This is a genomic window from Methanomicrobiales archaeon (assembly GCA_030019205.1).
Classification (GTDB): domain Archaea; phylum Halobacteriota; class Methanomicrobia; order Methanomicrobiales; family JACTUA01; genus JASEFH01.
This window is the reverse complement of record JASEFH010000016.1, coordinates 1-56,255: the sequence shown is the minus strand read 5'-3', so window position 1 is coordinate 56,255 and position 56,255 is coordinate 1. Positions and strand designations below refer to the sequence as shown.

Genomic DNA, 56,255 nt, shown 5'->3' with positions numbered 1-56,255 from the left:
ATTTTTGCGCCCTTTTCGTCAAGTTCCCGGAAAAACTTGGCAAGACGCACCTGATCTTCTTCGCGAAATCCATTCTTTGAATACGAGGTAAACGATGAAGTCGGATTGAGCGGACGGTAAGGTGGGTCAAAATATACAAATGTACGATCATCCACATATTTTCGACACCGGGTGAAATCGCCCAGCAGGATCTGCGTTGTTTTCAGCAACTCCGAGACGCCTTTTAGATTATCTTCATTCAAAATTTCCGGATTTTTGTACCTTCCGAATGGGACGTTGAATTCTCCTCTTCGGTTTACACGAAACAGGCCGTTATAACAGGTGCGATTCAAGAAGATAATCTGGGCTGCACGTTCGATCCATTCTGAGCTGTATGTCTCGAAGTCGATCTCCGATCGTTTCCGATTGAATGCATCACGGATCTCATAATAGAGCGACTCCCTCTCCTTCTCACTCCGGGAAAGATAGTCTGACTCAAGCGTTTTCAGTTCAGAGATTAATCTATTTACGGAGCGTTGAATCACACGATAGGAGAGGACCAGTTCTTCATTGATATCGCAGATGTAACACTGTTCAAACGAAAATCTCTGGTTAAGATAGAAGAAAAACGCCCCTCCGCCAACAAATGGCTCGACATATTTCGTAATTTCTCCTTCTGTCAATTCTCCTGGCAGACGTCGGGTGAGCTCGTTCAGCAGCTGGGTTTTGCCTCCAGCCCACTTGAGAAATGGTCGAGCCGATGGAACGAGTCGTGTCCGTTTTCCCATGTCCCGGAGAACTCCTGCCGATACAGTCTTGATTATACTGGTATCTCTCTGACATTATAGCATATGGAATCCGACCTGGCGGTTCGCAACTATCGTTGCTTGCTCAACAGGTCCGAACTATTCTTCGGACTCAGAGAGTGAGCCACCCACTTCTCTCAATTCATTCTCTTCGCTGCACGTTTCTTGAATGGTTGTGCAATCGGAACAGTGAGGTGTCTGCAGCCGGGGATGAACGTCGCTCCCGCCGGATCGCTCGCCCGATCCGATCGGGTTGAGATCCGGAGCGGATGGTGGATGATGCACGAGAGGGATGTTGTTGCTGGCGGCGTATTGCCTGAATCTAATAGTATGATGTGCGCTGAAGCTGTCAAGGACTCGACAGAGCGGGTATTTCACAGGTTCAGGACTCCTGGTGGGGAGGAGCGCGTGCCGTTTCATCCTGCATGAGAAGCAGGCATTGGGGAATGTTTTAGCCCCGCCCGGGTTCTGGCAGGGTCTGCCTTCACGCTTCAACCGTTACCTATCCTGTTCCAGAGAATGAATGCTTAACCAGCGGAGAACAGCTTCTCGCAGCCAGAGACCTGCATCCGGGCGGCAGAAACCTATATCTCTTCCATCCTGTATGGGTTGCCCATGCAGATCGAGCCCTTCACCATCGCTGTTCCCGACCCTGTTCTGGAGGATCTCCGGGACCGCCTGTCCCGCACGCGCTGGCCGGACGAGGTGGCTGGCGCCGGCTGGGATTACGGATCCAATCTCGCCTACATGCAGGAACTCGTCCGGTACTGGCGGGACCGCTTCGACTGGAAGGCTATAGAAACGAGGCTGAATGCGTTCCACCACTTCCGCGCGACCGTGGATGGATTCGGGATTCACTATATCCACGAGCGGGGGAAGGGAAGAGATCCCTTCCCCGTCATGCTCCTCCACGGCTGGCCGGGCTCCTTCCTTCAGATGGAGAAGATCATTCCGATGCTCACAGATCCGGCCCGCTACGGTGGGGGCCCGTCTGACGCTTTCGACGTGGTGGTGCCTTCGCTCCCCGGATACGGATTCTCCGATCGTCCGACGGAGAAGGGGATGAGCATCTCCCGCATAGCCGGGATATTCTCCCGCCTGGTTCGGGACGGGCTGGGGTGGCAGCGGTTCGGTCTCCGGGTAAGCGACCTGGGGACTGGCGTGGCGATGGGGATGACGCGCCGCCTCCCCCGGAACGTGGCAGGACTGCACCTGTCCGGTGCCACCCCTCCGTTCTCCCCTCCGCCCGGACCCCTGACCGAAGCGGAGCAGGCGTACCTGGAGACGAGCCGCATTCTGCTCCAGGATGAGGGCGGCTACGCCGCGATCCAGGCCACCCGCCCTCAGACTCTCGCGTACGGCCTGAACGACTCCCCGGCCGGTCTTGCCGCCTGGATCGTGGAGAAGTTCCGGAAGTGGAGCGACAGTGGCGGCGACGTGGAGAGGCGATTCTCCAGGGACGAACTGCTGACCACCTCACGCTCTACTGGGTAACGGAGACCATCCATTCCTCCATGCGTCTGTACTACGAGTCCACCCAGCACCCGGACCCCGAACAGTTCCGCCACATCGATACTCCGACGGCTCAGGCCATGCCGCCCCGCGGGCTGGCGCTGTCGCCCCGCGAATGGGAGGAGCGATTCTTCAATATCCAGCGCTGGACCCTGCTTCCCCGCGGAGGTCACTTTGCCGAATGGGAGGAGCCGCAGCTGATCGCAGAAGATATGCGGGAGTTCTTCCGCCCTCTCCGGGAATAATCCGGCAGGCCGAATCCTGCCGTGAAGGGGAGGCACTATCTCCCTACCCCTCACTCCCGCGGTCCGGGTGCTGGTCGGCGGTGGATCATCGTCCGCGCGTCGATCCCCTCCAATTCGCAGCGCTGCTGGAGACTCAGACCTCCCACGGCCGAAGACCTTCCGCAACATTCATCCGTTATGGCCCTGTTCGTACTCTTATCGGGAAGCATTCCCCGCACATCGAGGACGACCATGACGAAACCGCACTCGCCCCGTATCGCACAGGTGAAGTACCACAGGGTATATACGGACGCCCGGGGCGATTCGCACGTCGACACCGTGACGATCGAACAGAGTCTCGTGCAGGCAGCGCCACCCGCCGCCCCGTTCTACGTCTCCGAGGACAGACCCGCGTCGAAGTATCGCTTCTACACGTTTCCGCCCGGCTGGATCGGCGAACTGCACCCGGCTCCCGCCCGGCAGTTCCTGGCCCTCATGTCGGGTGCGGTGGAGGTGGAGACGACGGACGGGACGGTGCGGCGGCTGGGATCGGGGGACCTCATCCTGCTGGAAGACACCGCGGGGAAGGGGCACGTGACGCGGAATATCGGCGAGGGCTACGCATTATTTCTCGTTGTCCCCGTCCCTGCGGTCTGATGTTCTCCGGGGAATCCCCCTTCGTCATACCGCCCCGACTGCGTCGGTGCGACGGGATCGTTCGGATGCTCCGCATCGCACCCTTCCTATGGGCGCCGCATGCTGCGATTTGAGAGCCCGGTGCACCTGGGCTCTATGCGGGGTTGCGTTCTTCCAGCATGACTCTGATGAAACATATATCAGATCCCGGGCTTTTAAGCTTGTAAACGAGAGGGGAGGAAGAAGGCCGATCAGAAGATCGGGGAGAATCTCGAGATCGGTTCTTCGGACGAGACAGGTAGATGGCGGCTGCGAGAGGGAGAGAGGGTGTGAGGGCGCCGATGGAACCGTTTGCCGTGGGAGGGTTTGCCGGGGCAGGGTTCGAGGCGGTGCGGGAGGCGTTCGTGGAGAACTTCCAGCGCCGCCGGGAGCTCGGAGCTGCCTGCTGCATCTACCATCGCGGGGAGAAGGTCGTCGACCTCTGGGGCGGCATCCGCAACCGGTCGACGGGCGAACCCTGGGAAGAGGGCACCATGGCCCTGGTCCACTCCTCGACAAAGGGCATGGCCGGGCTCGCCATGGCGCTCGCTCACTCAAGGGGGCTGTACGACTACGACGAGTACGTCAGCACCTACTGGCCGGAGTTCGGCCAGCGCGGCAAGGATCGGATCACGGTCCGCCAGCTGCTTTCGCACCAGGGCGGGCTGTTCGCCCTGGACGTGCGGCCGGACAGGAGCCTCGTCGCGGATCCCGAGCGGCTGGCCGTCGTGCTCGCGCGGCAGAGACCGGCCTTTGAGCCGGGAACGCGCCAGGCCTACCACGGCATCACCCTGGGGTTCTACGAGAGCGAACTGCTCCGCCGGGTCGATCCCGGGCACCGCACGCTGGGACGGTTCTTCCAGGAGGAGATCGCCGATCCGCTGGGGCTCGACTTCTATATCCGCCTGCCCGCGGAGATCCCGAACGCACGGCTGGCGACGCTCGAGCGGTTCAACATGGCAGAAGCGCTCTTCGCACTGCCCGTCCCCCTCCTGCTCTCCGCCATGAACCCGCGCTCGCGCTTCCGCCGCTGCCTGCAGGGGTCGGAGCTGCCGGCGGAGGATAAAGAGCACATCTACGCCCGGAACCTGGAGGTGCCGGCCGGGGGCGGTGTCGGGACGGCCCGGGCCATGGCGAAGGCCTACAGCGTCTTCGCGACCGGAGGGAGAGACCTCGGACTGCGCGAGGAGACGCTCCGGCAGCTGATGGCGCCCGCCGTTCCGCCGAGCCGCGGGTTCCGCGATGCATGCCTGAAGGTGGAGGTTCGGTTCTCGCTCGGGTTCCTGAAGCCGGGCCCGGAGAATCCCTTTGCTCACCCGAGCGCCTTCGGGGCCCCGGGAACGGGAGGTTCCTTCGGGTTTGCCGATCCCCGCCATGAGATCGGCTATGGGTATATCCCGAACCGCATGGGGGCGTATCTGGAGGACCCGAGAGAGGTCGCCCTGCGGGCAGCCATGTACCGCTCCATCGGGGTGGAAGATCCCTTCCATGGATGAGCCGCAGCCCCACGCTAAACCGGCGCAGTCCTTTCGCCCCGCTGGACAGAACGGGGCGAATGACAGGGGGGGGTGGTCAACGGCCTGCCCGCGGGTGTTCGCGGTTCGGCGGCTTCATCAGGACCGATGCCGTCAGAAGACCGGCGACCGCGAGGGCGAACGCCCAGGGAAACACCCCGGCGTAGGTCCCCGTCGTCGTGCGGACGAACCCGGCCAGCTGCGGACCGGCGATCGCCCCCGCACCGAAGGCGAGGAAGACCACGCCGTAGCACCGCGGGTAGTCGCAGGTCCCGAAATAGGTCGCCGTGGCCGTCGGCGCGATGGCGAGCCAGCCGCCGAGGCATCCCCAGAGAACGGCGAAGGCGGCGATGTACACCGGGACTGCCGGCGCCAGCCACATCGCCACGGAGGCCAGCGCGATCAGGAGAAACGACAGCCTGGCGGCGTTTCCCGGGTTGAGGCGGTCGGTGAGAACCCCGAAGACCAGCCGTCCGCCGCCGTTGAAGACGGCGAAGAATCCCACGAGGGCGGTCGCGAGGGCGGTCTCGATCTGCAGCAGGTCGGTCCCGACCGGCTGCGATATGGAGACGGCCATCAGCCCCGCGGTGCACCCGATGCAGTAGCAGATCCAGAGGCCGTAGAATCCCGGGGTCCGTAGCATCTCCCCCCGGTCGCACTCGCGGGCCGCGTGCCCGCCCTCTCCCGGGGCGGGAGGACTCCGGGCGGCGGGTCTCCACCCTTCCGGCGGGAAGGCGAGCGGGAGTGCCAGGGGCACCGTTACGAGAACGATCCCGATCCCGAAGACGCGGAACGCGGTCATCACCCCGTATGCGGCGATGAGGTGACCGGCGAGGTTTGCTGTGACGAATGCCGAGAACCCGACCCCGAACACGGTCAGCCCGACCGCGAGCCCCCTGCGGTCCGGGAACCAGCGGGCGGCAACGGCGACCGTCGCCCCGTAGGCGATCCCGATGCCGATGCCCCCGATCACCCCGAACATGGCGGCAAGCATGGCGATGGAGGAGGCCGCCGACGCCAGCAGCCAGCCGAGAGCGGTCAGAATGCATCCGGCGATGGTGATCGTCCGCGGGCCGAGCGTCTCGACGGACCTGCCGGTCAGGGCCATGGTGAGCGCGAAGACGGCGAGGATCACCGAGTACGGCATCAGCACGTCGTTCGCGGTGACGGTCTGCCCGAGGTGCACGGAGAAATACTCTATGAGCGGATTTACAAAGACGCTCCAGGCGTAGACGGTCCCGAGGCAGAGGTTGATAACCAGCCCTGCGGCGACGAGCCCCCACCGCCCCCTCTCCGCGGGCATCCCGAAGAGCGAGGGTCCTTCCGCGGTCCGCCTGTCATCCCCGAGCATGCAGACAGGGATCCTTCTGCAAGGGCGGGAATAAGGATTTGGAAATTCGTTCGGGCGGAGGTGCGGAGACGGCACTCCGTCCTTCATCCCCGCGGGTCGTTCCCTGTCATCGTATCGGCCGCAGGTGAACCTTCGTCGCACCGCAGAAGGGGCATCTCCAGGTGTCGGGGAAATCGGCAGGAAGGGTACCGGCGGGAATACTGGTTCCGGGGTCGCCCCGCTGGGAGTCGTAGGTGTACACGTTGCAGACATCGCAGCGATACAGCGTCATGCGGCACCGCCATGCTTCCTAGGGTGACCGGACATTTCGAGGCCTTCCAGGGGCAGCCGCGGCGCAAAGAGCCTTCATGCCCCTTGTTATTCGGGGAGTACAGGCGCGCCGGACACTCGCGAGGACGGCAAGAATCCCGATAACGAACACGATCGCTCCAGCGCCTGCCCAGAACGGGGATCTGCCGGCAATCTCCTCGCAGTTTGCGATGCACAGTATGGGACGCATCCGGAGAATTCCCGTCCCCTGCAGAAACCATAACAGGCCGAGAGATGCGATGAAAGCGCCGGCTAACCCTCCCGCGATCTGGTTTCCCTTCATACCCGTTCCTCTCTCCGCCTCCCGGGATTATTCTTCCCGCCCCCCGGGATGCCGCGGTCCGTTGCTGTCCCGGGAGACGCCGGTTGCGAACGTGCGAGATCCCGTTCCGGTGGACAGAAGGGGATCAGTGCTGCAGGTCCCCCCTTCCGGATCGCGATCTCTGCAGCCTCTCCAGCAGCTCGTCCAGGCGGGAGAAAGAGTCGTTCATGCCCTCCTCCATGTCGGACTGCAGCATCCCGTCGCGATCTTCTACGGACAGGAAGACCGATCTGCTGGTAACCCGCGTGTGGTTCTCCGGGAGCTCCTCGAAGTCCGCTCTTTGCAGGATGACGTGCCCCGGTTCCGGCAGCCCCTCGTACTCGAAGGTCTCGATGATCCGCTCCGGCGGCGTGACGTCGTGGTGCACCCCGTGGAAACCGAACTCGTTGCCCTGCGGATCCTTCTGGATATACCGCCACCTGCCCCCGCTCCGCGGCTCGAACGTCTCGATCGCCGTGGAGAGCGTCCGCGGACCGATCCACTGCGCGTAGAGTTCCGGATCGGTGTACGCCCGAAAGACGAGATCCCGCGGGGCGTCGAACTCCCGGATGACGACGAACTCCTGTCTTCCCGGTTCTGCGATGATCCGGGCAGGACGCACCTGCCCCCCTCTGCTCCCGGATCGGGCGATTGCCGTCTCCGTTCCCGACTGCTCTGTCTGTGCCATGCCGGTCGATCTCCTTTCGGGGCGACTCATGCCCTTCATCGCTGATATACGTTTCCTGCCGCAGGACCTTCGTGCAGTGCGCCGGAAGAGATCAGTATGCGTGAGAGGGACGATAGCGTGCCGCTCCAGGGTGGATCCCCCTCCCCCGGAGGACGAGGGGATGGGGGGCGTACGTACTCTGCCATCCCGTCCTTTCGCCGGGTTGCCGGGAGCCGTCACGAACCATGAATGCAAACCTTTTCAACGATGGGGAACGAAATGACCTGAACCTTCCGGACCGCGGGCGCGGAGCGATGCCGATGGAGAAGGCCGAGACGGAGAGACATCCCTGGATCTACTTTCTGCTGGTCGTCCTGATCTCGGTTCCCGGCTACGTGCTGGGGCTTGTGCCTCCGTACACCCTGGCGATGGTCGGCATTCCGGTGCTCGCAGCCTCGATCCTGGCCTGTCGGGAGACGGGATGGGACGGCGTGAAGCGCCTGCTGGGGAGGGCTGTCGACCACCGGCGGATCGCGCAGAAGATCTGGTATGCACCGATCCTGTTCCTGATGCCCGCGGCGGGGATCCTCGCCATGGCATGGACGAGCCTTGCGGGAGCATCCGTCCCCGCCCTCCGGGTCCCGGTCCTGATGATGCCCGCGTATCTCGTCGTCTTCTTCTTCGCGGCAATCGGCGAGGAGCTCGGCTGGTCGGGGTATGCCCTCGATCCGTTGCAGGAGCGGTGGAGCGCCTTGCCGTCGGCCCTTGCGATCGGGGCGGTCTGGGCCCTGTGGCATCTCGTGCCCTACACCCTTGCGAATCCCCCGCTCTGGGTGGCGGGGCAGTGCGCATCCACGATTCTGGTCCGCGTGCTCATGGTCTGGATCTACAACAACGCCGGGAAGAGCGTCTTTGGCATGGTCCTCTTCCATACGACGATCAACCTGGTCACCGTCCCCGACTACGGTTTCCCGTACGATCCCGTAGTCGTGAGTGCCATCCTCGCCGCTGCCGCTGGTGCCGTCGTATTCCTGTGGGGTCCGAAAACCCTGGCCTGCTACCGCTACGCCCGACAGGATCCCCCCGGTTCTCCCGATGACCCGTGAGGGGATCGTATCGAGTACTGTGGTCACGGCTCTGCAGGCGGCCACGAACACCGCTTCCCGGACGAAGAGGAAAATACCCCCTCTTTCCGGGGACATACGCTCTCCGGCGCAGCGTGCACCCGTCCCGTCTGCGGACAGGCCCGACGTCCCGTCGCACGGTCGGCCCTCATGGTTCGCGACCGATCTTCGGGTGGTTCCGTCTCCGGGCAGCGAAGCCCTCCCTCCGTGCACGGGTGCGGTTCCATCGGGGGAGCAGCTGGCGCCCCAGCCTTCCCCTCGCAGAGTGTGCCTGCTCGCCCATATAATCCGGTGGAACGCGCTCCGGTCGCCAGCCGCATACCGGCGACCCGGAATGTACCGGGTCCCGATTCGGTGCGCGCCCGTGGCACGAAGCCACTATCTCCCGCTCTCTGCCGGTATCGGCGGCAGCGGCATGAGCGGGCGACACGTGGATGCTCCGCTCCCTCGCCGATCCGCCGGCGCCCGCCCCGGATCTTCCTCCCCCGGGAGAACGCCGTCGCGAGCAGCGCGGGCAGGATGGTCACGGATAGCAGCAGATCGCGGGTGGGCTGCAGGGAGAGGAGGGAGGAAATGGCCGTGGCGCCGCGCGGGAAAGGTCGTCCGCCCTCTTCCGGGAACGCGGTTCACCTCCGGTTGCGGCGTAAAACGCTGGCCCGGAGCCGCTTCTCGGGAGCAGCCCGGAACGTCAACCGCTTTTTGGGGCCGGTATCGTGAAGTGGAACGTCGACCCCTGCCCCGGCTCGGACTCCACCCAGATGCGCCCTCCGTGCCGTTCGATGATCCGCTTCACGATGGCAAGGCCGATGCCTGTTCCTTCATAGGCCTCCACTCCGTGGAGCCGCTGGAAGATGACGAAAATCCGCTCGAAATACTGGGGCTCGATCCCGATGCCATTATCGCGGACCGAGAATTGCACCATGCCATCTCTCTTCCTGGCAGATATATGAATGTCAGGCGGAACCCCCTCTCTCCTGAATTTGATGGCATTGCTGATCAGGTTGGAGAAGACCTGCCGGAGCTGAGTGGGATCGGCCATCACCATGGGCAGGGCATCGTACGTAACGGTCGCTCCATTCGCCTCTGCCAGGGTGCGGATGATGGGGAGGGTATCTTCAACAACCGCGGAGGCATCCGTTTCGCGGAGCTCCGAGCCTTTCGTATTGACGCGGGAATACTCCAGCAGATCATGGACGAGGTTCTGCATCCGCTTGCCGCCTTTGACGAGGTACTGGAGATACTCATCGGCATCGGCATCGAGCATCCCCTTGTACTTGCGCTCCAGCAGTTGGGCGTAACTGACGATCGTCCGCAGGGGTTCCTGGAGATCATGGCTGGATATGTAGGCGAACCGTTCGAGATCTTCGTTGCTGCGTTTGAGCTGGTCCAGGTACCTTCTCATGGCCTCTTCGGCGCGAACGCGCTCCGTGTCTTCGAAGAGATAGCCCCGCAACTGCACCAGCGCTCCGCTGTCGTCAAAGATGCCGATGAGCGTTTCAATGACGTGGATCCGGGTCCCGTCCCTCCTCTTTCGGTACGTTCCAACAGACTCGATCTTCTTTTCCCTTCTGAGGCGGGCAAGCAGCTGCCCCGGCTGTTCCGCATCGATGAAAGTATGGAGGAAATTGGATGCTTTTGCCTCCTCGATGGATGCAAATCCAAACATGCGGGCGAATGCAAGATTGCAGTCCTGGATTGTTCCATCGGGGTACCCCACAAAATCCCCGGTAAGATCATTGAGAAAGAGATCCCGATACTTCTCCTCGCTTTCCCGTAGCGCCTCCTCGGTCCGCTTGCGCTCGGTGATATCCATGACTCCTGCAATGGAGCCGATGAAATTCCCCTGTTCATCGGTCACGGGCGAAGCCTCGATAAGGATGTGTTTCTTGACCCCCTGTTCGGTGACGGCCTCCAGTTCGTACTGCTCTTTCCTGCCTTTCTGTCGTTGCCCCATGTGCTCCCGGAGGATGCGGGCATTTTGTGCGTCCATGAACGAAAAGACAGATCTCCCGATGGTATTCTCCACGGTGTACCCCAGCATGGCAGCCAGCGGGGGATTCGCATACCGGATGACGCCTGCCCTATCGATCACGACGACTCCTTCCTGGAGCGTATCGATGAGCGACCGGTACTTCGCCTCGCTCTCCCGCAGGGCTTCCACCATCTTCTTCTGCGGGGTGATATCCGTGAAGGATTCCAGCATCTGGGTAACCTGTCCGGAGCGGTCCCTGACCGGCTGGGATACCAGGTGGAGCCAGTGACCGGGAGCCGATCCCTCTCCCGGAACGTACTTATCGACGCTGGCCACCTTCCCCGTGGCCAGGGACTGCCGGGCTGCACATACACCGCAGGGGGACTCCTTCCTCTCGTAGAACCGGTAGCACTTCTGGCCGACGGGGTCGCGGCCGGGGAACAGATCCCGCACCTTCTGGTTGACCCAGAGGATCGTCATATCCCGGTCGATCAGGGAGAGTCCCGTGTCCAGCGCGGTGAGGATGGCCCCCATCCGCTCCTTCTCCTGCTGTAAAGCCTCCTCCGCCCGATTGCGCTCGGTGGTCTCGTCAACGGCGATGTTGATCGCGATGACCTGCCCGCGAGAATCCCGCACAGGCCACGCATTGATCCTCCAGGATCGAAGCGCGCCGGGATGTGCCGGTGTCTCTCCCTCCACTCCGATCTCGAGGAGCGCCTCGCCTGTATCCACGACGTAACGGGTAAGTTCCTCCAGCCGGTCCGCAAGGGCCGGTATCAGATCGCGGACCCTCCTTCCGAGGATCTCCTCGACGGAGAACCCGCCCATCTCTGCAAACCGCCGATTGACGCGGAGGAAGCGGGTGTCCGCATCGATGAGGCACAACCCGATGGGAGCGGAGGCGTAGATGGCATCCAGCTCCAGGTGCGCCCGATCCTGATCAGTGTGCTCTCTGTCCCTGGGGGTGTGAGGGGATGCCGGCATTTCGCTCCTGGTGTACTGGGGATATCTATGCTGGAGGAAGTTCGACCTGCGGAATGAAAAACCTGTTCCTCCGCGGGATCCCCGTGCGGCAGGAGCGGATCCCTGCGGGTGCGCCGAACGGCTTCCCCCGCATCCGGGGCGGTTGGTTGCCCGGTCCTGCGGGGATGTCGGTGACAGATCCGGGACGCTCCGCCGTCGCCCGATCAGGGCGGCGTCTTCGGGCGTGCCTGGCGGAACCAGCCTCCCGACGATCCCGATCGCCCCGCCCCTGCGATCCGTGCGTACTGGCGGCTGCGGCTCCTTCGGATCGCCCCCCGGTGCAGCGGGACGATCTTCCGGGGAGGAGATCTGCGGGCGCGCGGTTCCGGACGGAGGCATGCGCTCCGTCCCCTCCGCCGGGCATCGCCGCCGCTGCTAGCCGCCCAGGACGATCGTGATTCCTGCGACGATGATGCCTATCAGCGCCGACCCGAGCCCGGACAGCACCTTCGGGACGATCCCCCTCTCGAGCGCTCTCAGACAGCCGATGCCGAACAGCAGCAGGATTCCTGCGAGGTTCGAGACCGTCAGGGCCTGTGCAGCATCGGCGGCGATGTAGAACGGCAGAACGACGATCGCCCCGCTCCCGGCCGACATCAGAAAGGTGCCGAAGAGGATCGCCGCCGTCTCACGGGGAGACACCCCCTCCCGCGCGGGTGCGCCCGGGAGGATCCGCGAGAGCCTGTCGTAGAACAGGAGTCTCTCCTTCTCCGGAACGTTCCGCAGAATCGTGTCGTCCAGCTGCTCCCCGATCAGGGACAGGGCGGTCTCCCGATGTTGGTCAGACTGCGCGTACTCGATGATGCGGTTCTCCTGGCGGACGATGTAGTGACGCTCCCAGAGATAGAACAGTCCGTCGGCAATGCCCCAGGCGACGCAGCAGAGGAGCGCAGCCGCGGTGACGTGCCGCACGACGACCTCGAACATGCCCGGAAACCCCCGGAGCGTGCTGGTGAACGTCATGGCGATGATCACGCCGTACATGACCTCGGCGCCCGCCCAGAACTTCCCGATATAATCAGCGAGGGCCATATCCCGTCCTTTGATCGGCATGATACCGTCATGTGGTAATAACGTATCCGGAGCCGGTCGGGTGGATATGGGTTGCCGCCGGTGAGCCGTGCGGGATTCCAGGCTGCATGCAGAGAACGGGTATGGCTGCGGGCTGCTGAACGCCCATCTCTGTACCAGTTTTAAATACATCCGTCACGTCCATTACCCCCGCGTTTCCGGGGGCCAGGGATCCGGGCGGGATCGTAACGATGGCGCATGAAGGTTTCACACGACAGCATGCGATGCTGGGAACGGCTGCAGCATTCGCCGCGGTCCTCCTCCTGATCGCATACGCGATTGCGCTGACGCTTGGACTTCTCTCGCTCGCGTCGCCCCAGGATCCCATCGGCGACCCGTACTTCTCCATCATGGAGCTGCTCATCGTCGTGCTGTCCCTGGCGGGATTGCTCGGTGTGCCGCTTGCAGACGCGAATGTGCGGAACATCGGGATCGTGGGCTGCGTGGGGGTCGCTCTGGTTGTGTTCCTGCTGCTGGGGATAGTCTTCGGGCGCACCCGCCGGCTGCCGGAAGGGAGCGGAGTCTGGGTTTCAGGCGGGCCGAATACATCCTCTCAGGGACCATGCGGATAGAAATACCCCGAACCTGGAATATGCGGGCTCTCCTGCAGACTCTGCCCGGGTTCTCATACGGACGCGAAAAGCCGGTGTCCGGGCTGCAGGAGCGCAGGCAGAATGGCTGCCGGCTGCCCTTCCATCACCTGCGCGCTGCAGAGAAAGGGAGTCGAATTCTGCCGGGATTGTGCGGATAGTGAGACGTGCGATCTCTGGAAAAGGCACGGGGAAGCGGGAAAGAGCGCCGATTCGTTCGAATGCTATCAGAAACTTGAAGATGACGCCGCCTTCATCCAGGACGGGGGGAGGACAGCCGGGTTCGTGGATCTGCAGAACGTCAGAGAGCGGGTCCTGCGCCGGATGCTACAGGAATACAGGGAGGGGCGTTCGAAGAGCTATTGCTGCATTGCCTCAACCTTCCTGGAGAGCGGGGAGCTGAAAGGAGCGCTGGCTGAAGCAGACCGGATGTCCCGCGGAGTGAATATCAAAGAGAGATCGAACTTGCTCCGTTCCATGGTGGACCGCATCGCCTCGCAGAAGGGATACTGCCTGGAGTTGAGGAAGGGATGAGATACGTCACGCTTCAGCATTTCGATCGCCTTCGGAGAGATCATCGCTCTCCTCTTCCCCGCCCCGGCTCGACCGTTGCGATGCCGAACGCATCGTCGAACGGTGCGGATTCGCCGCTCGAACGGAGCCGTCCCGTAAAGAAGACCGGCACTGCCGGTCTGCCGCGAGCACGACCGCCCATCCGGTCTGCGGCGTCGGGTGCCCTCCTCGCGTGGATGCCGGCACACAGTTTATATGCCGCCAATCGGATCGTGCCGGTATGATCCGGATCAGGCGGATATACGAGAAGCCCGGCCCGGACGACGGGTTCCGGGTTCTCATCGATCGGCTCTGGCCGCGGGGTCTGCGGAAGGCGGATGCGAAGGTGGATCTCTGGGCCCGCGAAGCGGCGCCGAGCACGGCGCTGCGGCAGTGGTTTGGGCATCGGGACGAACGCTGGGAGGAGTTCCGTCGGAGGTATTTCGAGGAGCTCGATAGCCCGAAGGCCCGGGAGAGCGTGCGGGCAATCCTCGAGAGAGCCCGTAGCGGGGACGTGACCATCCTCTTCGGCGCGAAGAACGAGCGGCACAACAACGCCGTCGCCTTCCGGGAGTACCTCGAGGAGCGGTTCCCGCAGGAACTCCCGCGGCAGGCAGGGGTCGGCGGCTGATCGGTCCGGGAAACCACGGGTTTCGGGGCACCGCCGGGGCAGCGGGGCTGGTAGTGCCCCACGCGCTCCATGAGCACCCGCCCGGACGCCCGTCCGATCGCAGGACGCGGTGGCAGGGGGATACGAGGGGGACCGGATTGCGGGCGGGGATCGCCCGGGAGCGCGATCCTCCGCGCCTTCGGTCCCGATGCAGCGTCGATCCGGAACAGGCGGACCGGGCCCCGTGCCGCCGGGATATCGGCGGCAAGCATCGTCCCGTCGGGCCCGGGAGATCGGTTCATGCTCCCTTCCTGCCGGGGAGGGTATTTGAAGCGAGTTTCCGATCCGGGGGAGGAGCGCGACTGCCGTCTTCACGAGCGGACAGATCTCCCGGAGCCGGTCAGGAGTGTCCGTACCCCAGCGCGACGAGAAATGCGGCAGAGGAGCGGAACACGATGCTGGAGACGGGATTCTGCACGCCCCCGAAGAAGGCGGCGAGAGCGGCAGGTGCGCCGACGAGTGTCAATCCCTCTCCCATCCGCGGCATGGCGGCGATGGGCCGAATAATCCCCCGATACCGGCCCGGCGACACCCTGCTCCAGCGGGGCGATATGCGTTGCGCCCCCGAGCACGATGATTATAGCCCCGGAGCACATGAGAATATCGGCGGAGACCGGGGGTCGACCATCGGGATCGGTGGCAGAATGGCATCGTATACGTGTCGACGCCGCATCGCGGCATTCCGCAGCGTGAGGCGGGAGGGCGACCATCGCCCCGCTGCGGTTCCATCCGCAATCTCTGGCAGATCCTGGCCGTGCGCTGCATGCGCTCATGGCGGACTCTTCCACCGCCGTTGCCGGGGTGTCCTGCGCACCGCCGGAAACGAGACCGATGTCCGTGCCCTTCCTTCTCCGGGATCCCCGTGCGGCCGCACCCTCCAGCCCTGTCCGCCGGTGGCGGCACGGCTGTCGTTCAGTAGCCGAGGCTCTCGCGGATCAGGATCAGGGTGATTCGCCCCGCCTCGGCCTCGTTCTCCAGGATCACGTACTTGCCGATGGCGCTGGGATTGCCGTAGACGCGCTGCGAACGCTGGTTCTCGAGCGGCAGGGCGTACTCCCGGCAGCGCCGGAGCGCCTCGTCCAGCGTCGGCACGATCTTGTTCGCGCCGCAGACCAGGACGAGGTGGGCGGTCGCATGGGGCCACGCCCCCACCCGGCTCCCCGTCCTGTCGCATCCCACGATCTCGCCCGACTCGGCGATCGCCTGGACCCCGGAGAGGAAGTAGTCGGCCGCCACACCCTTGCGGCGGAGTGCATGCCGCCTCTCCGCATCGTCCTCGGCGGTGACGATCCCGTGGTAGTCCCGCCAGCCCTTCGGGTTCTCGTCGAGCAACCGCTCGAACCCGATCTCGATCAGAGTCGTCGAGGAGCCGTTCATCACCTCGGCGCCGGCGGGGATCAGATCGAGGATGGCGTCCAGCGCCTCCTCGCCCGTCCCCGTCAGGATCACCCGCACGTTCCGCGACTCGATCGCCGCCACCGTCCTCTCCAGCACGGCATCGTCCGGCATCCGGCTCCAGCGGTCCGGGTCGACTCCCGCGTCCGCGATCAGGTTGACCGCGCTGTACCGGGTCGTTCGTGTAATCCGATCACCCCGGGTGAGGGAGGACGCGCCACTTCATATAGGATTGCACGGACCGTGCGCCGCACCGTCCCCGGATCGCGAGCGCTTATCCCCTCGGAGGGAGAGGGAACTACATGCACCGCATCATCGACTGGAACGAACTCTGGAAGGCGGTCCACGCGAGTTCCCCCTGGCGGGAGGAGAAGGAGCGCGACCCTGCCGCCGTCTGGGACAGACGCGCCGCCGCCTACCAGCGGGTCACCCGCGACGAGAAGCGGGCGACGGAGCAGGAACTCTTCCTTCTGGACATCCGCCCGGGCGACACCGTGCTCGACATGGGCGCGGGCACGGGGAGGCTTGCCGTGCCCGTCGCCCGCACCGCTGCCCACGTGACCGCCCTGGACCCGTCGGGCGGCATGCTCGCCATCCTGAAGGAACGCATGGCGGAGGCGGGGCGGAGCAACTACTCCTGCGTGCGGATGCGCTGGGAGGATGCCGTGATCGGGCGGGACATCGAGCCCCACGACGTGGTCATCGCCGCGTTCTCGCTCGGGTTCTACGATCTCGGCGCCGCCCTGCAGAAGCTCGACGCCGCCGCCCGCCGCGCGGTCTATCTCTTCTGGCACGCCGGGGAGTGGCGGGGCGGACGGGAGATGGAGCTCTATTCGGCGGTGTTCGGAGAGGAGGGGGCCCGGCGGAAGGGATACCCGGACTACATCTACGCCGTCAACATCCTGCACGACGCCGGCATCTTCGCGAACGTGCGGATCTACCGTGCGATCTGGGATGCGGTCTACGACTCCGTCGACGAGGCGGTGCAGTCCTGGGTGGCGATGCACAGTCCCGGGCTCGAGGATCTCTCTCCGGTCTACGACTACTTCGCCCGGACGCTGCGGCGGAACGAGGACGGTAAATTCGTCGAGACGACGGTCCGCCCGACGGCGGCGGTCTGGTGGGAGAAGGAGCAGGGCAGTCCCGATACCCGGGGATGACGGGCTGGGCTGAACGCGGGGTCGGCGGCGCCCCGTTTCCGTACTCTCCCCCCGCATGCGCCCCCTCCGGACCCGGGAGCGGGGCTGTTCTGCGCACGGGTGCCGGAACAGAGGTTCGATCCCCGCTCCCGGCGCGTGCCGCTTCCCCCGTGCGGCGCTGCGGCAGCCGCCAGAGGGCGGCACCCACGAGGGATGCCAGCCGCTCGTCCGCTCTCCGCGGGGACTGCGCGCCGCCTGCGGAATCGATCAGGGCTCCCGCATCAGTTTCAGGGCGCAGAAATCCCCGCACATGGTGCAGGGTCCTGCACCGGGTGCGGCACGCACGAGCGCCTCTCGGTCGATGGCATACTCCGCCTGCCCCTTCCAGTCGAGCCTTGCGCGTCTCTCGGCGAGGTCCCTGTCGGGATCGTCCCGGCCGTACTTGATCGTATCCCCGATGTGCGCCGCAATCCTGAACGCGATGAGACCCTCTTTCACCTCCTCCGGACCGGGGAGCCCGATGTGCTCCGAGGGCGTGATGTAGCAGAGGTAGTCGGCGCCGGCGCCGCTGGCGATGCTCGCGCCGACGCAGCCGGCGATGTGGTCGTGCCCGACGGCGACATCCGTGGGCAGAGGTCCCGCGACGAACAGCGGTGCCGGGGAATGGTCTTTGTACTGCTTCACGTAGGGTGCGATCCTGTCAGCCCGCACGTGCCCGCCGACGCCCTCTATGATCGTCTGCACATCCCGTTCGTACGCCTCCCGCGCCAGCCGGGCATTCAACTGCATCTCCCCCGCCTGCGCTGCATCCCGGACGTCGTGGATGCACCCGCTCCGCATGCTGTTCCCCAGCGAGAGGACGACATCGTATCTTCGCAGGATCCGCAGGACCTCGTCGAAGTGCTCCAGAAACGGGTTCTCGCAGCGGTTGCGGCGCATGTATGCCAGGGTGATCGCACCCCCCTTCGAGACGACCCCCATGATCCTCTCCCACCGTCTCACGACGTCCATCAGGTCCCTGCCGGCGCAGTGGAGGACGACCGATGAAACCCCTTCTCTCGCGTGAGCCGCTATCGTGGCCAGGATGTCGTCCGCCGTCATGCTGCCGATGCCTTTCTGCGCTGCCGTCTGGTAGATCGGCACCGTGGTGATGGGAACGGTGGTGGCCTGGAATACCCGCTGGCGGATGGCCTCGATGTCCCCTCCCGTGGAGAGGTCCGTGATCGTATCCGCGCCATACCGTTCGGCGATGACGGCCTTTCTCACCTCCTCATCGGGATCGATGCGGGAGGGCGACGTCCCGATGTTGACGTTCACCTTGGTTCCCAGCCCCCTTCCGATGCCGACCGCTCTCCCGCCCCTGCACATGACGACGGCTTCTGCGGATGCAACGCGGGAGAGGAGCGTGCCCGGGTCGATCCCTTCCGCCCGTGCAACCGCCTCGATCTGCGGCGTCATTCTCCCGCGCTTCGCCTGTTCGAGCTGCGCTGTCATACGGCACCCAGCACTCCGCACGGCAGATCCGCGCCCCTCAGTACGTCCTCCGGTCCGCCCGTCTGGACCACTCCCGAAAGACCGCCAGGCACTCGTCGCGCAGGAAACCCGGCGTGATCTCGATCCGCGAACCCCCGTGGTTCTTCATCATGCGGTTCGACAGGGTGAGCTCGCGGAAACCGAGCCCCGCGGCATCGCCGATCCCGCTGCCGTAGACGATCCTGGCGATATCTGCCCAGTGGGCGGCGGCAAAGCACATCGGGCACGGTTCGCAGGTGGAATAGAGCACGGCGCCGGGGAGGTGGACCGCGGACAGGCGGCGGCACGCCTCGCTGATCGCCACGATCTCGGCATGGCACGTGATGTCCGTCAACTCCCAGACGCGGTTGTGCGCGGTGCTGATCACCCGGCCGCCGAGCTCGATGCAGGCGCCGAACGGACTCTCGCCGTGCGATACCCCTTCGCGGGCGGCCTCGATCGCCCGCTGCATCGCTCCCGCATCGGGCGTGAACGCCTCCCCGCGGTCCTGTCGCAGATCCATATCCCACTGTCGGTGTGCCCGTATATGATACAATCGCTCCCTCCCGTCCGGGAGAGCGATCGATCGCGCCCGGGGCCCCCGCCACCCTCCCGCGGGATCGCAGCCCGCCTGCCCGGCGCATCACACGGCGGGGAATGCATTCAAAGCGGCAGCTGCCGCCCCCGGACAGCGGCGGAAGGACCGGGCTGCTGCGGCGGCGGCAGGTCAGGCCGACGCCATCCGGTGCAGCAGGTGCGGAAGGATGGGCGGATACCCGCCCGGCAGCGGGGGCGCTCCGCTCTCGCCGCCTCCCAGGAGAGACCGCAGGCTCCACCACTCGCCCGTCGGCGCCGCGCCGTCGTCCGTCACGCCGGAGGCGAGTCCGTAGACGGCGGAGCGGTTGCCGGAGACGGCCTCGAAGATGGTGTTGTTCCGGAGATCGTAGCCGACGATCGTGGTCTTCAGCATCGTCTCCGTGCCGTTCTCCGTTCTCTCCAGGATCCGGATCCCCTCCGCACCGCCCGGGCGGCCCGCCAGCCAGTGCGGGGAGACGGCGATCCGCACCGCAACCGGATCGTGCGGATGCGGGCCGAGGCGGGTGATGCTGGAGACGTAGGCCGATTCCCGCACGCTGCCGTCGTCAGCATCCTGGAGGTACGACGCCTCGAGCGCCTCGACCGGCGCGCGGATGCCCGTTTCCTGCACGGAACGGACGGATGGCTCCACGGCTGCATCGGCCGCGTAGAAAAGGACCCGCCGGTCTCCGCTGCCGGTGCCGACGACGAGGCGGAGTCCATGCGAGGAGAGGGCAGCGGCGGTCACCGCGGGACCGGCGGTGGCGCCGGTGGAGGAGGTCGAGACCTGCCGCCCGCCCGAACCCGTGTCGAGCTCCCAGAGGCTCCGCCCCTCGCGATCGAACAGGTGCAGCCGGCTCCCCTCGCAGATCGCCACGAGAGCCCCCTCCGGGGAGACGGAGACCGCACGGATGCGGTTCTCCGCCGCATACTTCCAGAGCAGGTTCCCGCGGCCGTCCAGGACGTAGGCGACCCGGTCGCCGGAACCCGCACCCACCAGGGATCCGTCCGCGGAGAGCGCCACTCCCTGGACGCCGTCGCCGGTCCTGTACTTCCAGAGAAGGCCGCCGGATCCGTCCAGGAAGTAGAGGTGGTGATCCTCGGAGCCGGCTGCCACATACGAGCCGTCGGCGGCGATCGCCGTGCTGATCACGTCGTCCCCGGCGGTATAGGACCAGAGAAGGTGACCGTCCCGATCGAACAGTCGGACGGTGCCGTCGTCGTAGCCGGCGGCGATGCGCTCCCCGCCGCGGGAGACTGCCACGCTGTAGACGAAGTAACCGCTGTCTTCGCTCCAGATCTCGCCGCCGTGGGGGTAGAGGAGGTAAAGCTTCTCCGCCGCGGCGGCGACGTGCGTGCCGTCGGGGGAGATCGCGACGCCAAATACCGGCACCTCCATCGGCCGCCTCCACTGCACCGCTCCGGAAGAGTCGAAGTAGTAGATGGTTCCGGGGCGGTGGGTGGCGGCAACCGCGTGGGACCCGTCCCCGGTGATCGAGGTGCTCGTGATGCGCTCGCGGGCCGAAGCGTTCCAGACCTCCGCGGGAGACAGGGACGGCGGGAGGATGATATCCCGGTTCTCGGCACTGCCGATATCGATCCCCTCGCCGGCTATCTCCCTGTCCGATGCCGTCCCGTCATCGGAGGCCCCGTCGGCGGTCTCGTTCTCCAGGAGCCAGGGCTCCTCCACGGGGCAGTCCTCTTCGGCGACGATGTACTCGCCGGCGTCCGTACCTATCGCGCCGTACAGGGGCGGATCCTCGCTCCCGTTTTCCGCTTCGGGGGATAGGGCTCCCGTGTCCTGGGCGGCTGCCGGTAGGAGGAGGCAGAGCACCAGGAGAAGCGCAAGGATGGGTTTGAACAGGGGATGGCAACGCATCAGAGGATGGTTTCGAGCATCACGCTAATGAAGGCTTTCGCCATGGTGCATTCATGGGAAATACTGGTTCAATTCCCCGTAGGTGGCGCTTAGATCCGTATTTTTGAATTTCGTGAAGTTATACCCATCCAATATCGGCATACCGCTGCCGATCCCGCCGCAGGAATCTGTTCTGTGGAATACCGGGTCTGCTCCGGGAATAATCGTGATATATTCTGGAAAGAAAAACCGCAATTTTTATCTCCATGCCCGGCAGATCCCCGCGTTCCTCCATGCCGTGAGGGGTGCGGGCCCCCCGCCGCATCAGGCGGACGGTGCCGCTTCCGGCCCCCCGGTCGCCTCGGTCGCCCCGCTGTCCCATACCATGTTGTTCGCCATCTGGGTCGCGAAGACTCTCGATCCCGGTTGAACCCGGATCGACTCCCCCATCTCCTCCGGGCTCCTCGCCCAGACGACCTGGTGCCGGAAGAAACCGTCGGGCTGCACCACGACGACGCTGTACATGTTCATATCCTCGGGGACTTCCCTCTCTCCCAGCTCGACCCTGTAGCACGTGAACGTGACGGGGGCGAGCTCTCCTGTTTCTCTCTCTCCCTCGGGCATTCTGCAAACCTCCAGCCGGTGTCCGGGGAGACCGCACGCAGGGATGCTGCGCGGACACCCCCGGCAGCTCGGTATCTCGAGTCTGTCGGCGAGCCTCTCCTCTCCCCTCCCTCGTATTTGAATGTATGGGGGCCCGCTGCGGGAGCGCCACCCCGTCCGCCCCGTGAGAGCAGCGATGGAGTTCCCGGAGCATCCGGGGGAGCACCGTCTGCGAGGGCGGAGATGCGATCGGTCCTGCGTGCCGGGAGCATCGCTACGGGCGGGCGGGGATCCTGTTCGTCCACTCCCGCAGCCCGGCATGGTCCAGCCCCGCCCTCCAGAACCGCTCCCGGACCGCCGCATCCATGCTGAGCGGGGACGAGGGTGCCCAGCGGCGTTCCTCGCAGTAGCGCCCGTGGATGCCGTCGATCCTGGGGGACGTCGCCAGGTAGACCTCCACCTCCGCGCCGTGCTCCGGGGGCGCCCCCTGGTGGTAGCCGGAGAACGCCCGCAGGAGCTTGGTGTCGATGACCCCCGGGTGCAGGCAGTTGGCGGAGACCGCGCTGCCGTCGAGGATGCGGCCCAGCCCGTAGGTAAATACGACGACGCCCAGCTTGGAGAGGGCATAGGCCTCGTAGGGATCGTACCGCTTCTCCCCCTGCAGGTTCCCCCAGTCCACGCTTCGCACGCTGCGGTGCGCGATGGACGCGACGTTGACGATGCGGGCGGGAGCGCTCCGCCGGAGGAGGGGGAGGAGTTCGTGGGTGAGCAGGAACGGGGCGATGTAGTTCACGGCAAAGGTCGTCTCCAGGCCGTCGGGCGTGATCATCCTCTCTCGCATGTAGACACCGGCATTGTTGACGAGCGCGTCCAGCCGGTCGTACCCATCCCGGATCTCCGCTGCCAGGCGGCGGACCTGCTGCTGAACCGAGAGATCGGCGATGAGGAGATCGAGCCGTTCGGAACCCGTGCGCTCTCCGATCTCCTTCCGGACGGCCCGGCCCTTCGCCTCGTTTCTTCCGTGGATGAGGACGTGATACCCTCTCTCCGCCAGGATCCGCGCCGCCGCTCTCCCGATGCCGTCGGTGGAGCCCGTGACAAGGATGGTGCGCCCGTCCATGGTGGTCGAGAGTGCTGCTCTGCGGCAATAATACTTTCTGGCCCGGCCCCGAACAGGACATGTTTTTTTATTTGAGAGATTCTATAACAGGAGGCACTGGAACCCGCTCGAGCGGGTTCGACCGATCGGGAGCCAGCATGCCGGAGCGGCCGTCCATGACCGACGATGCCGTCTTCCTCCGCTGGATGCGGACGGAGCTCGGGAGAATCAACAGGGGCATCGTCTCGGAGAGAAAGACTCTGGAGGATCTTCTCCAGGAGGTGAAGCCTGCTTCCCGCACCCGGGGCGGCGAAGAGCATCTCTACCGCAGGGACGTGCTGCAGAGACTGGGGGAAGCCCTCCCGAAGGATCTGCACGGGAGACTGCGGCTGCCCATCCTGTTCTACTTCGATACGGAGGTCTCGGACAGCGCATACCTCACCGACAGAACGGCGGCGCAGGCCCTCCAGGAACTGGGGGAACTCAGTCCGCTCCGCACCTTCCGGGACGGCAGGCTCTGGGTCTCGCGGGCGATCGTCTACGCCATCCTGCAGAAGTATCCGACGGCCGTTCAGACGGTGATGATGTAGGCGGTATCCCCGGGATGGACGGGGGACGATACCCCGTCCATCCCGATTGCAGGATCTGGTGGTCCGTTTCGAACGTAGATAATAGAAAACGCAGGTATGGGGGAACTCCCCCTGTGCCCTCTATTCAGGCACCGTACAGGCTCTGCAGTCCGGCAATGTCGGGCGGTTCGAGGGTCCTCTTCTCCGTATCCCCTTCCTCCGAATATCCATACATCGTCACGGCCGAACAGGTGGTCGAGTAGACATCCCCCATGCCGACGGCATGCCCCAGTTCATGGGTCGCGATATTCTGAAGATCCATCTTGGTGGAGTCCGCATATCCATCTCCCCAGTCGAAGTAGTCGTTGAACAGTATATCGAACTCCACGATCTGTTTTCCAACGCGTGAATACCATATCGAGGTCACGGCGATGACGTTGTCATCGCGCATGGGGCCGAAGGAGATGGCATTGATGCGGTCGTACGTGCCGTAATACGCTGAACTGCTCGCGGTATACGAACCGAATAACTCTCTGGAAGTCGCGGCATCCCAGGTTTCCGCAGAATCCGAGATGGCGGCAAAGACTGAACCATCTTCCAATCCCTCGGTATTCGCAGGATTTACAGTATACTGTACGGGAGTCGCCAGCCATTTGACTCCCAGCAGTTTATAGCATGTGTCCGCCTTTGGCTTTGCCGCTGCCGAGGGGGGTTTCACATAGTGGATAAAATCAACCCGTTCAACGGCAAAACTCTCGCCGATGACAGGCGAGTGCTCCGGGGCCTGCGACACCTCCCGGGCCCGGTCGCTGGCCGGAACCAGCATGCTGGCAGAGGCCATGACGATGCACAGCGCAGAGAGCAGAACGACCAGAATCAGAAGTTTTGTCTTCATCCAGATCCACCTTTCCGCAACAGCAGGAATGGCTGCAATTGCGGTCACTATCAGTTCTACAATAGTGGAGCGGATAAGGTTTTCGGGATGGGGCATACGCCCCTGAAGGATCGGGATGAAACAGGCTGCCACGTCACGAACGCATCGAATCTGGTTTCTGGTGACATCACAGACCGCGTGCACGCGGCGGGTGCTATGACCCCCTTGGAAAGGCTCCCTCTGCTGGACCCTCCCGCTGACCGTAACCTTCATGCGTCCCGCCGGGGTCATCCCCGCCCATGCATGCTCCAGAAGACTACCCTCCCGGTTTCGAGGAGATGAGGAACTTCCCGTTAGTAGGAGCCCTGATGGGAAGACGCTCCCGAAGGTTCCTGCTCGGGGCCTCGATACCGGCGGGCGAGCTGGCCTTTACGTCCCGCCACGAACCGCTGCCGCTCTCCCGGCTCGAACAGCTGCTGGTGCTGACCGCGGTGGGCGGCAGCACGGGGTGGCTCTGATCCCCCACAATCCCCGGTATTCGCCGCACATCCCGGACTACGCGGCATCGGCAGCAGGATTCCATACGAGCGAGATCTTCTTCACGGACGACGAGGGGGTGTACTGCCTGCAGACCCGGGATGCGCCGCCCCCTGCGGATATGCCGGAGGATGGAGTTCCGGATCTGTTGGACCTCCTCACTGCGCACCAGTCCCGCATCCGGAAGATCCATGATGGGCGCCTCCGGATCCCCGCAAAGATCCCCTACATGGGGGGCCACAACACCTGGGTCGTCAACCGTCCGGGGAGCACGCTGGTCGTACCGGTAGGGGATCTCGCCCAGCACGTCCTCGCGGCACTCTGCTATTTCACCCAGAACGGGCAGTGCTTCTACGACGACATTCACCGTGAGAGGATTGCAGGGCTGGACCGCTTCGGGCACCTGGTCAACCTGCAGAACCCCATTCCCCTGACGTTCCTCGAGCAGATCTCCCTGGCAGAACTGACCGCCGAGCTCTCCACCGCCTGCTATGCCGGCGTCCTCATGCTCCAGGCAATGGGGCTCGGCGGCTGGATGTTCGACGGTCTCGATCCCTACACGGTGCTGGGCGCCAGCGGCAGTCCCGATGCACCCGGCCTGGGCTTCCGCTATACCTTCGACGAGCGCTGGCCTTTTCCCAACCCCACGGGTCTTCCGGGCATCTTCGCGGGCTACACCCCGCCCCACTATACCGATATGCGGAAGGCGGTCGACGCCCTGGTGCAGCGGAACTTCGGAGCGGGAGGGCCGTTCCATCCCGGCACGCCCGGGCCCTATCGGGAGACCCCGCGCGTGCGGGGGAGCGCTCTCGTGCACGACGAGGAGTTCCGGGAGTGCGTCGCCCTCCAGGCGCGGTACATCTACGACCGGTTCGGCAAGTTCCCCGCAACGGTTCCGAGCATCTTCGTGATCACCTGCCTGCAGGCCCACCATCTGGATCGGGAGTTCTACGACCGCCATTTCAGTCCTGGAGCCTACCTGAGGACGCATGCGGAGCACATGGAGCAGTGGCACCCGAAACGCGCAGATTGAATTTGATAGCCCAGTCGATATCGAACGTATAAGGAGATAAGGGTGAAACGTTCTCCCGAACTGCAGCGCTCCCCGATCCCATCCTCTGGCATTCGAAACTCCGTGGTCATTCCGGATATCGTGTTGGCTTATGGGATGTCCAAAGCACAGAGTGGGGCAAGGAGTAGCATTGCTCCATTGGTATGATGGCCCGGTACGGGGAAAATTGGAGGGAGAGGTATCCTGCAGTATAGGAAGGATGAGCGGACCTGGGTCGATACGATTCGCTTTTCCGAATCCCGCAGCTCCTGTGCCCGGAAGCAGGCCCCATCGCACGCGGGGACGAGGGCACGGGGGGGGGAGGGGGAGCGCCCCTCTCCCGCCGGTGCGGTAATTTCGGTATCCTGTGCAGTACCCTCTTGCCGACAGTCCCCGTCTGCCCCCCTGCAACGGACGTTCCCGACGGGATCTGTTCTGCACCCGCGCCGGCGGCCGCCCGCGACGGGGGCGGGGGAGCATCCATCATCGCCGCGTGCGGTGCGGCCGGGGCTGCAGCGGCGGTCCGTCCCCGATGGAGAGAGGATACCCGCAGCCGGAGCCGCCGGTGCGCCATACCGGGGACGGCGGCAGCGATCGTCCCGCCTCGCCGGCGGTTCCGGCATGAACAGTCCGTCAAACCGCCAGATTTTTCCTCCCGTCCCCCCAACCTTCCCCGGGATCCCTTGTTCTACCACCTGATCCTCACCGACGACTGCAACCTCAACTGCCGCTACTGCCGCGGCAAGGCGATCTTCGAGGAGGGGGAACCGGCGGTCGATATCGACACGCCTGCGGAGCTCGCCGTGGATCTGGATCTCCTGTACGGCTTCCTGGCGCGGGACCCCGATCCGGTCCTGATGTTCTACGGCGGGGAGCCGCTGCTCCGGGCGGATCTCGTCCGCGAGATCCTGCAGCACGCCCCCGTGCGGAAGTTTGCCATCTACACCAACGGGCAGATCCTCCACCGCCTGGAGCCGGAGTGGACGAACCGCTTCTCGACGGTCTTCGTCTCCATCGACGGCCCCGAGGATCTGACGGACTATTACCGGGGGAGGGGGACCTACCGCCGCCTGATCGGGAACCTGCAGGGGATGGTCGCCGCCGGGTTCTCCGGGGAGATCATCGCGCGGATGACGGTCGCCGAGCAGACCGACATCCACAGCGCGGTGCGGGCTCTCGCGTGCAGCCACGATTTCTCCTTCTCCTCCATCCACTGGCAGCTGGACGCGAACTTCTCGCGGGACTTCGAGGCAAGGGATTTCGGCACCTGGGCGCAGGAGAGCTACAACCCCGGCATCCGCAGGCTCGTGCGGGACTGGGTCGACGCGATGCGCCGCGAGGGGAAGGTGCCCCGCTGGTACCCGTTCCTGGATACGGCCGAAGACCTGCTCCGCGGGAGGACGGCGACGGCGCTCCGCTGCGGCTCCGGCCATGCCAACTACACCATCCTGACCGACGGCAGCATCGCGCCCTGCCCCTGCATGGTGGGGATGCGCCCATATTACCTCGGGCATATCGCAACCTCGGACCCCCTCCGCCTGCCGATCCTGGAGGCGCCGCACCTGTGCGAGGGCTGCCGGATCCGCTCTTTCTGCGGGGGCCGCTGCCTCTACGCCAACGTCCTCCAGCCCTGGACGCGGGACCAGCGGAGACTCGTCTGCGGGACGGTGGAGAACCTGCACGATGCGATCGTGGAGGCCCTGCCGGCGATCCGATCGCTCCTGGACGACGGCGCCATCGCACTCGAGGACTTCCGGCACGACAAGTACAACGGCTGCGAGATCATTCCGTGAACGCGCGAAGGGGGGAGATCGCCGCGCTCCGGCAATCTCCCGGCAGCCTGCGGTTGTGCCCGCGTTCCCCGGCGAGGGCGGAGGATCCTCTCACGCCCGGCTGGTCTCGGGGCTGCCCCTCTCCTGCTTCTCTTCCAGGAGCGGCGTCCCCGCTTCCGTGATGCGGAGGGAAACTTCGGACGCCGCCCATGACCCTTTCATCTTCAGGATCCGCATGAACCTCCCCTCGCCGGAACCCCCGAACTGAATCACGCCGTCCGCACGGACATGCAGGTACCGCTCGGTTCCCGCCTGCAGCACCCCCCGGTCCGCCAGCATCAGGATGATGCGCCCCTGCCGGCTGGCATCGAGCAGGGAGTCGACGAGACCTGCCACCTCCGTCGCCCCCGCATCAGAGAGGAGCGTGGTGATGGCGTCGACAATGCAGAGATCCCCGGTGCAGTTCGCGGCGAGCGTCTTCCGGTCCCGGAAGCGGTCGGAGAACTCGATCCGCTCCGCCGCTTCCAGCCCCTGCATGCGCATCTCCGCCTGGACGTCCTCTTTGTAGCCCGCCGTGATGTAGCGCACCTGCCAGCCGGCTGACGCCGCCTTCGACGCCAGCCTCTCCGCAAAGATCGTCTTCACGAATCCGATGTCGTCCTCGACCAGGATGAGGCTCCGGTCCGGCAGGCGCTCCAGCAACGCCTCGAAGAGCATCGCCCCCTTCTTGCACGCTGCATCCAGATAAAGGGTGGGGGAACAGGCCCCGGCGGACCCGCGCGGGTCCCGCCGGCGGTCTAGAAGCGCAGCGACTCCGCGGCGTCCCACTTGCGGTAGCTCTTCTGCAGGATCCATGCGGAGAGCGGCAGGAGCGCCAGCCCTGCGGTCAGGTAATAGGGGGAGAGGAGGGAGAGGAAGATGAAGGCGAGCAGCAGGGGCGCGAGGGCGGCGACGTACTGGCCGAACACCCGGGCGTTGTAGAGCAGGATGTTCGGGTGCAGGCCGGTGAGGTAGACGATCACTGCCACCGCATAGGCGGAGAGGGAGACGAACGTGGCGATGACGGGGAGAAACGGGGCGGGATCCCCCGTCCCGATCGCCAGCGCCGCAAGGATGAGCAGGGGAATGGCGTTAAAGAGGGCGTAGCTCGCGAGTTTGCTGCGGATCACCGTCGATACCTGCACGGGGAGGAAGGCATAGCTGGCGAAGAGGTCGTACTCGGTGAGCCAGTTGTAGACGGTCGAGGTGATGATCCCGAGAAAGAGGGCGAACAGGGGGAGCGGCTGCAGGGCGGGGACGAACGGCAGGAATGCGAACAGCAGCACCCCGATGAGCGCGATCGGGAGGAGGAACGAGAAGACGATCTTCCCGAGACCCCCCTCGCTCCGCGAGAGGTCGAGGCAGTCCTTGGCCATGAAGGGGGCATACGCCGCCCAGGGCATGCGGCGGGCCAGCCCGTCCAGGGCGTTGCGGTAGGTCCGCTTCTTCTCGGGGTAGTCCACGTTCAGGAAGGCGAGCGAGAGTGCGGCAGGGACGATCGCCAGCGCCAGGGACGCGAGCAGGTTTCCCGCCGAGAGGTCGCGGAAGAGCCGGTACGGCGGCAGGGCCCAGAGAACGTTCAGGTTCAGGCATGCGCCCGTCAGGAGGGCAGCGGCAGCGGCAGCGAGAACGGTGCCGATCAGCAGCTTCTGCGAGTGGGCGTAGAGGGTGGAGAGGAAGAAGACGGCGGAGAGCCCGGTCAGGAAGGCGAGGGAGAGCGTGAGGAGCAGGTGCAGGATGGCGACGGGGGGGATCCCGAGGAAGGGGGAGACGATCGCGAGACCGGCGACGCAGGGGAGGATCCAGAGGGCGAAGTAGAAGAGGACGTCTTTTACCAGGAAGCTGAAGAAGATCCGCCGTTCCGATACCGGCAGGCTCCGCGAGGAGTAGGCGATCAGGCTCGCCTGCCCGAAGCGGCGGTTCATGAACTCCCGTCCCATCAGCCCGAAGCCGCCCACGTTCAGACCGAAGAAGGCGAAGAGGTAGTGGGCGAGGAGCACCACCTGCTCCATGGGGACGATCCGCGAGAAGACGGGCAGGGAGAGGGCTGCTGCGGCGGAGAAGAATGCGACGAGGGCGGGGAGGAGGGCGAACATCAGCCCGCCGAAGACGCTGGAGTGGAGCCGCCACTCCTCGACGATCATGGCTCGGAGGAGGAGAGCGGCGGTGTCACGCCGCTGTGCAGGCGAGGAAGAGATCCTCAAGCCGCGTCCCCCCTTCCCTCAGGTCCCGCACGGGGGCGTCGTGGACGATCCGCCCGCGGTAGATGATGCCGATGCGGGAGCAGATCTCCTCGGCGATCCCCAGGATGTGGGTGGAGATGAAGATGGTGTTCCCCTCCGCGACGTACTCCGTCAGGAAGTTCTTGACCCGCCTCTGCATGATGGGGTCCAGGTTGATCAGGGGCTCGTCGATGAAGGCGAGCGTCGGCTCGTGGAGGAACGCCTGGGCGAACATCAGCTTCTGGCGGGTGCCGCGGGAGAGGTCCTTGCAGAGGACCTCCCGTTTCTCCTCGAAGTCGAGCAGGCGGAACCAGCGGTCCGCCTGCGCATCGATCCGCTCGACCCCGCGGATCCGCCCCACGAAGTGCAGGTACTCCTCCGCCGTGAGGAAACTCGGGGGTGTCTCCTGCTCGGGGATGATGCCGACCCGCTCCCGCACCTCCAGGGGGCGGTCGAGGACGTCCACGCCGAGGACGCGGGCGCTCCCCTTCGTCGGGCGGATCTGGCCCGTCAGCAGGCGGTTGATGGTCGTCTTCCCGGAGCCGTTCGGTCCGAGCAGACCGAAGAGTTCCCCTCTGCCCACGGTGAGGGAGACGCCCTCGACCGCCCTCACCTCTCCGTAGTGCTTCGTCAGATCCCGCACTTCGATCGCCGGATCGGGCACGGTGTTCAGCGTCGCAGACATTTACAGATAGTTTGAGCATTGTATATTTAAATCATTTTATTTTTCCATTTTCAATATGCGTCGATTAATTAGAATTCAAAAGAATTAATTCGGACCAACGGGGATAGCGTCCGATGCTCGTGCGGGAAAGAGCGGGGATGCAGCACTCCCGCCGCAGCTGAACCTTTTTCTCTGGGGAGGCACAACGGTTACCCCGGCAGCCCGCGGCTCAACGGCGACCGGGCGAACAGGTGGTGGTGCTCTATACCTCCCGTCATCGTGGCAGAGGATCTGGTGAAGCGGTATGGCGGCTTTACCGCCGTGGACCATGTCACGTTCGAGGTGCGGCAGGGGGAGGTCTTCGGGTTCCTGGGGCCCAACGGCGCGGGAAAGACCACCACCATGAAGATGATCCAGTGCGTATCCCCCAAGACCTCCGGAAGGCTCGAGGTCTTTTCGATGGACGTGGAAGCCCATCAGCGGGAGATCAAACGCCGCCTCGGGGTCGTGCCCCAGGAGACGAACCTGGACCCGGACTTCAGCGTCTACGAGAACCTGCTGGTATACGCGCGCTACTTCGACATCCCCCGCGAAGAAGCCTCGGCACGGGCCGAAGACCTGCTCGAGTTCGTGCAGCTGCAGGATAAGCGGGACGCCTCCATCGAGAAGCTCTCCGGCGGGATGAAGCGGCGCCTGATCCTGGCGCGGGCGCTGGTGAACAACCCCTCCCTCCTGATCCTGGACGAGCCCACCATCGGTCTCGATCCGCAGGCCCGGCACCTCATCTGGGAGAAGCTCCGCAGCCTGCAGGCGCGGGGGAACACCATCGTCCTCACCACGCACTACATGGAAGAGGCGCAGCGGCTCTGCGATCGGCTGGTGATCATGGACAACGGCAGAATCTTCGTGGAGGGCAACCCGGACGCGCTGGTGCGGCAGTACATCGGCACCAGCATCGTGGAGGCGGAGGCGCAGCCCCGCGTGCTCGACTGCCTGCGGGAGAGGGGGGCGAAGTTCGACGTCTGGGACAACCGCGTCCAGGTCTACACCGACCGCCCGCGGGAGATCACCGCCGCCCTCCTGGACAGCTGCAAGACGGAGCGCATCTTCGCCCGTCCGGCAACGCTGGAGGACGTCTTTCTGAAGATCACCGGCAGATCCCTGCGGGAGTGAGGCGGCATGGGATACCTCGAGGTACCGAAGATCGGCGGCGGCGTCTGGAAGGTCTGGAGGCGGAACCGTGACGTCTTTTTCAAGACGTTCAAGGTGAACTTCCTCCCGCCGGTGCTGGAGCCGATCCTCTACCTCCTGGCCCTCGGGTTCGGTCTGGGGACCTTCGTGAGCGAGATCGACGGCGTCTCCTACGCCCGCTTCATCGCCCCGGCTCTCGTCGCCGTCTCCATCATGTACTCCGCCTTCTTCGAGACGACCTACAGCTCGTTCGTCCGCATGTACTTCCAGAAGACCTTCGACGCCATCATCGCCACGCCGCTCACCATCGAGGAGGTCATAACAGGCGAGATCCTCTGGGGAGCGACGCGGAGCCTGATCAACGCGGCGATCATGCTGCCCATCCTGATCCTCTTCGGCGTCGTCGCTCTCCCCTCGTCCCTGCTGATCCTGCCCTTCGCGTTCCTGGGCGGGTTTCTCTTCGCCGTCATCGGGATGTGCTTCACGTCCGTCACCCCGCACATCGATACGCTCAATCTGCCCACGTTCCTCTTCATCACCCCGATGTTCCTCTTCTCGGGGACATTCTTCCCGATCACGCTCCTGCCGGAGCCCGTCCAGGGCATCGCCTTTGCTGTCTTCCCCCTCACCCACCTGGTCGCGATCATCCGGGCGCTCACGCTGGCGAACCTGAGCGCTGACCTGCTCTTCAACCTGGCCTGGATTCTGGTCGTATCCGGCGTTCTGTTCGTCGTATCGGTGAACCTGATGCGGAAGAGGCTCATCGTATGAGGGGCAACACTCCCGATCGGCGCGGGATACGTGCAAAAAAACCGAATGCCACATCGAGAAGCGTATTAAGGATCACGGCCTTTACTTTCTTCTAGTTCCCGCCTCTGGCGGGTGGATCTCGTGGATACGGGGGTTTTCTGCGTTCATGAGTCTCAACCGCAGCCTGTTCGCACCGAACATCGAGAAGATGCAGGCATCCGCCGACGCTGACGGCCTGATCCGGGTGATGCGGAACCACGAGTCGGAAGACCTCCGCCGCGTGCAGCAGGCCCTCATCGCCCTCGGGGATGCGGCGGTGGATCCCCTCGTTCAGGCGCTCCGCGAGGGAGATCGGCGCCTGCGGAGTGCGGCGGCGGAGACACTCGGGGGGCTGCGATCCGGGAGGACGATCCCCGCTCTGATCGAGGCCCTGCGGGACGAGGAGTGGCACGTGCGGTTCCATGCCACCCTGGCGCTGGTCGCGATGGGGGAGACGGCGCTCGAGCCGCTCCTCGGCGCCCTCTCCGATGCGGACCGGGATATCCGCCTGGGGGCCGTCTGGGCTCTGGGGGAGATGAAGGATCGCCGCGCGGTCCGCCCTCTCATCCGTGCCCTCGAAGACAGGGAAGTATTCGTGCGTGTCGTGGCGACCTGGGCTCTCGGCGAGGTGCACGATCCGGCGGCGGTGGAGCCGCTCGTTATGTGCCTGCAGGATGAAGACAGGGACGTCCGCCGGGGAGCAGCCTGGGCGCTCGGGGAGCTGCGGGACCCCCGCGCCACGGGGGCCCTGCGGGAGCGGCTGCAGGACGCGGAGCCGTGCGTGCGCTACGAGGCGGCCCTCGCCCTCCGCTGGATATGCGATCCGCTCACCATCGATCCCCTCGTCGAAGCGCTGGGCAGCGGGGACTGCCGCATGCGGAAGAACGCCGCACGGGCGCTCGGGGCGTTTCGGGAGAGGAGGGTGGTGGCGGCGCTCGTCGGCGCCCTGAAGGATCCGGAGAAGGACGTGCGGCTGGCTGCCGTGCGATCCCTGGGGCTCCTGCGGGACGGCGAGGCCTTCGATCACCTCCTCGAGGTGCTGAACGACCTGGAGGATGCCGAGGTGCAGAAGGCCGCCCGGGAGGCCATGCAGATGATCCGCCTGCCGCATGCGTCTCCCGTCCTGGGCGGCTAGCGCAGGCGCGGCCGCCTCCCCGCGTCCCGCGGCGGGGCAAATGAAGGAGGATCGCATCCGCTCAAACGCCGCCGTTCTGCTCCTTGTACTGCTGGACCCGCGCAAACTGGAGGGACTTGAAGAGGAAGTAGCCGACCACGCCGAAGGTGACGACAGGCGAGACCCAGGGAGGGATGTGGAACCCGAAGCTGTCGATCACCATGATGCATCCCAGGAAGAGGATGGAGTACATCGCGCCGTTCTTCAGGTAGACGTACCGCTTGATCCGCTGGATGTTGCTCACCGTCACCTGGCGCACCACCAGGGCGCCGATCCCGTTCCCGAGCAGGATCAGCGGCACCGCGAGGGTGAAGGCAAAGGCTCCCAGCACGCCGTCGATGCTGAAGGTGGCGTCGATCACCTCCAGGTAGAAGATCTTGCTCACGTCCGAGAGGTTCCTGTCGAAGAGCTTCGCCTCCTGCTGCTCGGCGTTCTGGCGGAACCCGTGCACGATGAAGAAGGCCGAAGAACCGACGACGGCCCCGAACGCCATCATCGCGTTCTCCTGAAGGGAGAACCACACCAGTGTGGCGAGGAGAATGGAGACGATGGCGTAGAACCAGACTCCCTTGGAGTGGATGTACCTCTCCCCCCGCAGCCCGTAGTGCTTCGGCTCCTGGAAGAGCCAGTGGAAGAAGAGGAAGATCAGGAACGTGCCGCCGCCCATGAGGAGCATGGGCGAGGACTCCTCGATCGCCTCGATCACCGCCGGGTCGCTGCTGAACGTTGCCAGGAGCGCTCCCGTCGGCCCCAGACCGGGGGTGGATATCCAGACGATCAGCCAGGGGAGGACGCCCCGGACGACGAAGACGGCAAAGAGCATCCCCCAGATGAGGAACCACCTGCGGTAGCGCTCCTGCATGGTGGAGAGCACCTCGGCGTTGATGATGGCGTTATCGATGCTGCTGATCGTCTCGAACAGCACCAGTCCCGCGACGATCAGGATGGCGGCGATCCAGTCCATTCTTAAGAGTACTGTCATCTCCCTCTGATTTAATAGCTGACGATAGATTCCCTGCCGGATGTGGGTCTTTCCGGCATCCTGCTCTGCTGCAGCGGCAGGGCACGCAGGCGCGCTGGCGGCGTACGCCCCGCCGGCCCACCGGTGCGTCCGGTTCCAGAAGGAGCGCGAATACGCTCGAACAGCATTTCTGGATCCGCTTCTGGCATGGATGCCCGATCGGTGGATCTTCCGGGCATCGGGACGAAGTCCGATACGGAGCGGGCGATGGCGTTCGATCGTCTTTCTGAAAGTCGGGGCGCAACCAGATCCGCCTCATCGAGAAAGGGCGCTCCTCTCCCGCGGCGGCAGGGCAGCATCCTCACCGGCGCCATCATCGAGGCTGAAAAAGAAGCAGCCGGGATCGCCTTCTCTGCTCTTGCCGATCTCCGGACCTGCCTCACCCCCGCAAACGCGCCGCAACATCCATCGCAGAACTCCGATCCGCACACAGACGGGCGCCACCATCGTTGCGGTCCCCCGCAAGAACGAGAATGTCATCGGTCCCTCGGCGTCGTTCGCCTTTGCAGAAGGGGAGGTCGTCGCGGCCATCGGGGAGCCCGAACAGCTGAAGAACTTTGAGAGCCAGCTACTCGGGACCTGGATGGAGAGCGTCGCTCTTGCGATCCTCTCGAAGCATCTGCCGGTCCCCCCGTGCCGCGCTCCATCCTGGCCGGGGCATATATCGGGAACTCCGGCATTCCCTGTTCCCAGGAGAGCCTCCTCCCCCCGTACCCGGGCCTGATCTTCCTGCTGCTCTGCTCCGGACCGGAGTTCAGGCTGCCGCGGTTCCTCTCCCGGGGATCCGGCTTCCCTGTCAGCGGACTCCTCGACCTCGACGTCAACATGGCCGTCGGATTCTCTGGAGCGCTGGCGCCGGGCTTCAACCCTGTCGAGGCGTTCGTCGTCGGTTCTGCGTTCTTCGATACCAGCCCTGCCCCGGCAGCCGCCGGGCTCACCGAGTACTGCAGGCTGACCTCCCCGGAGTCCGAGACGATGATCCGGCTGCTGATCTTCGAGGATCTGAGTCGTCTCTTCCGGGCTGCAGGCCCCTCTCTTCATCCTCCTCAAAATGGGCGCCCTGCTGGCCCTCCTCAGCGTCGTCCGGGTCCGCATGATCGCCGCTCTGCAGAGGTTCGTTGAGGTGCCCGTTCTCCGGGCATTCGGCCCGGTGCTGGGAGCGATCGCCGTCTCGGCCTGTCCTGGCATTCCGGAGGCGGCTCTTGTCCTGATCCCCGGATCCGCCCTCTCGACGGCGAACCCCGGGATCCCGCAGAGGGCAATTGCCCCTGGCAGGACACATCTCCGGGCTCTGCAGCAAAGCTCCCCGGCGGATTTTCCATCTATCCCGCGGATGATCCATCGATGATCCGCATTCACCCCTCCCCTCGGTGAGGGGAATCGTGCGACAGGCCCGCATCGGAGCGGGAATGCCGGGCAGGATGCTCTCTGTCGCACGAAGGGGCCGGAGGAGAGAGGCCCTTCCCCGGAGAAACACCCGGGAGCCCTGCACGGGCTCTTGATGAGAATTTCGACGTCACCATACCCCCTTTGCAGGCAGGGAGATCGGGCTGAACATCCTGGCACGCGGTGAGTTCGCCATTGCCATCGCCGCCATCCACGGATCGGCACCCGCATCTGCAACGATTGGTGCGATGGTCACTGTCACCTCCGATGTGGGCGCGTTCGCATCCCGGAACAGCAGATCCATCGAGGGCTGCTTCTGGAAAAAAGGCTGGATTGCAGGAGACCCGGGTGAAGCGGCGATCCCGGCGGACCGGAGATTGACTGCAAAGGGAAGCGCCTGAATCCGTGCCTGGATATACGGATTCTCCCGCAGCGGTTCCCTGAACGGGATTCCAGGTCATTATTAACCATGAAACGGATCGATAATACCTTTTAATTCCTCGGGTGAGATACTATACAAACCATCCTGATCGGAGGGGAAAGCGCCGGTGGATTACTCGTTCGTTGTACACTCTGACCTGTTCGCGTGGGTGATCCTGCCTCTCCTCATCTTCTGCGCGCGGATCGTCGACGTGAGCATGGGGACGATCCGGATCATCTTCGTCTCCCGGGGCCTCCGCACGCTGGCGCCCATCCTGGGGTTCTTCGAGATCTCCATCTGGCTGATGGCGATCGGCCAGATCATGCGGAACCTGGACAACCCCCTCTCCTACATCGCCTACGCGGGCGGATTCGCGATGGGCAACTTCGTCGGCATGACGATCGAGGACCGCCTCTCCATCGGCACGGTCGTGCTGCGGATCATCACGAAGAACAGCGCCGAACCGCTGGTGGACTTCCTGAAAAAAGAGCACTACGGGGTGACCACCATCGACGGGGACGGCGCCTACGGGAAGGTGAAGATCATCTTCTCGGTGATCGGCCGCCAGGACATCCCGCGCGTGGTGGAGAAGATACAGCAGTTCAACCCCCACGCCTTCTACTCCATCGAGGACGTGCGACACGTGAACGAGGGGGTCTTCCCGGTGAAAGAGCCGGGCTACCTGAGAAGCCATCTCCCCTGGTTCCGGCAGATCTCCAAGGGGAAGTAGGGTCCCCTGCAATCCCCCGCCAGGCCAATACCTGCATTATGCCCGCGAAATATCCCTCTGAACAGGTACTCGCGTATATGCACCTGTTTCGTGCAGGTTATCCCCTTTCGGGTGGATATTTCCCCCTGTATTCGTGAGGTGTCCCGTGGAGATGCCCCTGCAGTCCTGGTTTCTGCCCTGGGTGGTGATGCCCGCGCTCATCTTCCTTGCGATCCTGACGGAAGTGTGCTTCAGCACGGTCCGTGTCATTTTCATCACGCGGGGGCTCAAATATCCTTCCATTGCCATCGGTTTTTTCCAGGTGCTCATCTGGCTGCTGGCCATCGGCCAGATCCTGCAGAATCTGAATAATTATCTCTACTTCCTCGCCTACGGGTTCGGTTTCTCCCTTGGAATATGCGCGGGGATAACCATCGAAGAGCGCCTGGCGATCGGCAGGGTGATCATCCGCATCGTGCTGCGGGAGGATGCCGCTCCGCTCCTGGAATATCTGAAAGGCGCAGGACTCGGATTCACCCGGATGCCCGGACGGGGCGCCTATGGCGATGTTCAGATCGTCCTCACGGTGGTGGATCGCCACGATGTGAGGGCGGTTGCGGCCGCTATCGAGAGGTGCAACCCGCAGGCCTTCTACACGATCGAGAGCGTGAAGCAGGTGAGCGATGGCATCTTCCCGCAGAAGGGACAGGGATGGATGGCCATGCCGGTCCTCACCCTGCGGCACCTCTTCACCCGGAGGAGGTGACAGGGAACCGCCCCTCGACCCGGTTCAAAACAGTATTTTCGGATAGTTTAAGCCTTTTTCAGGGCCCGGGGTCCTCGAAATCGTCCAGCGTCCGAGTAGCTTTGCTGGAAGGATGGAGTCGCGTTCTGATGGCCGTTCTCATGCTTGCCGCGATGCCCAGAGGGGCGAAGGGACGGTCAGTCCCCCTTCTCGATCCAGCGGTGCATGAAGTAGCGGAACGATGCGTTCCTCTTCTTCGCGACCTCGACATCGAAGTGCTTGAGGATCTCCTGCATGAAGACGATGCGGGACATCGGGCGGGGGATCAGCTGGTTGAACTGCTCTTTGGTGATATGGTCGGTGTTCCAGATGCCATCGGCGCCGATCCTGCTCAGGAACGCAGCGTTCGCCCCGGCCAGGTACCAGCTCTCGATCTCCATGACGACCACGGCGATGTCTTCGCCCGTCAGCACCTCGAAGCAGCGCACCATCTCCTCCTTCTTGGCGCGAACGGACGGTGCATCGTCGATGTCCCGCACAAAGACGTACGCCATGCCGGCGCCCTGCACCGACTTGAGCAGCTGGATGGTGCGCTTCCTCTTCTCCCGCGCGTACTTCCAGATGCGGACGGTGCAGTTCCGGTCCTCCAGGGGCGGGGCGATCACCCGCGCAAAGAACCGTTCGTCGTCGTTCCCTTCCAGGAAGAAGAGGATGGATGGCATGTCAGAGCAGGTTCTGGACGTAGAGCTCCTCGATGCCCATGTTCACCAGGAAGGCCCGGATCTCCTCCTTCTCCCGCGGGCGGATGATGCTGGAGAACCCGAACCGGTCCCGCTTCACCAGCAGCAGACGCTCCGCGCCCGCGTACTTCACGATCTCCGGGCTGTGCGTCGAGATGATCACCTGCTTATCCAGCCGTTCGGACACGTCGCGGATCATCTCGACGATCCGGGACGCCAGGTGAGGATGGACGTTGCGCACCGGCTCCTCCAGGACGATCGGGGACTTTCTCTCGAAGTAGAGGGCGATGATGAGGGCGGCGAGGTTGATGGTGCCCTCCGAGAGCAGGTTCGCCGGCGTGAACCTCCGCCCGCAGTAGATCTCTTTTAAGCCCGCGACCAGGGACGCACCCGCGAGCCTCTCCACGTTCACGTCCTCGACGAACGGCAGGATCTCGCTGATCAGCGGCAGCAGCATCTCCCGCTCCCCGGCATTCTCCAGGATGCGCCGCAGGACGATCGCCAGGTTGCTCCCGTCGGGCTCGAGCTCCGCCATGCCCATGGGGGACGTGGTCTTCCGGGAGATCTTCGGGTCGAAGTCGTAGATGCCGATGTCCCGGAAGAAGGCGGCGAGGCGGTGGAGGAGCGGTGCGAAGAGGGGGATGCTGAAGGGCGACTCCAGGAGCGACTCCTGCGGCGCGAGACGCCGGGGGTTCACGGAGGCGAAATCGATCCGCGCCTGAATGTCCCGCGGATGCACGGCGTAGGTCCCCGCACCGTTCCCGTCCCGCCCCAGGACGACCTCCCCCTCGATCGGGGCCGCGCCGCCCGCTCCGATGCGGCAGCGGGCGGCGATCCTCTCGTCCGCAACGGAGAACCGCCCCGGTCCGAAGGCGAGGACGAGGCGGTAGGTGCAGGACGACACGGCGGCCTCGATGTGCTTCTCCCGGTCCTCGCAGAACCGCATGACGAACGGGCGGGGCACCGGATGGAGCCGCAGCTCGAGCGCGACCGGCTCCGTGGACTCCACGCAGATGTTCTGGATGTACTCCCCCCCTCCCTGGAGGGAGACGGCGTTTTCAAGCCCGTGCAGGGCGATGTCCCGCACGAACTTCAGGATGTCGATGAAGTTGGACTTCCCCGCCGCGTTCGTGCCGATGAGCACGTCGTAGGGTCCGAGGTCCAGGTTCAGTTCCCGGAACGTCTTGAAGTTGGAGGCGCGTATCCCGTCGATTCGCACAGGTCAGATCCCCTTTCTGCCGCAGGTATACCCGGTATTCCGGCATGCTCCTACATAACGGCGTCGATGCGTGGGTCTTCGGCCGGCGAGACGGACTGTGGGGGTTTATGCGGGAGGAGAAGAAACCTTCCTGCAATCCATGGTGCCGGGACCGGACGAGACCGATGTGGAGGTTCTGCGGAGAGCGGTCACCGTGATGCGGCTTCGGGTGCTGCCGGACGGGCGGCTGCAGGTCACCGCCCCGCCGGGCGTGGACGTGGAGCCGTTCATCCGGCGCAAGTCCGCCTGGATCGAGAAGAAGCGCAGAGAACTGGCGGATCTCACCGAAGACACGCTGGGCACGGAGGATCTCCTGCTCCTGAACGGGCGGTACTACCTCCTGCGGCAGGGAACCGGGTGCGGGTTCGCCGACGATGGGGCGCTCACCTACTCCACGCCGCAGGGTCTCAGAACGTTCCTGATCGCGAACCTCAAGTCGGACCTCGCCCGGCGGGTGGAGCGCGCCGCGAAGCGGATGCGGGTCGACTACGAGAGCATCGGGGTGCGGACGCAGAAGACACGCTGGGCCAGCTGCTCCGGGAGGAAGCACCTCTCCTTCAACCTCGCCCTGGCAGCGCTGCCGGACCCGCTCAGGGATTACGTCGTCGTCCACGAGCTGGCGCACCTGATCCACCCCGATCACTCCCCCCTCTTCTGGCAGACGGTGGAGACCTACTGCCCCGATCTGCGGCAGGCGGACCGGGACCTCAGGAAGTACTGGATCGTCCTCCAGAGGAACCGCTGCTGGCGCGTGATCCGCGAGATGGGGGAGTGGGAGAACCGTTCACGCCGCCCCTCCGGCGGATCCTGAACTCTTCACTCGCGGATGTACTGCCCGCCGGCGGGCACGGACAGAGCCTCTCCCTCCGTCCGCTCGCGGGGCTGGATGTTTTCGAGCTCGATCGCCACCCAGAGGCGCGCGCCGTCCGCCTGCCCGTCCCCGCTCCCGCGGGACTGCATGTAGGCGAGGAGCTCGTCCCGGTCCAGGAAGAGGCGGTCGCCGTAGGTGTCCAGGAACTGGAGGGGATTCTCCGAGACGAAGATCCGTTTGATACGCGCCTCTCCCACGAGGGCGGGGTCCTCCCCGCTCCGGTAGAAGAGGAACCGCATGCCGCTTTTCAGGTGCCGGTAGGTGCTGGCGGGCTTGACAAAGACGGTCCGGCCGCCGCCGAAGAAGCGGGATACGTAGCGCCGGGGGATGGGGTAGGCAACACCGACGATTCTGCTCATCGATCTCAGGTACTCTTCAGGGTGTGTTTAATGCTTGGCACCGGCGGTGAGGGGGCAACGTTCATATAGAATGATCCGCATGCATACATCGATGACCCCGGGAGAGGGCAAGCAGAGCCGGGTTGCCATATTCGGGTGCGTTCTGGGCTTTCTCATGTGGGCGGACGTGATCACGACCGAGGCGGCGATGCGGTTGGGGCTGCTGGAGCACAATCCCCTGATGGAGCAGGTGGTGGCAAGCCCCCTGCTCCACCTCGCGGTGAAGACCGCTGTCCTGGCGGTGATCGTTATCGTCGCCCGGTGCTGCGAGAGGCTCGTCCCGTCGAGCGGTGCGTACCTGATCGTGGCCCTGGCCGGTTTCTACCTCGCCGTGATCGTGAACAACCTCTTCTTCCTGATCTGACCTCTCCATCGGAGAGGGCAGCCCGCCCCGCACCTGCGCACCGCTGTGCGGTTGCCGCCGGGACGGGTCGTGCAGGCCCCGCCATCGGGTCCCGGTGCGACAGCCGGAGGTGGCCGGTCAGTAGGGCATCACGGTCAGACCCGGCACTCTCGAGAAGCGTTCGTCGCTGCAGAGAGCGGCTGCCGCGATCGCCCCCTCGAGATCCCCGATCGGTCTCCCCTGCGCGCGGAGGTATGCGGCGATCTTCCCGAAGACCTCGCAGGTCTCTTCGGCGATGGGCAGCAGGGTCAGGTGCTCGAGGATCGCCTTCGCCTCCCGGAGATTCTGCTCGATCGACTCCGTCGCATAGACTCCCCGGAACAGTGCGAGCAGATCGATCGGCGTCGTCGCCAGGGGGGCGCCGCTCTCCTCGAGTTCCGCCAGCGTTGCCAGCGCCGCTGACTCGTGGCGGATGAGAGCGGCGATGAAGGAGGCGTCAAGAGTCGGCATGCGGACCGGACTCCCGCGGTTTTAGGTTCCGCATCTCCCGATACGCCTTCTCGATCGCATCCGCGAGGTCCGGGTTGGGTCCGAACTCCCGGACGATCGCTGACAACCTCCTCTGTGGCGGTGCATCCATCGAAGCGCACTCTGCGGGACCTCGCGGATCTGGCGCCCGTCCACGGCTTCCGGCGTTCGCGGGCATCGCCGCGCCGGTCGTCTTCGTTCCCATGCGGGATCGTCCGCAGGCATGGATGATATACTTTTTATGCGGTTCCCCCCCGCGCCCGCGCGGTGCCCGCCCTCTCGTCCGCCCGGGTCCGCCGTGCGGCATCGTCGCATCGCCGCAGACCGGTCCCCCGTGCACCCGCCGCGCGCGTCCCCCTTCACTCCAGGAGCACAAGCCCGATCGAGGTGATGTTGCCGTGGACGATCATGCCGTACTCCAGGTCCCTGCAGGGGACGACGCGCAGGTCCCAGCCGGCGTTCTTCGCCGTGGCGAAGACGTCCATGCCCGCCCCCTCCATCGTGGGGCGGACGAGGTCCATGTGGCGGCACATCCGCCGTATGCTCTCGTCGACGACGCCCGCCTGCTCCTCGGCGACGCAATGCTCGTGCTCGCAGTAGATGCAGGGATAGGCGCCGAATCCGAAGGCCTTGTAGAACCCGTCGTAGAAGGCGGTCTTCTCCAGGAAGTGGATGGTGCCGTTCACCCAGAGGATCAGGTCGCGGAGGAACGGGTGGAAGTCTTCGGGGATCTCCTCCGGTTTGAGGTCCCTGTGGCCCGGTATGCCCTCGAACCGCACCAGGATGCCGTGGTCGTACTCGGCGACCATCCTCCTCGTATCCGCAACGGGCGGGGCGTACGGCGGGCAGGACATGTGCTTCGCGTACCCCTTGCAGCCGTAGCGGCACTTGAACCGCACCCAGTCGGCGACGACGACATCCTTCGCCCGGATCGTGCGCACCTCCGCCCCCCGCTCCCGCGCGAGGGCGGCAAGTTTATCGATCTCTTCGGCAAGTTCGGAACGCATGGCGCATCGTAAAAGAGTGGTGGCGGTGCGACCTCTTAATAGTCGTGGATGGCGGCGTCTAGGGTTTCGGGGATCGCAGCTCGATCGCGCGCTGAACGATCTGCGTGGAGCTCACCAGCGGCGCGCCGCAGTAGGGCCCGATCCGCACCACCTCGGTCTCGAGCCCGCGGGCCCGCAGCTCCTGCCGCAGCCGCTCCTCGCTGAAGTGCTGGTTGTAGCCGAGGGTGATCACCGCCGGGCGAATCTCCCGGATCGGGCGGTACATGTCGTCCAGGTCCCCCAGGCACGCGTGGTCGACCGGTTTCAGGGCGCTCACCATCTGCAGCCGCTGCGCCTCGGGGACGATGGGCCGCGGTTTGTGCCGCACGTTCACGTCCCGCGCGACGATGACGTGGAGTTCGTCCCCGAGTCTTCTCGACTCCTCCAGGTAGTAGATGTGCCCGGGGTGCAGGATGTCGAAGGTCCCGGTCGCGACCACCCGCCTCACTCGATCACCTCGATCTCCACGGGATCCCCGCCGGCCGAGTAGCAGCGCCAGCTGTGCTTCCTGTAGGGGTATCCGACGATGACGTGGTACCTCCCCGTCCGCGGGAAGAAGGCCAGGTCCGCGCCCGACGGCGTCAGCACGCCGTTCGGGTGGCTGTGGGCGCTCCCGGCCATGTGGGTGTCGAGCGGCATCATGTCGAGGAGCACGGAGGCGCTCTCCTCCCGCCCGATGGTGCCGGGGAGGAGGTCGAGCTCCTGGATCACCCCGCCCTCCTCGCGGAGCACGGCGGCGAACTCGCAGGGGTGGTTCTCGGCCCCGAGCCGGAGGAGGAGGTCGAGGAGGCTCCGGGTGATGCCGCGGATCTTCATTCCCCTGAGCATGGGACGGCAGAAGTCTTGAAGGATCGCATTGCCCGGCGATCTCACCCGTCTGTACCGGTATGGGGATGCGGGGAACTTTTTTGCGGGATCCAGGGGCGCATGGTGGGGGCTCGTCGTATCCGGCCGGTCCGGAGCGAAGCGGCTCATTATCCGGGACTCCCTGTTCAACGGGTGCGGCAGGACGCAGAATACCTGTCTGCGACAGACGGGCCCGATGGGCTCTCCCCGTCGGCGGGGGCGGTCTGGATGCGCAAACGCGATCCGGCACATCTCTGCAGGGAGCCGCGGTCATACCGCCATTTACCGGGTCGGCAGAGTTGCCCTCCCCCTTCCCGTCGGCTCTTCGGACGGTGGCAGACCATGGACGCCGGTGTGCTGGTAGATCGCTCCCCGGGGAGGGCAGGACCCTTCGGGCTATCGCGACTACGGGGGGATCGGGAGAGGGATGCATCCCCGCAGCAGGACAGGTCTCGATCCGGGTTGCCGGCTCCTTCTCGATGTTCCTGCACGAGGTCGGGGATCTTGCGTACGACACCGGTCCGAAAAGCCCCTCCTGCAGGCTCATCGCACCGGAGGGGGAAAGCACCCCCCAACCGCCCCCGCCCCTGCTGTTGCGACGGTTTCCCCGGGGGGTAGATCGGGGGTGATACTTCACCGCGCCTCCACCCTGCGTGCAATATCCTCGCATTGGGGATGCCGGGGGACAGGAGCGATATCGCTCCAATCTCGGACTCTTTTCCGAGATCGATCTCGTGCCCCCCAACCAGCCCTGTCGCAATCGTGGGGGATGGGGTGCCGCCCTATCGCCGTCCTGCGTTTCGAATATTCGATCGTCTCCCTGGCCCCGTGCTGTGACCGTATTCCGCGTGCATCCACGATCTTTTAGGGAAACCCTGGTAACATCCTCTCACATCTCCTTCGATCCGTCCCGTGCGCAGACCTCCCGTGGATGGAACGGCCAAGTCCTCTCCCATGAAAATACCGAAAATTGCCCCGGAGCATGAGGAGGACCCACCTCTCCCCTCCCTGAGGATGCAACCCGTGCCGACCGGTGACGCGTCCGGGTTTTGCGTCTGCTGGACATGCAGGAGAGATTGCGGGGCAATCAGAGGATTCATCAACCTTTCCTGTGCATACCATCTTTGCATAAGGAGAAAGCGGAGATGGCGGAGAACTTCCCCGGCGCCGAGGAGAAGGTCGTGGAATATTTCGGCAGCAGAGAGAGCGTCAGACTCGCCTACCTCTTCGGCTCGGCTGCAGAGGGAAGGGAGGGGCCGTTGAGCGATATCGACATTGCCGTCAACCTCGACGAGTCGCTGGACGCTCGTGCGGGGTTCAGGATGCGGCTGAGGCTGATGTCCGAACTGGCGGGCATTCTGCGGACGGACCGTGTCGATCGGGTGGTGATGAACGATGCCCGCCGCTTCTGAAGTTCAACATCATCAAGCACGGCAAACTGATGAAAGACGACAGGGAGACCCGGATCCGTGTGGAGAGCGGGATCCTGTCGGAGTACCTGGATATGAAGTACGATATCGAGCGGCATACCGGATTCGCGCTCCAAAGGATTGCAAAAAAGGGCTGCCATGAAGAACGAGATCGTAAGGAAAATGGACCGGCTGCAGGAATGCGTCAGGATACTGGATTCGTATGGAAAATTCAGCCTCCAATAGATCCGGGAGGACTACACGCTCCGGGGAGCCAGAAGTATCTTGAGGTCGCCCTCGAATCCTGCATCTTTATCGGGGAGAGGATCATCGCCGCCCAAGGTCTGCGAAAACCGGATACGTACAAAGAGGTGATCGAGATCGTGGGGGAGCAGGGGATTCTGCCCGGACCGTTCGCAGCACGCTTTGCCGAGGCGGTGAACCTCCGCAACATCCTGGTACGCCGATATCGGCATCGGAATTCTATTCGGCATCCTGCAGAACAACCTCGGAGACTTCAGCGAGTTTGCCCGGTATATTGCGGGGTATCTGGAAACGGTTGAAGGATGAGCGGTGCGCGAAAATTTCCGGTCGATGGTATCGGGGGCGGGGCTCGAGGGCTAATCTTGGTCTCCGGGATGGTGGAATTGCATCCAAGGCTCGCCTTATCCCAAAAGGCATCTACCGAATTTCCCGATGGGACCGGTAATAGTTGCCCATGGAGGCCAGAACAGGCGGGCAAGCGCTCTGGCATCGCCAGGCACTCAATTGTCACAAGATGCTATCTGCGGCGAATGCTGTAAACCTCTCCCGGAAGGGCTCTGTTGCAATCCACATCGAAGGTAGACGCTGCTCCAGGGCAGCATATTCGCAGGAAAGGCCCCGTCCCCTCCGTGCGACGGCCCCGATCGGGAGAGACCCATACGGGCCTATCGCACTGCGGGGATGGGAGGACCCGCACGATCGGAACCGGGGGAATACCCGCAGGATAGGTGTACAAATACGCCGGAGAGGTTTTCTATAGTGCCTCCCATAAGGCCAAACGCGTCGAACCGCATGGTGCGGGATCGATGGTCCATCGAGATGTACTCCACGCCCCAAAGGGGACGAGAAATACTTACTATCTCACATCGCTCTTGGAATGCGTATATAAAAATTTATCAAAATCTGGCGATAATTTAAATAAAACACGGTATTTTCCCGGAGTTCATCTCTTCCGGGGGGGAGATTGGCGGATGTGGAAGGAGAAGAACGTATTCATAACCGGCATCGGAGGGTTTGCCGGTGCCTATCTGGCGCGACACCTTGTGGATGCGGGTGCTCACGTCTACGGACTGGTTCGGCGCAGGGCTGATGGCTCCCTTCCGGAGAGCATACGGGCCAAAGGGGTGCAGAACGCGATCACTTTCATCGAAGGGAACCTGGAGGACATATCGGGGCTTGCCACGGCGCTCGACATCGCACAGCCGGATGTCGTCTTTCACCTGGCGGCACAGTCCTATGTCCCCCGCTCGTTCACCCATCCCATCGAGACGGCTCAGATCAACTCCATAGGCACCAACAATCTCCTCGAAGCAGTGCGGCGGAAAGAGTACGATCCGGTGATTGTGTTTGCCGGATCCTCGGAGGAGTACGGGCTCGTCTTCAGTTCACAGGAGCAGTTCGAGTCTGCCAGAAAGAAGTACGGATCGATCTTTCCTGAGCCTGCGGCGATTCCCGAGGTCCCAATCCGGGAGACGAATCCCCTCCGTCCCATGTTCCCCTATGCTGTGAGCAAGGTCTACGGCGACTTCCTCATGCGCAACTATTATCATACCTACGGGACCCGTGCCATCGTCTCCCGCGCCTTCAACCATGAGGGAGCGGGAAGGGGGATCATGTTCGTCACGTCCGTCATCACGAACCAGGTGGCGAAACTCGCCGCCGGGGATCTCGATCGCCTCACCATCGGCAACGTGGGGGCGTTCCGCGACTGGTCCCACGTCCTCGATGTCGTGCGCGGTTACTGCCTCCTCGCGGAGGAGGGGCAACCGGGCGACGTCTACAACCAGGGGTCGATGCGGACGACATCGGTCCTGAGCTACATCCTCTTCAGTCTCGAGAGCGCGGGGATGCCGGTCGAGCGGATCGAGACGTTCCGGAACGGCAAAACCGTCGACGCTCCCACCGAGAAGGACACTTCAGATATCTTCGGGGTATCATTCGAGAAGACGCGGGTCGATCGCCTGATGCTCGAGGGCGACCTGGAATTCTCGCTGGCGGACGAGGGGATAGCCGTCCACAGTGACGGACGGAGGATACCGATCGTCTTTGACGCCGATCGGTTCAGGCCTGCAGAGGTCCCGATCCTCTTTGCCGATACGACGAAGATCCAGCGGCTGGGATTCAGGACCACGCACAGTGTCGGGGATATCGTGCGGGACCAGCTCAACTATTTCATGGACGAGAAGAGACGTGCATGAAGGTCGCCATTTTCCACGACTACTTCGGAGCCATTGGCGGTGGCGAGAATGTAGTTCTGATGATGGCGGATGCACTCGGTGCTGACATCATTACTACCGATACAGATGCCGTCACTCAAATTGCACGGCATGGGGATGTGCTCAGTATTGGCAATACAGTTAAAATCGCTCCTTTCAAGCAAATTTCCGCTGCGGCACGGTTCGCTGCCTGCGACTTCTCCGATGATTACGACTTCTTTATCTTCAGCGGGAACTGGTCGCATCATGCCGCAAGAAAGCATCATCCAAATCTCTGGTACTGTCACATCCTTATCGGAGCGATGAATAACGAACAGGTCCCTTTTTACGATCATGCGGGGTTTTTATTCCGGAATTTTTATCGATTCGGGTCGTCTCTCAACCGCCCGCTTGACAGACGCTCCATTGCGAATATCGACCGAATCGTTGCGAACTCGAAGAATGTCCGTGATCAGATACGTCAGCACTACGGGAGAACTGCTGAAATCCTCTATCCTGCTGTCGATGTCTCCCGCTATGTCCACCGAGAGGCAGGAGACTACTGGCTCTCGGTAAACCGACTCTACCCGGAGAAGAGAATCGAGCTCCAGGTGGATGCGTTCCGCATGATGCCCGAAGAGAGGTTAATCGTTGTCGGCGGGCACGCGGCTGCAGACCACTCATCCCCATACATCCGCTGGTTGAAACGGGATCTTCCCGAGAATGTCACGCTGGCGGGTGAAGTCCCCTTCGATGAACTCGTCGACTTATATTCCCGTTCAAAAGGTCTGATCTGCACCTCGTTCAACGAACCTTTCGGTATCACCCCTCTGGAGGCGATGGCCAGCGGCAAAGCGGTTGTTGCAGTCAAATCTGGCGGATTCCTGGAGACGGTTACGGAGGAGACGGGAAGACTTGTAAACCCCGATCCAGTTGAGATCGTCATGGCGCTCAGAGAGATCATGAACGATATTGATGCTTATCGGAAACCATGCCTAGAAAGAGCGCGACTCTTTGATATATCTATCTTCCAGAAGAGGATACGTGAGATCGTGCAATTCCAGAACGACTAGATGTCTGGCTGTATGCTGTGTTAGAGTCATAATCCTTATTATTCTATTTATCGACATTTCTATCGGAATTAGTTGGTTGTTAGAGTTTCTTCCCAGGGTAAGGTACGAAATAGTCTCATATGGTTATCAGAAATGATGGTTATGCCGGATGAAGGTGGCAATATTTCATGATTTTTTTGGGGCCGTAGGCGGCGCGGAGAAGGTAACGTTGTGCATGGCGAAAGCCCTTGGTGCCGATGTTATTACAACAGACACTCGGGCACTCGGTGTGCTGGAGTTGCCCGGAAAATGTATTTCTCTTGGGGAAACGATGAAAATCCCACCACTCAAACAAGTATCTGCCACAATGATGTTTCTCAACTGCGATTTTTCCGATGAGTACGACTTCTTCATTTTCAGCGGCAACTGGGCGCAGTATGCCGGGAAGAAACACCATCCAAATCTCTGGTACTGCCACTCCCCGACGAGAGCGTTCTATGATCTCTACTCCACTTATCTCTCTCGGCAGAACCTTGTTCGTCGTCAATTTTTCCGCATATGGGCAAACAGTCACAGAATTCTGGACCAGAGGTCGATACGCTATATGGACTCAATTGTTGCTAATTCAGAGAACGTTCGCACTCGGATAAAAAGATTTTATCATCGGGATGCATCGATAATTTATCCTCCAATCGATACATCGAGCTATCCCTGTAAAGAATACGGGAATTTCTGGCTCTCAGTGAACCGTCTCTACCCCGAGAAACGGATAGAATTACAGACCGAAGCCTTTAGGTCAATGCCGGATGAGCGTCTGATCATCGTTGGCGGGTATTCGGAAGGAGATCATGCTGCCCCGTATGTTAACCGTATCCGACGAGATCTTCCTGAGAACGTCGAATTACGCGGTGAGATCTCTGAAAAGGAACTTGTGGATCTCTACGCACAGTGTAAGGGATTCATTACTACAGCTCGGGATGAAGACTTCGGGATGGCTCCGGTGGAGGCGATGGCTGCCGGAAAATCTGTTGTTGCCGTTAATGAAGGAGGGTATCGCGAAAGCGTTATCGATGGTGTCACTGGATTTCTAGTTCCGGCCGAGGTTCCTGCAATAGTTGGTGCGGTCAGGACAGTCTCAGCCAACCCGGAGCTTTATCGGCAAGCCTGCCTGGCAAGAGCGAAGATGTTTGATCGCTCCGCGTTCGAAGAGCAGATACGGCGCGTGGTGAACGATGCTTCTTGACCATGCTAGGACCATCTACGGCTATCGCAACCTGATCCGGACACTCGCCTGGGGTGAGTTCAAGCAGCGCTACAAGAACTCGATCCTCGGATACTTCTGGTCGCTGCTCGAACCCCTGCTGATGCTCGTGGTTCTCTATGTGGTCTTTTCAAACCTCATGCGGATTCAGGTGGAGTACTACCAGCTCTTCCTGCTGCTCGGGATCATACTCTGGAACTTTCTCGCCCGGGCAACGTCGCTCGGGCTTTCCGCGATCGTCGGAAGACCGAGTCTGGTCCAGAAGATCTACTTCCCGAGAGATATTCTCGTGATCTCGATCTGCATCACAGCCTTACTCATGAGCATCTTCGAGTCCGTGGTTTTTGCGCTCTTCATGGTGGTCTTCCAGGTGCCGCCCTCGCCGACGCTCGTCTACGTGCCGCTGATCCTGCTGATCCTATTCGTGTTCGCCCTCGGGATATCACTCGCCATCGCGGCCCTGAACGTCTACTATCGTGACGTCCAGTTCATATGGGCGGTCGTCCTGCAGGCTGGCTTCTTCGCCACCCCGATCCTCTATCCCGTCACGATCTTCCCGGAGGGGCTTCGGGAGCTCTTTCTTCTGAATCCAATGGCCCATATCGTTATCGAAGCGAGAAACACGATCATCTACGCGACGGCGCCATCACCGGGCAGCCTCCTCTATGCAGGCATCGCCTCGCTCGCTGCACTCGCGATAGGCTACCTGATCTTTGCCCGCTACGAGCCCGGGTTTGCGGAGGAGATGTGAGTGAACGCAATCGAAGTGGAGCATCTGCGAAAAGTATTCCGAATCCCGCACGAGAAGCGGACCACGCTCTATGAAGCCCTGACCGGGCTCTTCCGGCCCGTGCACTACGAGACGTTCCCGGCGCTCCGCGATATTACTTTCTCCGTGGAGGATGGGGAGATGCTCGGGATCATCGGGGAGAACGGGAGCGGGAAGAGCACGCTCCTGAAGATTCTCGCCCGGATCCTGCGCCCGACTTCGGGGGTGGTCTCGGTGAACCGGCGGCTCACGCCGTTCCTCGAGCTCGGTGTCGGTTTCCACCCCGATTTTACAGCGGTCGAGAACATCAGAACCTACGGGACGATCATGGGTCTATCAAAGCGGGAGATTGCCGACAAGGCCGACGGCATCCTGGAATTCGCCGGGCTCGAGAAGTTCAGAGACACGAAGCTGAAGAACTTCTCATCCGGAATGCAGGTGCGGCTCGCGTTCTCGACCGCGATTCAGACCGATCCCGAGATCCTCCTCCTCGACGAGGTGCTCGCCGTCGGCGATATGGAGTTCCAGCAGAAGTGCATGGACGTACTCGCACGCTACCGAAACGAGGGTGTCACCATCGTCTTCGTCTCCCACGACTTGGGCTCGGTCCGGCGGTTCTGCGATCGGACCCTCCTCCTCCGTCAGGGGGAGCAGGTGGCCCTCGGCGAGACGGACGAGGTGATCGACCGCTACGTCTACGGCAAAATAGAAGCTGGGACTGCGGAGATCGTTGCGCCAGCCGGTGAAGCCCCTCCCGCCAAAGAGGCAACTTCGGGGAACGGCAAGGTGAAGATCACGGGTGTGAAATTCCTCAACAAGTTCGGTGCAGAGTGCACGCGATTCAATGCCTTCGATCCGATGACGATCAGAATTTATTACTCGGCCCGCGAACGGATTCCCGATCCGGTCTTCGGGATCGCTCTCTACTCCGAACGCGGGGAGCACCTCTACGGGACGAATACCGAGTTGAAAGACGTCCCGATCGAGTTTATTAATGGCGAGGGGTATATCGATCTCTGGATCGACAGGCTTCCGATGCTCGCCGGACGATTCCTGCTGACGGTTGCGGCTCACACCCGCAGTGGGGAGTGCTACGACTGGCAGGACAAGGCGTATGCGTTCGACGTCATCCCGACAGGGAGGGATGCCGGGCTTTTCAATATTCCCTGTTTATGGAGGCTGTGAGAGGAGATGTATATGGATGACGCTCCGTTCGAGATTCGCGACGACGAGATCAACGTCGAAGAGATCATGGAAAAGATTCGCGAGAATATCCGGCGGCGGAAGGCGGCCGGGATCTATCCACCGGACCCTGACTCCCTCGTGACCCCGCAGGCTTCGGCCGGGAGCAGCACTGAGCTTGCCCGTGATCTCGCATATATCTCCGGCAATTGGAACATCCAGAACAACAGTTATTTCATCAGTTCCCACCGCCCCGTCGCTGGGAAGGTCCTGGTGAAGGGGCGGGAGCTCGTTCACGGCGAAGTGCGGCGATACGTCGACCCGGTGATCTGGAAGCAGGCCGAGTTCAACCGGGCTACGAGCCAGGTGCTTAGGGATGCCGCTCACAGACTCTCCGGGGTTGAGGATCGTATACGTGAGTTTGATGATCGGGTACGTGAGCTTGATTCTCTGCTGCAACAACTTCGGGATGACACCAGCAAACAGATTAAGGAAGTTATCAAGGAGTTACGATCTCAGATTGGGCGGCAACCCCTGGACAAGGAGCAGATTAAAGAGTGTGAGTCCAAAGATATTAGAAAGGCGGGTTGGGCAAAATTTTATGATCATGAGATTACACATGAGGAACTGGAGGGGAATATAAACCATCACAAAGAGTTTATTTCATTAATCGAAGAATATGCCCATAAATCCGCCCAAAAAGATATTCCTAAATTATTAGAAGTTGGAATAGGCACCGCAACAATGTCGATTTATTTTTCTGAGATGGCCTTTGAAGTGGTTGGGATTGATAACGATATCTCGATAATTTATGAAGCGTTTAGAACAAATGATAGATTGGGAGGTTATGCAAAGTTTTTGCTTATGGATATAATGGATTTAAATATGCTCAAGCCTAAATATTTCGATGTTGCCTTTTCCCAGGGTACAATGGAGCATTTTGACAATGAAACCATTTCGAAGATTTTAGAAAGACAACTCTTAGTTTCAAATTACGTGATTTTTTCTGTCCCGTCAAAATATTATCCGCACAGAGAGTATGGAAACGAGAGAAAAATGTCACTTGAAGAATGGAATTTCATATTAAAAAGTAAAGGCTTAAACGTTATCGAGAGCGGATATTATCAGGACAACTGGCATGTTTATTGTGTTATTGGGGAAGAGCAAAGAGATTGACAGTGATTATACCTTTGGGATAATTTGATTAAAAATATGTCTTTCCTTGTGGTGTGAAGGGATGCTTGGCAGAGGGAAACTGGAAAGCGGGCTAAAAGACATGCCATTTGAGGATAAGAAGCCAAGCAGCATCTTTATCGATAAGGCGATAGGGCATATGGGGTCTGAATACCTCACCAGATTGCTGCAATTCTCTTTTCAGAAGCTGCAATACGGTCTATATCCTGTCGCAAAAATGGCTTACTTCCAATCGTATATATCGGTTGTTTACTTCAATATGGATTTAAGATACCCCTTACCCCTTCGCCCGGAAACGCTGAGTTTTCTCCTTGAATTCATCGAAGTTCGGGAAGTTAAGAAGAATTGCCTCTGTTGCCAGAGAAGACAAGGCCTGAAAACTGTCTGCAAGGGTTGGGGTGGTTCATATAGCTACTAGATTAATGTCCATGACAGTAATCCCGACATATTGAAGTGAATCCTTTGGGGAGCAAGATTATGCAATAACTTGGAAGATGTGAGCAAGTGCTGATAATTCCACCGAGAACACCTCAAAATTTGGTCTCAATTGATTACAATGGAGGAAAGCGATGAAAATTGCGATATGCGCAGTCCAGGTGCCTTTTGTAAAAGGAGGGGCAGAGTATCATTTTGATAATCTTTATGCTGAGTTACTAAAGAGGGATTACGATGTTGAGTATATTAAAATTCCTTTTAAATGGTACCCTCCAGAGGAAATAGTAAACCATGCTTTGATCTGGAGGTTGTTGGATCTCTCCGAAAGCAATGGCATGAAGATTGACGGGGTTATTGCGCAAAAATTTCCATCGTATCTTGTAAGACATCCTAATAAGGTCGTGTGGCTTCTCCACCAGCATAGGCCAGCATACGATCTAGCACATACAGAGATGGACGACTTATTACCTTACGGAAAACTTGGGGAAATTGTCAGACAAAAGATATATAAAATGGATTATCTCGGCCTCAACGAGGCGAGGAAAATTTATACAAACTCTGAAAATGTAGCGCGAAGGTTATGGAGATATAATCGAATTGCAGGAGAACCACTTTACCATCCCCCGCCGCTCATGGGTCAATATCGGTGCGAAAGTTATTGCGATTATATTTTTTATCCCAGTAGGGTTGACGCGATAAAAAGACAGGATCTTGCAATTAAATGTCTGCAGCATTGCAATTCAAATATTCGTCTCAAGATTGCGGGAACCGGTCCTCATCTTGACTATATAAGATCGCTGGCAAAGGAATGTGGGGTTGACGATCGCGTTGACATCTTAGGCTATGTTCCTGAAGAGGAACTGCTGGATCTTTACGCTAACGCAGCCGCTGTTGTTTATGTTCCTATAGATGAAGATATGGGGTACGTAACGCTCGAAGCTTTTCTCTCAAAAAAGCCGGTGATAACCTGTACAGATTCGGGCGGTCCGCTGGAGTTTGTTGAAGACTCAGTGAATGGGTTTATTGCTGCCCCCTCACCCGAAAGTATTGCCGAAAAAGTCCAACAATTATTTGAAAACGGACTTTGTGAAAAAATGGGACAGAATGGGTACAGAAAAGTTTCCTCCATGAATCTCTCTTGGGATAATGTAATCAAAAAACTCCTGGAGCCGATGCAATGAGAATTGCATATTTCTCACCTGTAAGTCCTCAGAAGACGGGAATTGCTGATTATTCCGAGTGTGAATTACTGCCGTACCTTTCCAGATACATGGATATTGATATTTTTATCGATATAAATGTAAAGCCGGATAATGGGTTCTTAATCGAAAATTTTGACATCTACCCTTATACCGAATATGAAAGGTTGAAAGGATACTATGACATTCCGCTCTATCATATGGGCAACAATCAACTTCACGAATTCATTTATCGTTCGTTGATAAAAAATCCCGGAATTACTGTTTTCCATGATATTTACTTACATGGTTTTTTATCGAGCATTTCCATTGCACGAGGCAATGCTGACCGCTACAGAGAGGAGTTTGGATACTGCTATGGTGAAAAGGGTGTGATGATAGCGGATCGTGCGATTCAAGCTAAGGCATATCCAGATTTTGAGTATCCACTCATCAGGAGAATTCTCGACAACAGTCTGGGGATTGTCTGTCACAATGAGTTCTGCGTTCAGACAGCATTAAGAGAAAAGCATGATATTAGTATCGCTAAGATAAATCATCCCATGACAATCCCCAAAGAGATCAGAGAGGTGGAAAAACGCAATATCAAGGCAATAAAGAATAAATTATCAATACCGGAAAAAAATCCGATAATTATTAGCTTTGGTTACATTTCCCCCCATAAACGATATCACGTACTGCTCAATTCTTTTAAAAACCTATTAAACGATTATCCAGATGCGGTTCTTCTTCTTGTTGGAGAAGATCTGATGAGAATTGATGGCCTGATCGCTAGACTTGGATTGGACCAATCAGTAATAAAGACTGGTTTTGTGCCTTTTGCCGAAACTCTCAACTATCTAGCAATAGCTGATTACTGTGTCAATCTTCGGCATCCGACAGCAGGTGAAACAAGTGGAAGCATTTTGAGAATCATGGCAGCGAAAAAACCTGTCATCGTCTCAGATGTGGGGTGGTTCTCCGAAATTCCCGATGATTGCTGTTTAAAGGTTGCCGTGGATTCCTACGAAGAAGATCTTCTCCTTGCATATATGCAGACTCTTGCTGCAAATGCTAGAATGCGCGAGACCATCGGAGAGAACGCACTGCGATGGGTAGAGCGTGAACATAACCCCGATAGAATAGCAAAAGAGTTTTACCGGTATATTAAATCGGTTGTTGATGGGGATGAGATTGTGATGACACAGATATCAGAAGCGTTGCTGGATCTGGGTGTTGATGAGCAGGATGATAATTTGCTGGGGCACGTTTCAAAAACAATACGAGATGTCTTGTAATGAATAGGTAGGGGTACATAGGAAATACTAGTATTCGAAATCATGTTACTCTGGGAACTTTACTCTGGGAACTTCTCTTGTGGAGGAAATCTTCTATAGTTAATTGCAGATTTGAGAGACTACGATATATTTTAGTGTTTGATGTAAATTCTAAGTTGTAGATTTATTTTTATCTTGATGTTTAATGAATAACCTGGGAATTGCCCGGAAGGTAATTCTGGACAATCACCTGCAGACAAAGATCACCTTAACCCCCTCCACAAACCATACTAAAATCGAATTGCGATTAATTCCTGGATCTA

Annotated in this window: 59 protein-coding genes (1 of these 59 running past the window's edge); 31 read left to right on the top strand and 28 right to left on the bottom strand. The window is 61.8% G+C overall.

The features are described 5' to 3' along the window. On the bottom strand, positions 1-767 hold the 5' portion of the coding sequence (locus QMC96_09410) for a DNA adenine methylase (GenBank protein MDI6876973.1). The gene continues 169 nt to the left of window position 1, outside the view; the window shows 767 of its 936 coding nt (coding positions 1-767); its start codon is at positions 765-767; its stop codon lies off the left edge, out of view. A 633-nt stretch (positions 768-1,400) separates the two neighbouring features. Between QMC96_09410 and QMC96_09405 the strand changes: the two genes are divergently transcribed. The 4 genes from QMC96_09405 to QMC96_09390 all read left to right on the top strand — a co-directional run bounded on the left by QMC96_09405 (position 1,401) and on the right by QMC96_09390 (position 4,692). Beyond that, the gene (locus QMC96_09405; GenBank protein ID MDI6876972.1) at positions 1,401-2,279 is read left to right on the top strand and encodes an epoxide hydrolase; all 879 of its coding nucleotides are present in this window, start codon (positions 1,401-1,403) and stop codon (positions 2,277-2,279) included. Between the two features lie 20 nt (positions 2,280-2,299). Further along, positions 2,300-2,542: a hypothetical protein gene (locus QMC96_09400; protein ID MDI6876971.1), complete on the top strand. Its 243-nt coding sequence runs from the start codon at positions 2,300-2,302 to the stop codon at positions 2,540-2,542. A gap of 231 nt (positions 2,543-2,773) precedes the next feature. After that, on the top strand, positions 2,774-3,178 hold the full coding sequence (locus QMC96_09395) for a cupin domain-containing protein (GenBank protein MDI6876970.1): 405 nt from the start codon (positions 2,774-2,776) through the stop codon (positions 3,176-3,178). Positions 3,179-3,486: 308 nt separating this feature from the next. Then, positions 3,487-4,692, top strand: coding sequence for a serine hydrolase domain-containing protein (locus tag QMC96_09390; GenBank protein MDI6876969.1), 1,206 nt, complete (start codon positions 3,487-3,489; stop codon positions 4,690-4,692). Between the two features lie 76 nt (positions 4,693-4,768). On the opposite strand, the gene QMC96_09385 is transcribed toward QMC96_09390, so the two are convergent. The 3 genes from QMC96_09385 to QMC96_09375 form a co-directional block, all read right to left on the bottom strand. Then, entirely contained in the window at positions 4,769-6,061 is a 1,293-nt protein-coding gene (locus QMC96_09385; GenBank protein MDI6876968.1) for an OFA family MFS transporter, read from the bottom strand. A 106-nt stretch (positions 6,062-6,167) separates the two neighbouring features. Further along, a complete protein-coding gene (locus tag QMC96_09380; GenBank protein MDI6876967.1) occupies positions 6,168-6,332 on the bottom strand; it encodes a rubredoxin in 165 nt (54 codons plus the stop codon). Between the two features lie 445 nt (positions 6,333-6,777). After that, the gene (locus QMC96_09375) at positions 6,778-7,359 is read right to left on the bottom strand and encodes an SRPBCC family protein (GenBank protein MDI6876966.1); all 582 of its coding nucleotides are present in this window, start codon (positions 7,357-7,359) and stop codon (positions 6,778-6,780) included. A 224-nt stretch (positions 7,360-7,583) separates the two neighbouring features. Here QMC96_09375 and QMC96_09370 point away from each other — a divergent pair, with 224 nt between their 5' ends. Continuing rightward, positions 7,584-8,444 carry a CPBP family intramembrane metalloprotease gene (locus QMC96_09370; protein ID MDI6876965.1) on the top strand — a complete coding sequence of 287 codons (861 nt, stop codon included), beginning with the start codon at positions 7,584-7,586 and terminating at the stop codon, positions 8,442-8,444. Positions 8,445-9,150: 706 nt separating this feature from the next. Here QMC96_09370 and QMC96_09365 read toward each other — a convergent pair. Beyond that, a complete protein-coding gene (locus QMC96_09365) occupies positions 9,151-11,418 on the bottom strand; it encodes a PAS domain S-box protein (protein MDI6876964.1) in 2,268 nt (755 codons plus the stop codon). Positions 11,419-11,832: 414 nt separating this feature from the next. Continuing rightward, a complete protein-coding gene (locus tag QMC96_09360) occupies positions 11,833-12,510 on the bottom strand; it encodes a hypothetical protein (GenBank protein ID MDI6876963.1) in 678 nt (225 codons plus the stop codon). 209 nt (positions 12,511-12,719) lie between these two features. Between QMC96_09360 and QMC96_09355 the strand changes: the two genes are divergently transcribed. The 3 genes from QMC96_09355 (at position 12,720) to QMC96_09345 (ending at position 14,301) form a co-directional block, all read left to right on the top strand. Continuing rightward, positions 12,720-13,100 carry a hypothetical protein gene (locus tag QMC96_09355; protein MDI6876962.1) on the top strand — a complete coding sequence of 127 codons (381 nt, stop codon included), beginning with the start codon at positions 12,720-12,722 and terminating at the stop codon, positions 13,098-13,100. Between the two features lie 303 nt (positions 13,101-13,403). Continuing rightward, complete coding sequence (locus QMC96_09350) at positions 13,404-13,652, top strand: hypothetical protein (protein ID MDI6876961.1); 249 nt, start codon at positions 13,404-13,406, stop codon at positions 13,650-13,652. Positions 13,653-13,911: 259 nt separating this feature from the next. Beyond that, entirely contained in the window at positions 13,912-14,301 is a 390-nt protein-coding gene (locus QMC96_09345) for a DUF488 family protein (GenBank protein MDI6876960.1), read from the top strand. 379 nt (positions 14,302-14,680) lie between these two features. Here QMC96_09345 and QMC96_09340 read toward each other — a convergent pair whose 3' ends face one another. Together QMC96_09340 and QMC96_09335 are read right to left on the bottom strand one after the other, a co-directional pair. Beyond that, entirely contained in the window at positions 14,681-14,818 is a 138-nt protein-coding gene (locus QMC96_09340; protein ID MDI6876959.1) for a hypothetical protein, read from the bottom strand. Positions 14,819-15,252: 434 nt separating this feature from the next. Beyond that, a complete protein-coding gene (locus QMC96_09335; protein ID MDI6876958.1) occupies positions 15,253-15,849 on the bottom strand; it encodes a lactate utilization protein in 597 nt (198 codons plus the stop codon). Between the two features lie 188 nt (positions 15,850-16,037). Here QMC96_09335 and QMC96_09330 point away from each other — a divergent pair, with 188 nt between their 5' ends. Continuing rightward, entirely contained in the window at positions 16,038-16,895 is an 858-nt protein-coding gene (locus QMC96_09330; protein ID MDI6876957.1) for a methyltransferase domain-containing protein, read from the top strand. Between the two features lie 246 nt (positions 16,896-17,141). On the opposite strand, the gene thiC is transcribed toward QMC96_09330, so the two are convergent. From thiC to QMC96_09305, 5 genes are all read right to left on the bottom strand, one after another. Further along, positions 17,142-18,368, bottom strand: a complete 1,227-nt coding sequence (thiC, locus tag QMC96_09325) for a phosphomethylpyrimidine synthase ThiC (GenBank protein ID MDI6876956.1) — start codon at positions 18,366-18,368, stop codon at positions 17,142-17,144. A gap of 37 nt (positions 18,369-18,405) precedes the next feature. Continuing rightward, positions 18,406-18,909: a nucleoside deaminase gene (locus tag QMC96_09320; protein ID MDI6876955.1), complete on the bottom strand. Its 504-nt coding sequence runs from the start codon at positions 18,907-18,909 to the stop codon at positions 18,406-18,408. Between the two features lie 204 nt (positions 18,910-19,113). Next, the gene (locus QMC96_09315; protein ID MDI6876954.1) at positions 19,114-20,841 is read right to left on the bottom strand and encodes a WD40 repeat domain-containing protein; all 1,728 of its coding nucleotides are present in this window, start codon (positions 20,839-20,841) and stop codon (positions 19,114-19,116) included. 303 nt (positions 20,842-21,144) lie between these two features. Beyond that, positions 21,145-21,444 carry a hypothetical protein gene (locus tag QMC96_09310; protein MDI6876953.1) on the bottom strand — a complete coding sequence of 100 codons (300 nt, stop codon included), beginning with the start codon at positions 21,442-21,444 and terminating at the stop codon, positions 21,145-21,147. 253 nt (positions 21,445-21,697) lie between these two features. Then, the gene (locus QMC96_09305) at positions 21,698-22,543 is read right to left on the bottom strand and encodes an SDR family oxidoreductase (GenBank protein MDI6876952.1); all 846 of its coding nucleotides are present in this window, start codon (positions 22,541-22,543) and stop codon (positions 21,698-21,700) included. A gap of 137 nt (positions 22,544-22,680) precedes the next feature. On the opposite strand from QMC96_09305, the gene QMC96_09300 reads away from it, so the two are divergent. After that, a complete protein-coding gene (locus QMC96_09300; protein MDI6876951.1) occupies positions 22,681-23,112 on the top strand; it encodes a DUF61 family protein in 432 nt (143 codons plus the stop codon). A gap of 124 nt (positions 23,113-23,236) precedes the next feature. Here the strand turns inward: QMC96_09300 and QMC96_09295 are convergent, their stop codons facing one another. Then, entirely contained in the window at positions 23,237-23,986 is a 750-nt protein-coding gene (locus QMC96_09295; protein MDI6876950.1) for a matrixin family metalloprotease, read from the bottom strand. A 278-nt stretch (positions 23,987-24,264) separates the two neighbouring features. Between QMC96_09295 and QMC96_09290 the strand changes: the two genes are divergently transcribed. The 3 genes from QMC96_09290 (at position 24,265) to QMC96_09280 (ending at position 27,346) form a co-directional block, all read left to right on the top strand. Further along, on the top strand, positions 24,265-24,483 hold the full coding sequence (locus tag QMC96_09290) for a hypothetical protein (GenBank protein MDI6876949.1): 219 nt from the start codon (positions 24,265-24,267) through the stop codon (positions 24,481-24,483). Continuing rightward, positions 24,474-25,535: a hypothetical protein gene (locus QMC96_09285; protein MDI6876948.1), complete on the top strand. Its 1,062-nt coding sequence runs from the start codon at positions 24,474-24,476 to the stop codon at positions 25,533-25,535. The genes QMC96_09290 and QMC96_09285 overlap by 10 nt, the downstream gene beginning before the upstream one ends. A 701-nt stretch (positions 25,536-26,236) precedes the next feature. Further along, a complete protein-coding gene (locus QMC96_09280; GenBank protein ID MDI6876947.1) occupies positions 26,237-27,346 on the top strand; it encodes a TIGR04084 family radical SAM/SPASM domain-containing protein in 1,110 nt (369 codons plus the stop codon). Between the two features lie 90 nt (positions 27,347-27,436). Here the strand turns inward: QMC96_09280 and QMC96_09275 are convergent, their stop codons facing one another. The 3 genes from QMC96_09275 to QMC96_09265 all read right to left on the bottom strand — a co-directional run bounded on the left by QMC96_09275 (position 27,437) and on the right by QMC96_09265 (position 30,271). Next, positions 27,437-28,042, bottom strand: a complete 606-nt coding sequence (locus QMC96_09275; protein ID MDI6876946.1) for a hypothetical protein — start codon at positions 28,040-28,042, stop codon at positions 27,437-27,439. A gap of 80 nt (positions 28,043-28,122) precedes the next feature. After that, on the bottom strand, positions 28,123-29,568 hold the full coding sequence (locus QMC96_09270; GenBank protein ID MDI6876945.1) for a hypothetical protein: 1,446 nt from the start codon (positions 29,566-29,568) through the stop codon (positions 28,123-28,125). Beyond that, entirely contained in the window at positions 29,534-30,271 is a 738-nt protein-coding gene (locus QMC96_09265; GenBank protein MDI6876944.1) for an ABC transporter ATP-binding protein, read from the bottom strand. The genes QMC96_09270 and QMC96_09265 overlap by 35 nt, the downstream gene beginning before the upstream one ends. Positions 30,272-30,529: 258 nt before the next feature. Between QMC96_09265 and QMC96_09260 the strand changes: the two genes are divergently transcribed. The 3 genes from QMC96_09260 (at position 30,530) to QMC96_09250 (ending at position 33,365) form a co-directional block, all read left to right on the top strand. After that, the gene (locus tag QMC96_09260; protein ID MDI6876943.1) at positions 30,530-31,423 is read left to right on the top strand and encodes an ABC transporter ATP-binding protein; all 894 of its coding nucleotides are present in this window, start codon (positions 30,530-30,532) and stop codon (positions 31,421-31,423) included. A gap of 6 nt (positions 31,424-31,429) precedes the next feature. Next, positions 31,430-32,212 (top strand): ABC transporter permease, encoded by a 783-nt coding sequence (locus tag QMC96_09255; protein ID MDI6876942.1) that lies wholly within the window; start codon positions 31,430-31,432, stop codon positions 32,210-32,212. Positions 32,213-32,357: 145 nt separating this feature from the next. Then, positions 32,358-33,365, top strand: a complete 1,008-nt coding sequence (locus tag QMC96_09250; GenBank protein ID MDI6876941.1) for a HEAT repeat domain-containing protein — start codon at positions 32,358-32,360, stop codon at positions 33,363-33,365. A gap of 61 nt (positions 33,366-33,426) precedes the next feature. Here QMC96_09250 and QMC96_09245 read toward each other — a convergent pair whose 3' ends face one another. The 3 genes from QMC96_09245 to QMC96_09235 form a co-directional block, all read right to left on the bottom strand. Further along, positions 33,427-34,368 carry a DUF475 domain-containing protein gene (locus QMC96_09245; GenBank protein MDI6876940.1) on the bottom strand — a complete coding sequence of 314 codons (942 nt, stop codon included), beginning with the start codon at positions 34,366-34,368 and terminating at the stop codon, positions 33,427-33,429. 312 nt (positions 34,369-34,680) lie between these two features. After that, positions 34,681-35,520: a hypothetical protein gene (locus tag QMC96_09240; GenBank protein MDI6876939.1), complete on the bottom strand. Its 840-nt coding sequence runs from the start codon at positions 35,518-35,520 to the stop codon at positions 34,681-34,683. Positions 35,521-35,941: 421 nt separating this feature from the next. Next, complete coding sequence (locus QMC96_09235; protein MDI6876938.1) at positions 35,942-36,115, bottom strand: hypothetical protein; 174 nt, start codon at positions 36,113-36,115, stop codon at positions 35,942-35,944. Positions 36,116-36,359: 244 nt separating this feature from the next. On the opposite strand from QMC96_09235, the gene QMC96_09230 reads away from it, so the two are divergent. Both QMC96_09230 and QMC96_09225 read left to right on the top strand, forming a co-directional pair. Further along, positions 36,360-36,962, top strand: a complete 603-nt coding sequence (locus tag QMC96_09230) for a DUF2179 domain-containing protein (GenBank protein ID MDI6876937.1) — start codon at positions 36,360-36,362, stop codon at positions 36,960-36,962. Between the two features lie 151 nt (positions 36,963-37,113). Next, complete coding sequence (locus tag QMC96_09225; protein ID MDI6876936.1) at positions 37,114-37,707, top strand: DUF5698 domain-containing protein; 594 nt, start codon at positions 37,114-37,116, stop codon at positions 37,705-37,707. A gap of 176 nt (positions 37,708-37,883) precedes the next feature. Here QMC96_09225 and QMC96_09220 read toward each other — a convergent pair whose 3' ends face one another. Continuing rightward, positions 37,884-38,408: a hypothetical protein gene (locus tag QMC96_09220; protein MDI6876935.1), complete on the bottom strand. Its 525-nt coding sequence runs from the start codon at positions 38,406-38,408 to the stop codon at positions 37,884-37,886. A gap of 1 nt (position 38,409) precedes the next feature. Further along, complete coding sequence (locus QMC96_09215) at positions 38,410-39,645, bottom strand: AAA family ATPase (GenBank protein MDI6876934.1); 1,236 nt, start codon at positions 39,643-39,645, stop codon at positions 38,410-38,412. A 139-nt stretch (positions 39,646-39,784) separates the two neighbouring features. Here QMC96_09215 and QMC96_09210 point away from each other — a divergent pair, with 139 nt between their 5' ends. Further along, positions 39,785-40,495: a SprT family zinc-dependent metalloprotease gene (locus QMC96_09210; GenBank protein ID MDI6876933.1), complete on the top strand. Its 711-nt coding sequence runs from the start codon at positions 39,785-39,787 to the stop codon at positions 40,493-40,495. Positions 40,496-40,500: 5 nt separating this feature from the next. Here the strand turns inward: QMC96_09210 and QMC96_09205 are convergent, their stop codons facing one another. Beyond that, positions 40,501-40,914 (bottom strand): DUF365 domain-containing protein, encoded by a 414-nt coding sequence (locus QMC96_09205; GenBank protein ID MDI6876932.1) that lies wholly within the window; start codon positions 40,912-40,914, stop codon positions 40,501-40,503. A gap of 91 nt (positions 40,915-41,005) precedes the next feature. Between QMC96_09205 and QMC96_09200 the strand changes: the two genes are divergently transcribed. Further along, entirely contained in the window at positions 41,006-41,317 is a 312-nt protein-coding gene (locus QMC96_09200; protein MDI6876931.1) for a DUF5658 family protein, read from the top strand. Positions 41,318-41,434: 117 nt separating this feature from the next. On the opposite strand, the gene QMC96_09195 is transcribed toward QMC96_09200, so the two are convergent. The 5 genes from QMC96_09195 to QMC96_09175 form a co-directional block, all read right to left on the bottom strand. After that, on the bottom strand, positions 41,435-41,806 hold the full coding sequence (locus QMC96_09195; GenBank protein MDI6876930.1) for a type II toxin-antitoxin system VapC family toxin: 372 nt from the start codon (positions 41,804-41,806) through the stop codon (positions 41,435-41,437). Beyond that, a complete protein-coding gene (locus tag QMC96_09190) occupies positions 41,793-42,029 on the bottom strand; it encodes a hypothetical protein (protein MDI6876929.1) in 237 nt (78 codons plus the stop codon). The genes QMC96_09195 and QMC96_09190 overlap by 14 nt, the downstream gene beginning before the upstream one ends. 154 nt (positions 42,030-42,183) lie before the next feature. Then, positions 42,184-42,831: a DUF2284 domain-containing protein gene (locus tag QMC96_09185; protein ID MDI6876928.1), complete on the bottom strand. Its 648-nt coding sequence runs from the start codon at positions 42,829-42,831 to the stop codon at positions 42,184-42,186. A gap of 58 nt (positions 42,832-42,889) precedes the next feature. Further along, a complete protein-coding gene (locus tag QMC96_09180; GenBank protein MDI6876927.1) occupies positions 42,890-43,318 on the bottom strand; it encodes an FAD synthase in 429 nt (142 codons plus the stop codon). Next, positions 43,315-43,686, bottom strand: coding sequence for a Mov34/MPN/PAD-1 family protein (locus QMC96_09175; GenBank protein ID MDI6876926.1), 372 nt, complete (start codon positions 43,684-43,686; stop codon positions 43,315-43,317). The genes QMC96_09180 and QMC96_09175 overlap by 4 nt, the downstream gene beginning before the upstream one ends. 1,175 nt (positions 43,687-44,861) lie before the next feature. Here QMC96_09175 and QMC96_09170 point away from each other — a divergent pair. The 11 genes from QMC96_09170 to QMC96_09120 all read left to right on the top strand — a co-directional run bounded on the left by QMC96_09170 (position 44,862) and on the right by QMC96_09120 (position 55,953). Beyond that, positions 44,862-45,128 (top strand): nucleotidyltransferase domain-containing protein, encoded by a 267-nt coding sequence (locus tag QMC96_09170; GenBank protein ID MDI6876925.1) that lies wholly within the window; start codon positions 44,862-44,864, stop codon positions 45,126-45,128. A 59-nt stretch (positions 45,129-45,187) separates the two neighbouring features. Continuing rightward, positions 45,188-45,688 carry a DUF86 domain-containing protein gene (locus tag QMC96_09165; protein MDI6876924.1) on the top strand — a complete coding sequence of 167 codons (501 nt, stop codon included), beginning with the start codon at positions 45,188-45,190 and terminating at the stop codon, positions 45,686-45,688. Positions 45,689-46,360: 672 nt separating this feature from the next. After that, entirely contained in the window at positions 46,361-47,587 is a 1,227-nt protein-coding gene (locus tag QMC96_09160) for a GDP-mannose 4,6-dehydratase (GenBank protein ID MDI6876923.1), read from the top strand. Continuing rightward, entirely contained in the window at positions 47,584-48,657 is a 1,074-nt protein-coding gene (locus QMC96_09155) for a glycosyltransferase (GenBank protein MDI6876922.1), read from the top strand. Before QMC96_09160 ends, QMC96_09155 begins: the two co-directional genes overlap by 4 nt. Positions 48,658-48,805: 148 nt before the next feature. Continuing rightward, positions 48,806-49,879, top strand: coding sequence for a glycosyltransferase (locus tag QMC96_09150; GenBank protein ID MDI6876921.1), 1,074 nt, complete (start codon positions 48,806-48,808; stop codon positions 49,877-49,879). Continuing rightward, entirely contained in the window at positions 49,869-50,648 is a 780-nt protein-coding gene (locus QMC96_09145; protein MDI6876920.1) for an ABC transporter permease, read from the top strand. The genes QMC96_09150 and QMC96_09145 overlap by 11 nt, the downstream gene beginning before the upstream one ends. Then, positions 50,649-51,851: an ABC transporter ATP-binding protein gene (locus QMC96_09140; GenBank protein MDI6876919.1), complete on the top strand. Its 1,203-nt coding sequence runs from the start codon at positions 50,649-50,651 to the stop codon at positions 51,849-51,851. 12 nt (positions 51,852-51,863) lie between these two features. Next, entirely contained in the window at positions 51,864-53,024 is a 1,161-nt protein-coding gene (locus QMC96_09135) for a methyltransferase domain-containing protein (GenBank protein ID MDI6876918.1), read from the top strand. Positions 53,025-53,085: 61 nt separating this feature from the next. Beyond that, positions 53,086-53,460, top strand: coding sequence for a hypothetical protein (locus QMC96_09130; protein ID MDI6876917.1), 375 nt, complete (start codon positions 53,086-53,088; stop codon positions 53,458-53,460). Positions 53,461-53,611: 151 nt separating this feature from the next. Beyond that, on the top strand, positions 53,612-54,658 hold the full coding sequence (locus tag QMC96_09125; GenBank protein MDI6876916.1) for a glycosyltransferase family 4 protein: 1,047 nt from the start codon (positions 53,612-53,614) through the stop codon (positions 54,656-54,658). Next, positions 54,655-55,953 carry a glycosyltransferase family 4 protein gene (locus QMC96_09120; GenBank protein ID MDI6876915.1) on the top strand — a complete coding sequence of 433 codons (1,299 nt, stop codon included), beginning with the start codon at positions 54,655-54,657 and terminating at the stop codon, positions 55,951-55,953. The genes QMC96_09125 and QMC96_09120 overlap by 4 nt, the downstream gene beginning before the upstream one ends. Positions 55,954-56,255: the final 302 nt, after the last annotated feature.

Bases quoted from the DNA above. Each gene is read 5' to 3' on its own strand.
- QMC96_09405 (MDI6876972.1), top strand. From the start codon at position 1,401: ATGCAGATCGAGCCCTTCACCATCGCTGTTCCCGACCCTGTTCTGGAG.
- QMC96_09400 (MDI6876971.1), top strand. From the start codon at position 2,300: ATGCGTCTGTACTACGAGTCCACCCAGCACCCGGACCCCGAACAGTTC.
- QMC96_09395 (MDI6876970.1), top strand. From the start codon at position 2,774: ATGACGAAACCGCACTCGCCCCGTATCGCACAGGTGAAGTACCACAGG.
- QMC96_09385 (MDI6876968.1), bottom strand. From the start codon at position 6,061: ATGCTCGGGGATGACAGGCGGACCGCGGAAGGACCCTCGCTCTTCGGG.
- QMC96_09380 (MDI6876967.1), bottom strand. From the start codon at position 6,332: ATGACGCTGTATCGCTGCGATGTCTGCAACGTGTACACCTACGACTCC.
- QMC96_09375 (MDI6876966.1), bottom strand. From the start codon at position 7,359: ATGGCACAGACAGAGCAGTCGGGAACGGAGACGGCAATCGCCCGATCC.
- QMC96_09370 (MDI6876965.1), top strand. From the start codon at position 7,584: ATGAATGCAAACCTTTTCAACGATGGGGAACGAAATGACCTGAACCTT.
- QMC96_09365 (MDI6876964.1), bottom strand. From the start codon at position 11,418: ATGCCGGCATCCCCTCACACCCCCAGGGACAGAGAGCACACTGATCAG.
- QMC96_09360 (MDI6876963.1), bottom strand. From the start codon at position 12,510: ATGCCGATCAAAGGACGGGATATGGCCCTCGCTGATTATATCGGGAAG.
- QMC96_09355 (MDI6876962.1), top strand. From the start codon at position 12,720: ATGGCGCATGAAGGTTTCACACGACAGCATGCGATGCTGGGAACGGCT.
- QMC96_09345 (MDI6876960.1), top strand. From the start codon at position 13,912: ATGATCCGGATCAGGCGGATATACGAGAAGCCCGGCCCGGACGACGGG.
- QMC96_09340 (MDI6876959.1), bottom strand. From the start codon at position 14,818: ATGGGAGAGGGATTGACACTCGTCGGCGCACCTGCCGCTCTCGCCGCC.
- QMC96_09335 (MDI6876958.1), bottom strand. From the start codon at position 15,849: ATGCCGGACGATGCCGTGCTGGAGAGGACGGTGGCGGCGATCGAGTCG.
- QMC96_09330 (MDI6876957.1), top strand. From the start codon at position 16,038: ATGCACCGCATCATCGACTGGAACGAACTCTGGAAGGCGGTCCACGCG.
- thiC (MDI6876956.1), bottom strand. From the start codon at position 18,368: ATGACAGCGCAGCTCGAACAGGCGAAGCGCGGGAGAATGACGCCGCAG.
- QMC96_09320 (MDI6876955.1), bottom strand. From the start codon at position 18,909: ATGGATCTGCGACAGGACCGCGGGGAGGCGTTCACGCCCGATGCGGGA.
- QMC96_09315 (MDI6876954.1), bottom strand. From the start codon at position 20,841: ATGCGTTGCCATCCCCTGTTCAAACCCATCCTTGCGCTTCTCCTGGTG.
- QMC96_09310 (MDI6876953.1), bottom strand. From the start codon at position 21,444: ATGCCCGAGGGAGAGAGAGAAACAGGAGAGCTCGCCCCCGTCACGTTC.
- QMC96_09305 (MDI6876952.1), bottom strand. From the start codon at position 22,543: ATGGACGGGCGCACCATCCTTGTCACGGGCTCCACCGACGGCATCGGG.
- QMC96_09300 (MDI6876951.1), top strand. From the start codon at position 22,681: ATGCCGGAGCGGCCGTCCATGACCGACGATGCCGTCTTCCTCCGCTGG.
- QMC96_09295 (MDI6876950.1), bottom strand. From the start codon at position 23,986: ATGAAGACAAAACTTCTGATTCTGGTCGTTCTGCTCTCTGCGCTGTGC.
- QMC96_09290 (MDI6876949.1), top strand. From the start codon at position 24,265: ATGCATGCTCCAGAAGACTACCCTCCCGGTTTCGAGGAGATGAGGAAC.
- QMC96_09275 (MDI6876946.1), bottom strand. From the start codon at position 28,042: ATGCTCTTCGAGGCGTTGCTGGAGCGCCTGCCGGACCGGAGCCTCATC.
- QMC96_09265 (MDI6876944.1), bottom strand. From the start codon at position 30,271: ATGTCTGCGACGCTGAACACCGTGCCCGATCCGGCGATCGAAGTGCGG.
- QMC96_09255 (MDI6876942.1), top strand. From the start codon at position 31,430: ATGGGATACCTCGAGGTACCGAAGATCGGCGGCGGCGTCTGGAAGGTC.
- QMC96_09250 (MDI6876941.1), top strand. From the start codon at position 32,358: ATGAGTCTCAACCGCAGCCTGTTCGCACCGAACATCGAGAAGATGCAG.
- QMC96_09245 (MDI6876940.1), bottom strand. From the start codon at position 34,368: ATGGACTGGATCGCCGCCATCCTGATCGTCGCGGGACTGGTGCTGTTC.
- QMC96_09240 (MDI6876939.1), bottom strand. From the start codon at position 35,520: ATGCGGACCCGGACGACGCTGAGGAGGGCCAGCAGGGCGCCCATTTTG.
- QMC96_09235 (MDI6876938.1), bottom strand. From the start codon at position 36,115: ATGGATCTGCTGTTCCGGGATGCGAACGCGCCCACATCGGAGGTGACA.
- QMC96_09225 (MDI6876936.1), top strand. From the start codon at position 37,114: ATGCCCCTGCAGTCCTGGTTTCTGCCCTGGGTGGTGATGCCCGCGCTC.
- QMC96_09220 (MDI6876935.1), bottom strand. From the start codon at position 38,408: ATGCCATCCATCCTCTTCTTCCTGGAAGGGAACGACGACGAACGGTTC.
- QMC96_09210 (MDI6876933.1), top strand. From the start codon at position 39,785: ATGGTGCCGGGACCGGACGAGACCGATGTGGAGGTTCTGCGGAGAGCG.
- QMC96_09205 (MDI6876932.1), bottom strand. From the start codon at position 40,914: ATGAGCAGAATCGTCGGTGTTGCCTACCCCATCCCCCGGCGCTACGTA.
- QMC96_09200 (MDI6876931.1), top strand. From the start codon at position 41,006: ATGACCCCGGGAGAGGGCAAGCAGAGCCGGGTTGCCATATTCGGGTGC.
- QMC96_09195 (MDI6876930.1), bottom strand. From the start codon at position 41,806: ATGCCGACTCTTGACGCCTCCTTCATCGCCGCTCTCATCCGCCACGAG.
- QMC96_09190 (MDI6876929.1), bottom strand. From the start codon at position 42,029: ATGGGAACGAAGACGACCGGCGCGGCGATGCCCGCGAACGCCGGAAGC.
- QMC96_09185 (MDI6876928.1), bottom strand. From the start codon at position 42,831: ATGCGTTCCGAACTTGCCGAAGAGATCGATAAACTTGCCGCCCTCGCG.
- QMC96_09175 (MDI6876926.1), bottom strand. From the start codon at position 43,686: ATGAAGATCCGCGGCATCACCCGGAGCCTCCTCGACCTCCTCCTCCGG.
- QMC96_09170 (MDI6876925.1), top strand. From the start codon at position 44,862: ATGGCGGAGAACTTCCCCGGCGCCGAGGAGAAGGTCGTGGAATATTTC.
- QMC96_09160 (MDI6876923.1), top strand. From the start codon at position 46,361: ATGTGGAAGGAGAAGAACGTATTCATAACCGGCATCGGAGGGTTTGCC.
- QMC96_09155 (MDI6876922.1), top strand. From the start codon at position 47,584: ATGAAGGTCGCCATTTTCCACGACTACTTCGGAGCCATTGGCGGTGGC.
- QMC96_09150 (MDI6876921.1), top strand. From the start codon at position 48,806: ATGAAGGTGGCAATATTTCATGATTTTTTTGGGGCCGTAGGCGGCGCG.
- QMC96_09145 (MDI6876920.1), top strand. From the start codon at position 49,869: ATGCTTCTTGACCATGCTAGGACCATCTACGGCTATCGCAACCTGATC.
- QMC96_09135 (MDI6876918.1), top strand. From the start codon at position 51,864: ATGGATGACGCTCCGTTCGAGATTCGCGACGACGAGATCAACGTCGAA.
- QMC96_09130 (MDI6876917.1), top strand. From the start codon at position 53,086: ATGCTTGGCAGAGGGAAACTGGAAAGCGGGCTAAAAGACATGCCATTT.
- QMC96_09125 (MDI6876916.1), top strand. From the start codon at position 53,612: ATGAAAATTGCGATATGCGCAGTCCAGGTGCCTTTTGTAAAAGGAGGG.
- QMC96_09120 (MDI6876915.1), top strand. From the start codon at position 54,655: ATGAGAATTGCATATTTCTCACCTGTAAGTCCTCAGAAGACGGGAATT.